General features: G+C 58.5%; 54 protein-coding genes and 1 tRNA gene (1 of these 55 running past the window's edge). 27 read left to right on the forward strand and 28 right to left on the reverse strand.

Annotated features, from left to right (window positions below; genetic code table 11):
- From CGA21_RS24270 to CGA21_RS24280, 3 genes are all read right to left on the reverse strand, one after another.
- Positions 1-131 (reverse strand): transposase (locus CGA21_RS24270; protein ID WP_188264089.1); only part of this gene is annotated, 131 nt, incomplete at its 3' end.
- A 126-nt stretch (positions 132-257) separates the two neighbouring features.
- A complete protein-coding gene (gene mgrA / locus CGA21_RS24275) occupies positions 258-1,295 on the reverse strand; it encodes an L-glyceraldehyde 3-phosphate reductase (RefSeq protein ID WP_110751863.1) in 1,038 nt (345 codons plus the stop codon).
- A 175-nt stretch (positions 1,296-1,470) separates the two neighbouring features.
- On the reverse strand, positions 1,471-2,361 hold the full coding sequence (locus tag CGA21_RS24280; RefSeq protein ID WP_188265195.1) for a LysR family transcriptional regulator: 891 nt from the start codon (positions 2,359-2,361) through the stop codon (positions 1,471-1,473).
- 119 nt (positions 2,362-2,480) lie between these two features.
- Between CGA21_RS24280 and CGA21_RS24285 the strand changes: the two genes are divergently transcribed.
- Both CGA21_RS24285 and CGA21_RS24290 read left to right on the forward strand, forming a co-directional pair.
- Positions 2,481-3,221: an SDR family oxidoreductase gene (locus CGA21_RS24285; protein WP_188265196.1), complete on the forward strand. Its 741-nt coding sequence runs from the start codon at positions 2,481-2,483 to the stop codon at positions 3,219-3,221.
- A 106-nt stretch (positions 3,222-3,327) separates the two neighbouring features.
- The gene (locus tag CGA21_RS24290) at positions 3,328-3,588 is read left to right on the forward strand and encodes a hypothetical protein (protein ID WP_110751857.1); all 261 of its coding nucleotides are present in this window, start codon (positions 3,328-3,330) and stop codon (positions 3,586-3,588) included.
- An 8-nt stretch (positions 3,589-3,596) separates the two neighbouring features.
- Here the strand turns inward: CGA21_RS24290 and betT are convergent, their stop codons facing one another.
- Both betT and epsC read right to left on the reverse strand, forming a co-directional pair.
- Entirely contained in the window at positions 3,597-5,552 is a 1,956-nt protein-coding gene (gene betT, locus CGA21_RS24295) for a choline transporter BetT (protein WP_177411651.1), read from the reverse strand.
- A gap of 415 nt (positions 5,553-5,967) precedes the next feature.
- The gene (gene epsC, locus CGA21_RS24300) at positions 5,968-6,894 is read right to left on the reverse strand and encodes a serine O-acetyltransferase EpsC (RefSeq protein WP_110751853.1); all 927 of its coding nucleotides are present in this window, start codon (positions 6,892-6,894) and stop codon (positions 5,968-5,970) included.
- Between the two features lie 189 nt (positions 6,895-7,083).
- Between epsC and CGA21_RS24305 the strand changes: the two genes are divergently transcribed.
- The 12 genes from CGA21_RS24305 to CGA21_RS24360 all read left to right on the forward strand — a co-directional run bounded on the left by CGA21_RS24305 (position 7,084) and on the right by CGA21_RS24360 (position 19,259).
- Entirely contained in the window at positions 7,084-8,076 is a 993-nt protein-coding gene (locus tag CGA21_RS24305) for a D-cysteine desulfhydrase (RefSeq protein WP_110751851.1), read from the forward strand.
- 260 nt (positions 8,077-8,336) lie between these two features.
- The gene (tcyJ, locus tag CGA21_RS24310; protein WP_020795810.1) at positions 8,337-9,137 is read left to right on the forward strand and encodes a cystine ABC transporter substrate-binding protein; all 801 of its coding nucleotides are present in this window, start codon (positions 8,337-8,339) and stop codon (positions 9,135-9,137) included.
- The gene (gene tcyL / locus CGA21_RS24315) at positions 9,137-9,802 is read left to right on the forward strand and encodes a cystine ABC transporter permease (RefSeq protein ID WP_020795811.1); all 666 of its coding nucleotides are present in this window, start codon (positions 9,137-9,139) and stop codon (positions 9,800-9,802) included. The genes tcyJ and tcyL overlap by 1 nt, the downstream gene beginning before the upstream one ends.
- Positions 9,803-9,806: 4 nt before the next feature.
- On the forward strand, positions 9,807-10,562 hold the full coding sequence (gene tcyN, locus CGA21_RS24320) for an L-cystine ABC transporter ATP-binding protein TcyN (protein WP_188265197.1): 756 nt from the start codon (positions 9,807-9,809) through the stop codon (positions 10,560-10,562).
- A gap of 454 nt (positions 10,563-11,016) precedes the next feature.
- Entirely contained in the window at positions 11,017-11,775 is a 759-nt protein-coding gene (locus CGA21_RS24325) for a hypothetical protein (RefSeq protein WP_188265198.1), read from the forward strand.
- Between the two features lie 220 nt (positions 11,776-11,995).
- On the forward strand, positions 11,996-13,237 hold the full coding sequence (locus tag CGA21_RS24330) for an SfnB family sulfur acquisition oxidoreductase (RefSeq protein WP_110751847.1): 1,242 nt from the start codon (positions 11,996-11,998) through the stop codon (positions 13,235-13,237).
- Between the two features lie 37 nt (positions 13,238-13,274).
- Complete coding sequence (locus tag CGA21_RS24335; protein ID WP_188265199.1) at positions 13,275-14,468, forward strand: SfnB family sulfur acquisition oxidoreductase; 1,194 nt, start codon at positions 13,275-13,277, stop codon at positions 14,466-14,468.
- The gene (locus CGA21_RS24340; RefSeq protein WP_188265200.1) at positions 14,468-15,826 is read left to right on the forward strand and encodes an LLM class flavin-dependent oxidoreductase; all 1,359 of its coding nucleotides are present in this window, start codon (positions 14,468-14,470) and stop codon (positions 15,824-15,826) included. The genes CGA21_RS24335 and CGA21_RS24340 overlap by 1 nt, the downstream gene beginning before the upstream one ends.
- A gap of 119 nt (positions 15,827-15,945) precedes the next feature.
- Complete coding sequence (locus tag CGA21_RS24345) at positions 15,946-16,755, forward strand: MetQ/NlpA family ABC transporter substrate-binding protein (protein WP_188265201.1); 810 nt, start codon at positions 15,946-15,948, stop codon at positions 16,753-16,755.
- Positions 16,756-16,757: 2 nt separating this feature from the next.
- Positions 16,758-17,879 (forward strand): methionine ABC transporter ATP-binding protein, encoded by a 1,122-nt coding sequence (locus CGA21_RS24350; RefSeq protein ID WP_188265202.1) that lies wholly within the window; start codon positions 16,758-16,760, stop codon positions 17,877-17,879.
- On the forward strand, positions 17,869-18,513 hold the full coding sequence (locus tag CGA21_RS24355; protein WP_008057629.1) for a methionine ABC transporter permease: 645 nt from the start codon (positions 17,869-17,871) through the stop codon (positions 18,511-18,513). Before CGA21_RS24350 ends, CGA21_RS24355 begins: the two co-directional genes overlap by 11 nt.
- A 116-nt stretch (positions 18,514-18,629) precedes the next feature.
- Positions 18,630-19,259 carry a class I SAM-dependent methyltransferase gene (locus tag CGA21_RS24360; protein ID WP_188265203.1) on the forward strand — a complete coding sequence of 210 codons (630 nt, stop codon included), beginning with the start codon at positions 18,630-18,632 and terminating at the stop codon, positions 19,257-19,259.
- Positions 19,260-19,371: 112 nt separating this feature from the next.
- Here CGA21_RS24360 and CGA21_RS24365 read toward each other — a convergent pair whose 3' ends face one another.
- From CGA21_RS24365 to CGA21_RS24375, 3 genes are read right to left on the reverse strand one after another with little or no spacing between them, the layout of a single operon-like run.
- Positions 19,372-22,425: an efflux RND transporter permease subunit gene (locus tag CGA21_RS24365; RefSeq protein ID WP_188265204.1), complete on the reverse strand. Its 3,054-nt coding sequence runs from the start codon at positions 22,423-22,425 to the stop codon at positions 19,372-19,374.
- A complete protein-coding gene (locus tag CGA21_RS24370; protein WP_110751832.1) occupies positions 22,422-23,489 on the reverse strand; it encodes an efflux RND transporter periplasmic adaptor subunit in 1,068 nt (355 codons plus the stop codon). The genes CGA21_RS24365 and CGA21_RS24370 overlap by 4 nt, the downstream gene beginning before the upstream one ends.
- The gene (locus CGA21_RS24375) at positions 23,486-24,589 is read right to left on the reverse strand and encodes an efflux RND transporter periplasmic adaptor subunit (RefSeq protein ID WP_110751830.1); all 1,104 of its coding nucleotides are present in this window, start codon (positions 24,587-24,589) and stop codon (positions 23,486-23,488) included. The genes CGA21_RS24370 and CGA21_RS24375 overlap by 4 nt, the downstream gene beginning before the upstream one ends.
- A gap of 182 nt (positions 24,590-24,771) precedes the next feature.
- On the opposite strand from CGA21_RS24375, the gene CGA21_RS24380 reads away from it, so the two are divergent.
- Positions 24,772-25,968: an AAA family ATPase gene (locus tag CGA21_RS24380; protein ID WP_110751828.1), complete on the forward strand. Its 1,197-nt coding sequence runs from the start codon at positions 24,772-24,774 to the stop codon at positions 25,966-25,968.
- A 21-nt stretch (positions 25,969-25,989) separates the two neighbouring features.
- Here CGA21_RS24380 and CGA21_RS24385 read toward each other — a convergent pair whose 3' ends face one another.
- The 5 genes from CGA21_RS24385 to CGA21_RS24405 all read right to left on the reverse strand — a co-directional run bounded on the left by CGA21_RS24385 (position 25,990) and on the right by CGA21_RS24405 (position 31,511).
- Positions 25,990-26,985, reverse strand: coding sequence for an RHS repeat-associated core domain-containing protein (locus CGA21_RS24385; protein WP_188265205.1), 996 nt, complete (start codon positions 26,983-26,985; stop codon positions 25,990-25,992).
- Positions 26,986-27,155: 170 nt separating this feature from the next.
- Positions 27,156-27,938: a MetQ/NlpA family ABC transporter substrate-binding protein gene (locus CGA21_RS24390; protein ID WP_007972924.1), complete on the reverse strand. Its 783-nt coding sequence runs from the start codon at positions 27,936-27,938 to the stop codon at positions 27,156-27,158.
- Positions 27,939-28,200: 262 nt separating this feature from the next.
- Positions 28,201-29,124: a sigma 54-interacting transcriptional regulator gene (locus CGA21_RS24395; RefSeq protein ID WP_110751824.1), complete on the reverse strand. Its 924-nt coding sequence runs from the start codon at positions 29,122-29,124 to the stop codon at positions 28,201-28,203.
- 56 nt (positions 29,125-29,180) lie between these two features.
- Entirely contained in the window at positions 29,181-29,762 is a 582-nt protein-coding gene (locus tag CGA21_RS24400) for an alpha/beta hydrolase (protein WP_007972928.1), read from the reverse strand.
- Positions 29,763-30,437: 675 nt separating this feature from the next.
- The gene (locus CGA21_RS24405) at positions 30,438-31,511 is read right to left on the reverse strand and encodes a fatty acid desaturase (protein WP_110751822.1); all 1,074 of its coding nucleotides are present in this window, start codon (positions 31,509-31,511) and stop codon (positions 30,438-30,440) included.
- 100 nt (positions 31,512-31,611) lie between these two features.
- Here CGA21_RS24405 and CGA21_RS24410 point away from each other — a divergent pair, with 100 nt between their 5' ends.
- Positions 31,612-32,616 (forward strand): AraC family transcriptional regulator, encoded by a 1,005-nt coding sequence (locus CGA21_RS24410; protein WP_188265206.1) that lies wholly within the window; start codon positions 31,612-31,614, stop codon positions 32,614-32,616.
- Between the two features lie 83 nt (positions 32,617-32,699).
- On the opposite strand, the gene CGA21_RS24415 is transcribed toward CGA21_RS24410, so the two are convergent.
- Both CGA21_RS24415 and CGA21_RS24420 read right to left on the reverse strand, forming a co-directional pair.
- Positions 32,700-33,065 carry a response regulator gene (locus CGA21_RS24415; RefSeq protein WP_110751818.1) on the reverse strand — a complete coding sequence of 122 codons (366 nt, stop codon included), beginning with the start codon at positions 33,063-33,065 and terminating at the stop codon, positions 32,700-32,702.
- A 57-nt stretch (positions 33,066-33,122) separates the two neighbouring features.
- The gene (locus CGA21_RS24420) at positions 33,123-33,809 is read right to left on the reverse strand and encodes a Crp/Fnr family transcriptional regulator (RefSeq protein ID WP_110751816.1); all 687 of its coding nucleotides are present in this window, start codon (positions 33,807-33,809) and stop codon (positions 33,123-33,125) included.
- Positions 33,810-33,893: 84 nt separating this feature from the next.
- Between CGA21_RS24420 and CGA21_RS24425 the strand changes: the two genes are divergently transcribed.
- Complete coding sequence (locus tag CGA21_RS24425) at positions 33,894-34,415, forward strand: DUF962 domain-containing protein (RefSeq protein ID WP_188265207.1); 522 nt, start codon at positions 33,894-33,896, stop codon at positions 34,413-34,415.
- Between the two features lie 104 nt (positions 34,416-34,519).
- Here CGA21_RS24425 and CGA21_RS24430 read toward each other — a convergent pair whose 3' ends face one another.
- The 6 genes from CGA21_RS24430 to dibA form a co-directional block, all read right to left on the reverse strand.
- Positions 34,520-35,509 carry a sulfate/molybdate ABC transporter ATP-binding protein gene (locus tag CGA21_RS24430; RefSeq protein WP_188265208.1) on the reverse strand — a complete coding sequence of 330 codons (990 nt, stop codon included), beginning with the start codon at positions 35,507-35,509 and terminating at the stop codon, positions 34,520-34,522.
- 4 nt (positions 35,510-35,513) lie between these two features.
- Entirely contained in the window at positions 35,514-36,386 is an 873-nt protein-coding gene (cysW, locus tag CGA21_RS24435) for a sulfate ABC transporter permease subunit CysW (RefSeq protein WP_008055400.1), read from the reverse strand.
- A gap of 13 nt (positions 36,387-36,399) precedes the next feature.
- A complete protein-coding gene (gene cysT, locus CGA21_RS24440; protein WP_008055402.1) occupies positions 36,400-37,218 on the reverse strand; it encodes a sulfate ABC transporter permease subunit CysT in 819 nt (272 codons plus the stop codon).
- A gap of 69 nt (positions 37,219-37,287) precedes the next feature.
- Positions 37,288-38,301: a sulfate ABC transporter substrate-binding protein gene (locus CGA21_RS24445; protein WP_110751810.1), complete on the reverse strand. Its 1,014-nt coding sequence runs from the start codon at positions 38,299-38,301 to the stop codon at positions 37,288-37,290.
- Positions 38,302-38,454: 153 nt separating this feature from the next.
- Positions 38,455-38,637 (reverse strand): sulfur starvation response protein OscA, encoded by a 183-nt coding sequence (gene oscA, locus CGA21_RS24450; protein WP_007975618.1) that lies wholly within the window; start codon positions 38,635-38,637, stop codon positions 38,455-38,457.
- Between the two features lie 237 nt (positions 38,638-38,874).
- Positions 38,875-40,800, reverse strand: coding sequence for a phosphodiesterase DibA (dibA, locus tag CGA21_RS24455; RefSeq protein ID WP_110751808.1), 1,926 nt, complete (start codon positions 40,798-40,800; stop codon positions 38,875-38,877).
- A gap of 147 nt (positions 40,801-40,947) precedes the next feature.
- On the opposite strand from dibA, the gene desA reads away from it, so the two are divergent.
- Complete coding sequence (desA, locus tag CGA21_RS24460) at positions 40,948-42,132, forward strand: delta-9 fatty acid desaturase DesA (protein WP_020795836.1); 1,185 nt, start codon at positions 40,948-40,950, stop codon at positions 42,130-42,132.
- A 148-nt stretch (positions 42,133-42,280) separates the two neighbouring features.
- Complete coding sequence (locus tag CGA21_RS24465) at positions 42,281-43,267, forward strand: GGDEF domain-containing protein (RefSeq protein ID WP_188265209.1); 987 nt, start codon at positions 42,281-42,283, stop codon at positions 43,265-43,267.
- A 116-nt stretch (positions 43,268-43,383) separates the two neighbouring features.
- On the opposite strand, the gene CGA21_RS24470 is transcribed toward CGA21_RS24465, so the two are convergent.
- The 3 genes from CGA21_RS24470 to gabD form a co-directional block, all read right to left on the reverse strand.
- The gene (locus tag CGA21_RS24470; RefSeq protein WP_110751804.1) at positions 43,384-44,598 is read right to left on the reverse strand and encodes an HDOD domain-containing protein; all 1,215 of its coding nucleotides are present in this window, start codon (positions 44,596-44,598) and stop codon (positions 43,384-43,386) included.
- 135 nt (positions 44,599-44,733) lie between these two features.
- Entirely contained in the window at positions 44,734-46,011 is a 1,278-nt protein-coding gene (gabT, locus tag CGA21_RS24475; RefSeq protein ID WP_110751802.1) for a 4-aminobutyrate--2-oxoglutarate transaminase, read from the reverse strand.
- Positions 46,012-46,196: 185 nt separating this feature from the next.
- Positions 46,197-47,639, reverse strand: a complete 1,443-nt coding sequence (gene gabD / locus CGA21_RS24480; RefSeq protein ID WP_188265210.1) for an NADP-dependent succinate-semialdehyde dehydrogenase — start codon at positions 47,637-47,639, stop codon at positions 46,197-46,199.
- Between the two features lie 347 nt (positions 47,640-47,986).
- Between gabD and CGA21_RS24485 the strand changes: the two genes are divergently transcribed.
- From CGA21_RS24485 to CGA21_RS24520, 8 genes are all read left to right on the forward strand, one after another.
- Positions 47,987-48,063: transfer RNA gene (locus CGA21_RS24485), tRNA-Arg, on the forward strand.
- 181 nt (positions 48,064-48,244) lie between these two features.
- The gene (locus CGA21_RS24490; protein WP_188265235.1) at positions 48,245-49,240 is read left to right on the forward strand and encodes a restriction endonuclease; all 996 of its coding nucleotides are present in this window, start codon (positions 48,245-48,247) and stop codon (positions 49,238-49,240) included.
- 421 nt (positions 49,241-49,661) lie between these two features.
- Complete coding sequence (locus tag CGA21_RS24495) at positions 49,662-49,937, forward strand: DUF3077 domain-containing protein (protein WP_188265211.1); 276 nt, start codon at positions 49,662-49,664, stop codon at positions 49,935-49,937.
- Between the two features lie 287 nt (positions 49,938-50,224).
- On the forward strand, positions 50,225-50,443 hold the full coding sequence (locus tag CGA21_RS30175) for a P2 family phage major capsid protein (protein WP_188265212.1): 219 nt from the start codon (positions 50,225-50,227) through the stop codon (positions 50,441-50,443).
- 55 nt (positions 50,444-50,498) lie between these two features.
- Positions 50,499-50,696 (forward strand): helix-turn-helix transcriptional regulator, encoded by a 198-nt coding sequence (locus CGA21_RS24505; RefSeq protein ID WP_188265213.1) that lies wholly within the window; start codon positions 50,499-50,501, stop codon positions 50,694-50,696.
- 418 nt (positions 50,697-51,114) lie between these two features.
- Positions 51,115-52,020, forward strand: a complete 906-nt coding sequence (locus tag CGA21_RS24510) for a sce7726 family protein (protein ID WP_188265214.1) — start codon at positions 51,115-51,117, stop codon at positions 52,018-52,020.
- Between the two features lies 1 nt (position 52,021).
- On the forward strand, positions 52,022-52,957 hold the full coding sequence (locus CGA21_RS24515) for a sce7725 family protein (RefSeq protein WP_188265215.1): 936 nt from the start codon (positions 52,022-52,024) through the stop codon (positions 52,955-52,957).
- A gap of 224 nt (positions 52,958-53,181) precedes the next feature.
- The gene (locus tag CGA21_RS24520; protein ID WP_223194245.1) at positions 53,182-53,982 is read left to right on the forward strand and encodes an RES family NAD+ phosphorylase; all 801 of its coding nucleotides are present in this window, start codon (positions 53,182-53,184) and stop codon (positions 53,980-53,982) included.
- 248 nt (positions 53,983-54,230) lie between these two features.
- Here the strand turns inward: CGA21_RS24520 and CGA21_RS24525 are convergent, their stop codons facing one another.
- The 4 genes in view from CGA21_RS24525 to CGA21_RS24540 are tightly spaced (at most 29 nt apart) and all read right to left on the reverse strand, a layout consistent with a single transcriptional unit that may run on beyond the window.
- Positions 54,231-54,500 (reverse strand): hypothetical protein, encoded by a 270-nt coding sequence (locus CGA21_RS24525; protein ID WP_223194247.1) that lies wholly within the window; start codon positions 54,498-54,500, stop codon positions 54,231-54,233.
- A 20-nt stretch (positions 54,501-54,520) separates the two neighbouring features.
- Positions 54,521-55,150 (reverse strand): hypothetical protein, encoded by a 630-nt coding sequence (locus tag CGA21_RS24530; protein WP_188265217.1) that lies wholly within the window; start codon positions 55,148-55,150, stop codon positions 54,521-54,523.
- Positions 55,147-55,728 carry an RNA polymerase sigma factor gene (locus CGA21_RS24535; RefSeq protein ID WP_223194248.1) on the reverse strand — a complete coding sequence of 194 codons (582 nt, stop codon included), beginning with the start codon at positions 55,726-55,728 and terminating at the stop codon, positions 55,147-55,149. The genes CGA21_RS24530 and CGA21_RS24535 overlap by 4 nt, the downstream gene beginning before the upstream one ends.
- Positions 55,729-55,757: 29 nt before the next feature.
- A protein-coding gene (locus tag CGA21_RS24540) for a vWA domain-containing protein (protein ID WP_188265218.1) crosses the window boundary here: on the reverse strand, positions 55,758-56,693 show its 3' portion. It continues 774 nt past the right edge of the window; 936 of the gene's 1,710 nt are visible here — the last part of the coding sequence; its start codon lies off the right edge, out of view — the gene reads right to left on this strand; it ends in the stop codon at positions 55,758-55,760.

The raw sequence follows: 56,693 nt of genomic DNA on the forward strand, positions 1-56,693 counted from the left end.
TAGGCCGCGATCCACTGGCGCAACGAAGAAAAATCAACATCGTGCCGATCCGCAACATCTCTAAGACCCGCATTACCGGAACAGTAATCCTGCACCGCCAACAGCTTCACTTGAACTGTGTACTTCCCCATGAAACACCCCATCGGTTGTGTCCAACCTTTGGGGTGCAGTCCACTTTGTGTAAGACTCGGACACTGTGGGAGCGGGCTTGCCCGCGAAGAGGTCGGAACAGGCACCAGAAATCCAGTGCCGATCACTTACTCAGCCGTCGACGGCTTCTCCCAAAGATTGATCCCACCCTCTTGGGCAAACCGGTCAATCTCCGACAATTCCTCAGCACTGAAGCTCAAATTCTTCAACGCCCCGACGTTCTCGATGATCTGCTCCGGTCGGCTCGCGCCGATCAACGCCGAGGTCACCCGCGGGTCACGCAGGGTCCAGGCCAGCGCCAGTTGCGCCAGGCTTTGACCGCGACGCTTGGCGATCTCATTGAGCGCACGCACATGGGCAATGTTGGCCTCGGACAAGTGCGAAGCCTGCAACGAACCACCGCCCGGACGGTTGACTCGCGCATCCGCCGGCACGCCGTTGAGGTATTTGTCCGTCAGCAGACCCTGCGCCAATGGAGTGAACGCAATGACACCGGTGCCGAGCTCGTCGGTGGTGTCCAGCAAGTCTTTTTCCACCCAGCGATTGAGCAGGTTGTAAGCCGGTTGGTGAATCAACAGCGGTACTTTCCACTCCTTGAGCAGCGCCGCCATTTCACGGGTTTTCACCCCGGAATAAGACGAGATGCCGATGTACAGCGCCTTGCCCTGCTGCACCGCCGTGGCCAGCGCGCTGGCGGTTTCCTCCAGCGGGGTGTCCGGGTCGAAACGGTGGGAATAGAAAATATCCACGTAGTCCAGGCCCAGGCGCTGCAGGCTCTGGTCAAGGCTGGCGAGCACGTACTTGCGCGAACCGCCGCCCTGACCGTAAGGACCGGGCCACATGTCCCAACCGGCCTTGCTCGAAATGATCAACTCGTCACGGTACTGCTTGAAGTCTTCACGCAGCAAACGCCCGAAGTTGATCTCGGCACTGCCGTACGGCGGACCGTAGTTATTGGCCAGGTCGAAATGGTTGATGCCCAGGTCGAACGCCGTGCGCAACAACGCACGCTGGGTGTCGATCGGCGTGCTGTCGCCAAAATTGTGCCACAGGCCCAGGGACAGCGCAGGCAGTACCAGCCCACTGCGGCCCACGCGGCGGTAAGGGATGGAGTCGTAGCGGTTTTCGGCAGCGGTGTAAGTCATCGAATCCTCACTTGTCTGTCTTGAATCTGGTTACGTCTGCTTCGCCAGTCGCCCAGCATACGCCCAGATAAACGCCAGAAAACCCCGGATTCGAATAATTGCTGAAACGTTTCACAGATGATCGTTCCCTCGCTCTGCGTGGGAATGCCTCAACGGACGCTCTGCGTTCGGCTCTTCATCCTGCATCCGCAAACACCTCCCCCAACCAATCCACGAATACCCGAACCCGTGGCGACATGTGTCGGTTGTGCGGGTACAGCACTGACACCGGCATCGGTGGCGGCGGTGTTTCGATGAGGACTTCCTTTATCAGCCCCTGCGCGATCTGCGTTTCCATGCGGTAGTGCGGGCACTGGATCAAGCCCAGTCCGGCAATCGCCGAGGCGGCATAGATCTGAGCGCCAAATACCGAAACGGCCCCCGCGATGGACACTTCCTTGCGCTCGCCATCGACCATGAATTCGAACGGAAACAATTTGGCCGTCGTGCGCGAGACGTAGTTCACCGCGCGATGGTTTTGCAGATCAGCCAGGCTTTTGGGCTCGCCGTATTGGCGCAGATAGCCGGGGCTGGCGCAGGTGATCTGGCGCAGGTTGGCGACGCGTTTGCCGATCAGTGTGGAATCGCCAAGGGAACCGGCGCGCAGCACGCAATCGACGCCTTCGGTGATGAGGTCAACCTGGCGATCGGCCTCGCTGAGGGACAGTTCGATGTCCGGGTAACGGGCCATGAATTGCGGCAGGGCCGGGATTACGAAGTGTTTGGCCAAGGTGCCGTGCAAGTCGACGCGCAGCCGGCCTTTGGGCGCCACGCTACGGAACGCCAGCTCCGCTTCTTCCAGCTCCGCGAGCAATTGCACACATCGCGAGTAGTACGCCTCGCCATCCAGCGTAGGGCGCACCCTGCGTGTGCTGCGTTCCAGCAAACGCGTGCCGAGCCAGGCTTCGAACTGATTCAGCGTGTGGGTCAACGTTGCACGCGGCAGGTTCAGGTCGGCCGCCGCCAGGGTAAAGCTGCTGCGCTCGTAGATGCGCACGAACACTTTCATCGCTTTGACTTGATCCACGCTCGCCTCCCCCGCTCTATTGTTGATGTTTTTTGAACAGTCAAGGCAACTCTCGTGCATTTATCGGCCTGAGTAAACATGTGAGATTGGCCCTCACACCCAATCAACAGGACATTGCCATGACCACTCAAACTTCCAGGGTTGCCCTCGTGACCGGCGCTTCGCGCGGCATCGGTGCCGTCATTGCCAGGCAACTGGCCAGCGAAGGCTTTGCTGTCGCCATCAACTACGCCCACAGCGCCAGCGACGCTTCACGACTGGTTGTAGAGTTGCGCCAGGCGGGTCATCGAGCCATAGCGATCAAGGCGGACGTGGCCAGTGCCGATGACGTGCGCCGGATGTTCGATGAGACCGAAGCACACTTGGGCAAAGTCGATGTGCTGGTAAACAACGCCGGTATCCTAAAGGTCATGCCCCTGGCGCAGCACAGCGACGAATTGTTCGAACAGAACTTCAACATCCATGCGCGCGGCACCTTCAACACCCTGCGCGAAGCCGCCACACGCTTGAATAGCGGCGGGAAGATCATCAATTTTTCCAGCAGTACCGTCGGCCTGAATCTGCCGGGCTACGCCGTGTACATCGCCAGCAAGGCCGCGGTGGAATCTTTGACCCAGGTATTTGCCAAGGAGATGCGCGGGCGCAATATCACGGTCAATGCCGTGGCACCGGGGCCGGTGGCGACCGATTTGTTCCTGCATGGAAAGAGCGAAGAGCAGATCCAGAGTTTCGCCAAAATGGCGCCGCTGGAGCGCCTGGGGCAACCAGAGGATATTGCCCGTGTCGTGACGTTCCTGGTCGGGCCGGAGGCGGCGTGGGTCAATGGGCAGGTTCTGCGGGTGAATGGCGGGCTGGTTTAACTATGCTCACACTAAAACCGCAGCGACACCATTCGCGAGCAGGCTCGCTCCCACAGGGATCGCGGTGAATCTTGTGGCAGCACTCACCTGAAGGGGGGCACATACCATGCACACCACCATCATCATCACCTTCGGGCTGATCCTGCTTGCCTTGATGCTGTACATCGGCGAAAAAATCGGCTTCCCCCGCCAGGTCCTCGCCTACAGCTTTATTGTGCTGTGGCTGGCCCTGACGCTGATCAATGGCGCGGTGGGCATCGTGCATGCCCGCCAGCCATTGGGCACGGAGGTGATGGTTGGCAGCGCCGTGTTCGGTATCCCGGTGGCGGCGCTGGTGTTGTTCATGGTGTTGACCACCGAGGCCTGAGGAGCCGCTCAACGCACCAGGTGCAAGAACTGCATGTGCCGCTCGTACTGATCGAGGATGTCGTTGATGATCTGCTCCTTGGTGTATCCCACCAGATCGTAGTTCTGGCTGCCTTCGCTTAAATGCACCTCGGCCCGGTAATAGCGACGATTATTGAGCTGCTTGGAACCCATGCCACCCCGGGCAAACGACGGCGTGAAGTAGCCGCGCATTTGTACCTGATAGATGAACGGGTGTTCGTCGCCGTGACCGATTTCCAGGCTGACGCTGTCGTTGACCGGTTCCGGATGAGTCACGACACTCAGGCCCTTTTCGATAAACACTGCCGACACTTCTTCGATGGCGGGGCGCACCGTCGAATCGAGGAAGCGGTAGACCTCATCCCGCGATGGAAAATGCACCGCCTGGCTCAAGCGCTGCCGCCAGCCACCGCGCCGCGAGCCGGACACCGGCGCCAGGGAATGCATCTGCGCAATCTGCTTTTGCGACTCCAGATAGAACGCTTTGTGCAGCCCCCACATCATCAACAGCAAAATCAGCGAGAACGGCAGCGAAGTCAGGACCACAGCTGACTTCAATGCATCAATGCTGCCGGAGAACAGCAACGCGCTGGTCACCAGTGCGGTCATCGCCCCCCAGAACACCCGCAGCCATTTCGGTCCGTCCTCATCAGGGTTGCCACCCTTGGCGGACAGCGTCGACAACACCACGGTGCCGGAGTCGGCGGAAGTGACGAAGAACACGAAGCTGATGAACACCGTGACCGCGATCACGGTTTTGCTCCACGGGTAGGTTTCCAGCAGCAGGTAAAGAGTCATCGACGGGTTGTCGATGGCCGACATGCCCAACGCCGACATGCCGTGGTTGAGCACTTGGTCGATGGCACTGTTGCCGAAGATCGACATCCACGCCAGGGTGAAACCCAGCGGAATCAGCAATACACCGAAGACAAACTCACGGATGGTCCGGCCACGGGAAATCCGCGCAATGAACAGCCCCACGAACGGCGACCATGCGATCCACCAGGCCCAGTAGAACACCGTCCAGCCGCCCAGCCAGTCGCTGGGCTTGTCGTAGGCGTAGAGGTCGAAACTCTTCATCGGCAAGGCGCCAAGGTAGTCGCCAACGTTCTGGATCAGGGTATTGAGCAAGTGCTGCGTGGGCCCGGCGAACAACACGAACAGCAGCAACGCACAGGCCAGCAGCATGTTGATATCGGACATCACCCGCACGCCCTTGTCGACGCCGGACACCGCCACGATGATCGCCGCGCCCATCATCAAGGTGATCAGCCCGACCTGAATCCACTGGGTGTGGGCAATGCCGAACAGGTAGTCCAGGCCCGAATTGAGGTGCAACACACCAAAGCCCATGTCGGCGCCGAGACCGAAGACCGTGGCGATGATGCCGAAGCCGTCCACCGCGTAGCCGATGGGACCATTGATGCGCTTGCCGATCAGCGGGTACAGCGCCGAGCGCAAGGCCAGCGGCAGGTTATGCCGGTAGGCGAAGTAGGCCAGCGCCATGCCGACAAAGGCAAACACGCCCCAGCCATGCAGGCCCCAATGCAGAAACAGGATCTGCATCGCCTGCCGCGCCGCATCCGCCGTGCCGGCCTCGCCCTGAGGCGGTTGCAGCATATGGGTCAAGGGTTCGGACACGCAGAAGAAAAACAGCGTGATGCTGATTCCGGCAGCGAACAGCATGCCGGCCCAGGACAGATAACTGAATTCGGGCTCGTCGTGGTCGGCACCGAGTTTAATCTTGCCGTAGCCCGATAACGCGGTGACCACCACGAAGACCAGATACAGGGTCATCGCCAGCATGTAGTACCAGCCAACCGTGTTGGCTGCCCAGTTTTGCGCCGCCAGTAACCAGGCGCCGGCCTGTTCCGGCATGGCCATGACCACGACACCGAACAACAGGATGAAGGTCGCCGCGAAGTAGAACACCGGGGGATTCATGCGGACCAGGCCGCTTGGGGGAATGGACGATGCACTCATTGAAGGTGCACCTCGAAGGGGTTGGACGTGGCTGTAGAAATCGGACTCAGCAAAGGCAAGCCTCCTGTTGTGAGCGGGCAGCGAACCACCGGTTTAACTTGAATGAACGTTCAAGTTAAACATGAATAGGGTGCTAAGGACTAATCGCAAGGCTCGGCGGTCGTGGTTGAACACTAGCTCAAGGAGGTGTATTACGCGGATTTTGGAGGATTGGCCCACCGCAAAACTGCTGGATGCCATTACCAGGGTTCGCCTTGAAACCATTCGCGAGCAAGCCCGCTCCCACATTAGACCGAGTTGCCAGGCAGGTACGCATCTAATGTGGGAGCGGGCTTGCTCGCGAAGGCGGCATATCGAGCAGCGGAGGTCTCAGGACTTACTTCTGCGCCCCGTCATCAAGCTGCAAATTCGCCTGGGTCAGGTTACTGCCTGCCGGTACGCTGCGGGTCAGCCAGACATTACCGCCAATGGTCGAGCCCTTGCCGATGGTGATCCGCCCCAGAATCGTCGCGCCGGCATAAATCACCACGTCATCCTCCACGATCGGATGCCGCGCCTGGCCCTTCTGCAACTGGCCGTCTTCGTCCGCTGGAAAACGCTTGGCACCCAAGGTCACCGCCTGATAAATGCGCACCCGTTCGCCGATGATCGCGGTCTCGCCGATCACTACACCGGTCCCGTGGTCGATGAAGAAACTGCGGCCGATCTGCGCGCCCGGGTGAATGTCGATGCCGGTGGCCGAGTGGGCGATTTCCGCGCTGATCCGTGCCAGCAACGGCAGCCCGGCGCGATATAAATGGTGCGCGAGGCGATGGTGAATCACCGCCAGAATACCGGGATAGCACAGCAACACCTCGTCGACGCTACGCGCCGCCGGGTCGCCGTGATAGGCCGCCAGGACGTCGGTGTCCAACAGGCTGCGCAGCCCCGGCAACGCGAGGGCGAAGTCCTGGATGATCTGGATGGTTTTAGCCTCGACCTCAGTGTCGACCTGGGCGCTGTGCCGTGCGGCATAGCGCAATTCAAGCCGCGCCTGAGCCAGTAACGCGTTTAACGCCACATCAAGGGTGTGGCCGACGTAGAAATCTTCACTCTCTTCGCGCAAGTCCACCGGCCCCAGGCGCATCGGGAACAGCGCACCGCAGAGCGCTTCGAGAATATCCGCCATGGCCGCCCGTGACGGCAACTCTCGACCACCCTGCTCACCACTGGCGCGGCCGTTTTGTGCACGCCACTGCTCACGTGCCGTGCGCAGTTGGCTGACGATGGTTTGCAATTGCCAATGGCTGGAACGTTCACTCACGGTAAAAACTCCTCACGGGCGGCCGGACTGTCTGGCCGCACTAACGGCGATACTTTACGGCAAGGCCCGCAAGCCAAATTAAGAACCAATTGTGCTGTGATAAGCACAATCGGCTATAAGCGATTGGCGGTTGCCCCGATAAAGTGGCGTGCCTATAGTCCAGTGACCTTCCACCGCCAGTACGGAACCATGATCAAACAACAGCTTGCCCGCTTTAATCGTCTCGACCTGCTCGGTCAGCCCACCGCCCTGGAAAAACTCGAACGCCTGTCGGCCTGGCTGGGTCGCGACATCTACGTCAAACGCGATGACCTGACGCCACTGGCGATGGGCGGCAACAAGTTGCGCAAACTTGAATACCTGGCCGCCGACGCCCTGGCTCAGGGCGCCGATACATTGATCACGGCCGGGGCACTGCAGTCCAATCATGTGCGCCAGACCGCGGCCATTGCCGCCAAGCTGGGCCTTGGTTGCGTGGCCCTGTTGGAAAACCCGCTGGGCACTGACGACGCCAATTACGTCGGCAACGGCAATCGGCTGTTGCTGGACCTGTTCGATGCCAAGGTCGAGTTGGTAGAGAACCTGGATAACGCCGATGAGCAACTGCAAGCCTTGGCCAACCGTCTGCGCAGCAACGGCAAGAAGCCGTACCTGGTGCCGATCGGTGGTTCGAATGCGCTGGGCGCCCTGGGTTATGTGCGAGCCGGGCTGGAACTGGCCGAGCAGATCAAGGACACCGGGCTGAATTTCGCCGCGGTCGTCCTGGCCTCGGGCAGCGCCGGGACACACAGTGGCCTGGCACTGGCGTTGAGTGAAGCATTGCCGGATTTGCCAGTCATCGGCGTCACCGTTTCGCGCAGCGATGAAGATCAGCGACCAAAAGTCCAGGGCCTGGCCGAGCGCACCGCCGAGTTGCTGGAGATGCCATTGCCGGCGAGTTTCAAGGTCGAGTTGTGGGATGAATATTTCGCACCGCGCTATGGCGAGCCCAATGCCGGGACGTTGGCAGCGGTGAAGCTGGTGGCTGGTCAGGAAGGCCTGCTGCTGGACCCGGTCTACACTGGCAAGGCCATGGCGGGGCTATTGGACGGGATCGGGCGCCAGCGTTTCAATGAGGGGCCGATCATCTTCCTGCACACCGGTGGAGCGCCGGCGTTGTTCGCCTATACAAGCTTTCTGTAAGAACCAAGGATCAAAAGATCGCCGCCTCTGCAGAAGCTACCGAAGGCTGCGATCTTTCCGGGTCGCACATATTCTTTTAGGAAATAACAAAAATAGAATTTATTATTTTCTAATCTAAAAGCGGCATCATATAGTCTCGCCGCAGGCGAATTTGCAGCGAGACGCATAGGCTGCTTTAGGGCAGGATATCGCAGTCGTCCAAATTCCGATTTTGCCAACTTTCCTTAAGCGTCTTCCATAAGAAAACACAGGGGCTTGTCATGAATTTTTCCGCACTACGTCGAAATCTGCTGGTGGGTTCGCTAGGTCTGGCGCTGAGCGCCGGCCTGATCGGCCAGGCATGGGCCGGTGAGCAACTGAAACAGATCAAGGATAAAGGCGTGATCAACGTCGGCCTGGAAGGTACTTATCCTCCGTTCAGCTTCGTCGATGAAAACGGCAAGCTTTCGGGTTTCGAGGTCGAGCTCTCCGAAGCCCTGGCCCAGAAGCTGGGCGTCAAGGCCAAGATTCAGCCAACCAAGTGGGACGGCATTCTCGCCGCTCTCGAATCCAAGCGCCTGGACATAGTGGTCAACCAGGTAACCATCTCCGACGAGCGCAAGAAGAAGTATGACTTCTCCGAGCCATACACCGTTTCCGGTATCCAGGCGCTGGTGCTGAAGGACAAGGAAGCCGCGTTGAACATCAAGAGCGCCGCCGACTTGTCCGGCAAGAAAGTCGGCGTGGGCCTTGGCACCAACTACGAACAGTGGGTGAGAGCCAACGTACCAGGCGCCGACGTGCGTACCTACGACGATGATCCGACCAAGTTCGCCGACCTCAACAACGGCCGTACCGACGCCATCCTGATCGACCGTCTCGCCGCGCTTGAATACGCCAAGAAAGCACCGAAAACCGTCGCTGCCGGCCAGGCGTTCTCTCGCCAGGAAGCCGGTATTGCCCTGCGCAAAGGCGAGCCGGAACTGCTGGCTGCCGTGAACAAGGCCCTCGACGAGCTGCGTGCCGACGGCACCCTGGCCAAGATCTCGGAAAAGTACTTCCAAGCTGACGTCACCAAATAATGGAAGCTGCTTTCCAACTCGCACTGGATTCCGCGCCCTTTCTGCTCAAGGGCGCGTATTACACGGTCATCCTCAGCCTGGGCGGAATGTTCTTCGGCCTGGTGATGGGGTTCGGTCTGGCGTTGATGCGCCTGTCGCGCTTCAAATCGGTCAACTGGCTGGCCCGCATCTACGTGTCGTTCTTTCGCGGCACGCCGTTGCTGGTGCAACTGTTCGTGATCTATTACGGCTTGCCGCAATTGGGCATGGAGCTCGATCCACTGCCCGCGGCCCTGATCGGCTTCTCGCTGAACATGGCGGCCTACGCCTGCGAAATCCTGCGCGCCGCGATCGGTTCGATTGAACGCGGGCAGTGGGAAGCCGCTGCCAGTATCGGCATGACCCGTGCGCAAACATTGCGCCGGGCCATCCTGCCGCAAGCGATGCGTACCGCATTGCCGCCACTGGGCAACAGCTTTATCTCGCTGGTCAAGGACACCGCGCTGGCCGCTACCATCCAAGTGCCGGAGCTGTTCCGTCAGGCGCAACTGATTACCGCACGCACCTTCGAAGTGTTCACCATGTACCTTGCCGCCGCGCTGATCTACTGGGTCCTGGCCACGGTGCTATCGCACCTGCAGAACCAGTTGGAAGCACGGGTCAATCGGCACGACCAGGAGTCCTGACCCCATGATTGTCGTGGAAAAACTGACAAAGCAGTTCAAGGGTCAAGTCGTGCTCAACGGCATCGATCTGCAAGTGAAGGAAGGTGAGGTGGTGGCAATCATCGGGCCAAGCGGCTCGGGCAAGACCACCTTCCTGCGCTGCCTGAACTTCCTCGAAGCACCCACCAGCGGCCGGATCAAGGTCGGCGACATCGAAGTCGATACCAGCCGCCCATTGAACCAGCAACAGAGCCTGGTGCGCCGTTTGCGCCAGCACGTGGGCTTCGTGTTTCAGAATTTCAACCTGTTCCCCCACCGCACAGCCCTGGAAAACGTTATCGAAGGCCCGATCATCGTCAAGAAGATCCCGCACGCCGACGCCGTTGCCCTGGGTAAAAAGCTGTTGGCCAAGGTCGGCCTGGCAGGCAAGGAGGACGCCTACCCGCGCCGCCTTTCCGGCGGTCAGCAACAGCGTGTGGCGATTGCCCGCGCGCTGGCGATGGAACCGGAAGTGATTCTGTTCGACGAACCGACCTCGGCGCTCGACCCGGAGCTTGTGGGTGAAGTGCTGGCGACCATCCGCGGCCTGGCCGACGAGAACCGCACCATGGTCATCGTCACCCACGAAATGGCTTTCGCCCGTGACGTGGCCAATCGCGTGGTGTTTTTTGACAAGGGTGTGATCGTCGAACAAGGCGAGGCCAAGGCATTGTTTGCCAACCCCAAGGAAGAGCGCACGAAACAGTTTCTCAGCAAGTTCCTGAACAACGCACACCTTTAAATCCCTCGCAACACCTGTCAACTTCCATGGATGGAAGTGACACCTCCCTGTCACAACACCCAACCCTTAAGATATTTATATACCTGTGCGCCACAAGCATGTTTTGTCAGCGCGCTCGATACATATATGTATAACGCAACAGTTTAATGACTGATTCTCGAGCACCGCCCAATCTCCACCAAACCCTCAAAAAATGGTGTCTTTGGCAGGTATATTCGACGTATCTGGACAGTTTATTAACTTCAAAGCGTAGGATTATTCTGAATAACGCCCGGCGTTCCTTTTAACCAACCCACTCTATTGACACTTACTATAGCTAACTTTTATCTAGTCTCTTTCCAGCGGCACCGCTCGCGCCCAGTCATTATTTAAATTCAAAGTAATGAACAGTTTTGCTGTTCGAATTCCAGTTTTCCCCAAACGGACTTCATTGCAAAACATCAAGGAGACTTCCATGAAAAGCACCTCAACTAAAACCGGACTTGCCGCCCCGACTCTCGCGCAATCACACAAGGCAGGAATCAACCTCGCCTCGGCGACGCACTTGCTGATCGAGGTGCCGCCCTACCCCGCGATGGACGAAGGCGACCTGATCGAACTGTTCTGGGACAACTGCTACGTCGCCTCCAGGGTCCTGACGGCCAACGAGATTGGCCAACCCGTCCAGCTACGGGTACCCGAGAGTTTTATCGCTAGCGGCTCTTCATACGTCCACTATCGAATCATGCAGATAGGACAAGCACCGATCGTATCCCCCGCCCAGCGTGTGCAGTCCAAACTCGAGTGTCCGGGTGGGCAGGTATCTGCATTGAGTGGTGACGAAAATCAGAGCCTGGCCCCGGTGACCATTCCTGAAACGATTCGGCGCCAGGGAGTGAACCCCAACCAGATCAAGCGTGGCGTGCCGGTGACCATCGAGCCTTACGTGAACATGGCCGCCGATGACGAAATCACCTTGCGATGGGGCGACGTCCGCATGGATTTGCCCCCACTCAAGGAACGCGATGTGGGCCAGCCGGTTCAGGTCTGGGTGCCTGCGGCGATCATTCTGGAAGCCGGCGAAGACCTGCGACTGGAAGTGACTTACTGCATCCTCGATCGCGTAGGCAACAATTCTCGCTGGGCACCCGCACGGACATTGAAGATTGGTTGTGCCAATCCCTACCCCAAGGAGCCGAAGAAGGAACACCTCCAGGCCGCAGAACATCGTTAGCGATGGCAGCGATCCTATGACCTTCTATGCATATTACTAAAAGTTAGTTTTAAAAATATTTATACAAGATTAGGGTATATGCACCGGACCACCGGACATTCTTGTTTTCGTTCGCCGCACCCCGCGGCGTTTTCATGAGATGTGAGGTAGGTATGGTCCGGAACACAATCACCCCAGTGCAGATCGCCAGGGCATTGCGTGTAGCCAGGGAGTGGCGCTGATGTCCAGTCTGGCTGACGCAATCGTCCAGAGTGACCTGGACGTCGCCCCATTGTTGTTGCCCGCACAGGTGCTGCGCAACGACGCTCAAGCCATCAAGGCCGCCCTTGAGCTGGCGCAAGTCGCTCGCCTGCAAGCGGCCAGGCGCGACCAGCAGCGCAAGCTGCCGTGGTCGGAAGTCGAACAGTTCACCCGAAGCGGCCTGGGCAGCATTGCCATCCCCCACGAGTACGGTGGCCCACAGGTTTCATTCGTCACCCTGGCCGAAGTGTTCGCGATCATTTCCGCGGCAGACCCGGCCTTGGGGCAGATTCCGCAGAACCAGTTCGGCATCCTGAACCTGATACTCGGCAGCGCTACCGAAGCGCAGAAAAAACAGCTGTTCAAAAGCGTGCTCGAAGGCTGGCGCATTGGTAATGCCGGGCCGGAACGTGGCGCTAAAAACACCCTTGAACTCAAGGCGCGCATCACTGCCGATGGCGACGGTTTTGTCCTCAACGGCCAGAAGTTTTATTCCACCGGCGCGCTGTTCGCGCACTGGGTCGCGGTCAAGGCGCTCAATGACGACGGCAAGCAAGTGCTGGCCTTCGTTCGTCGCGGTACGCCGGGGTTGCGCATCGTCGATGACTGGTCCGGTTTCGGCCAGCGCACCACCGCCAGCGGCACCATTTTGCTCAACAACGTGCGGGTCGACGCCGAGCTGGTGGTGGATAACTGGAAGATCAATGAAAAGCCCAATACTCAGGGCGCGGTTTCGCAACTGATCCAGGCGGCCATCGATGCCGGCATCGCCCGGGGCGCGATTGATGACGCCATCGAGTTCGTGAAAACCCGCGCCAGGCCATGGGTTGACGCCAACGTTGAACGGGCCAGCGATGACCTGTACGTCATCGCCGATATCGGCAAGCTGAAAATCGAATTGCACGCCGCCGAAGCGCTGCTGCGCAAGGCCGGGCAGGTGCTCGACCAGGTGAACGCCGCACCGCTCACCGCCGAGTCCGCTGCCCGCGCTTCGATTGCCGTCGCCGAAGCCAAAGTGTTGACCACCGAAATCTCGTTGCTGGCCAGTGAAAAGCTATTCGAGCTGGCCGGCAGCCGCGCCACCCTTGCCGAGTTCAACCTCGACCGCCATTGGCGCAACGCCCGGGTGCACACCCTGCACGACCCGGTGCGCTGGAAATACTACGCGGTTGGCGCCTATCACCTGAACGGCACGTTGCCGGCTCGGCATTCCTGGATTTAACGGCCAGACACTTTTTACCAGAGCTCTGGAGAAACACATGACCCTTTCTCAACACGTCGCAATCATCACCAGCGATGAGCAAGCCCTGATCGTCGCCAGCGATCTGGCCGAAGATTTCAAACGCGACAGCGCCCTGCGCGACCGCGAACGTCGCTTGCCGCACCCCGAGCTGGAGGTGTTCTCCCGCTCGGGCCTGTGGGGCATCAGCGTGCCGAAGACGTACGGCGGCGCGGGCGTTTCCAACGTCACCCTGGCCAAGGTCATCGCACTGATCGCCCAAGCGGATGGTTCCCTCGGGCAAATCCCGCAGAACCACTTCTATGCGCTGGAAGTGCTGCGCGTGAATGGCAGCGAAGCGCAGAAAAAGCGCCTGTACGCCGAAGTATTGGCCGGCCAGCGCTTCGGTAATGCACTGGCAGAGCTGGGGACTAAAACCGCCCATGATCGCGTCACCCGTCTGACACGCGATGGCGATGGCTATCGCATCAACGGTCGAAAGTTCTACGCCACCGGTGCGATCTACGCCCAGCGCATCCCGACCTCGGTGATCGATGAAAACGGCGTGCAGCAACTGGCTTTCGTCCCGCGCAACAGCAAGGGCCTGACGGTGATCGACGACTGGAGCGGCTTCGGCCAGCGCACCACCGGTAGCGGCTCGGTGGTGTTCGAAGAGGTCTTTGTGGCCGCCGAAGACGTGATCCCGTTCCAGACCGCCTTCGAGCGGCCGACACCGGTCGGCCCGCTGGCGCAGATTCTCCATGCCGCCATCGACACCGGCATCGCCCGCGCGGCCTATGAAGACGCGCTGCATTTCGTGCGCACCAAGACCCGGCCATGGATCGACGCCACCCATGAAAAAGCCAGCGACGACCCACTGACCCTCAAGAGCTTCGGCCACTTGAGCATTCGCCTGCACGCTGCCGAAGCCTTGCTTGAGCGCGCTGGTGAATTGCTCGACAAGGCCCAGGCCGACACCCGCGCCGAGACCGTCGCCGCCGCGTCGATCGCCGTCGCCGAAGCCCGTGCCATCAGCACTAAAATTTCCCTCGCCGCCGGCACTACGCTGTTCGAACTGGCCGGCAGCCAGGCCACCCTGGTCGAGCACGGTCTGGATCGCCATTGGCGCAACGCCCGGGTGCATACCCTGCACGACCCGGTTCGCTGGAAATATCACGCAGTCGGCAACTACTACCTCAACGATGAAAACCCGCCACTGCGGGGGACCATCTGATGGCCAAGGCGAAAAAGAAGATCCTGCTCAACGCGTTCAACATGAACTGCATCGGGCACATCAACCATGGCTTGTGGACGCATCCACGGGACACCTCGACCCAGTACAAGGCGATCGAATACTGGACCGAACTGGCACAGTTGCTGGAGCGCGGACTGTTCGACGGCTTGTTCATCGCGGATATCGTCGGTGTCTATGACGTGTACCAGAACTCGGTGGACGTGCCGCTCAAAGAATCGATCCAGCTGCCGGTCAACGACCCGTTGCTGCTGGTTTCGGCGATGGCCGCGGTGACGAAAAACCTTGGCTTCGGCCTCACCGCCAACCTCACCTACGAACCGCCGTACCTGTTCGCGCGGCGCATGTCGACGCTGGATCATTTGAGTCGCGGTCGAGTCGGTTGGAACATTGTCACCGGTTACCTCGACAGCGCGGCCAAGGCCATGGGCCTGAACGAACAAGTCGAGCATGACCGCCGCTACGACCAAGCCGACGAATACCTGGAGGTGCTCTACAAACTCTGGGAAGGCAGTTGGGAAAACGGCGCGGTACTCAATGATCCGCAGCAACGCATCTACGCTGCGCCAGAAAAAGTACACAAGGTCGAACACAAGGGCGAGTTCTACCAGGTCGAGGGTTACCACCTGTGCGAGCCGTCACCGCAGCGCACGCCGGTGCTGTTCCAGGCGGGCAGTTCCGATCGCGGTTTGCTGTTCGCCGGGCGCCACGCCGAGTGCGTGTTTATCAGCGGATCGAACAAGCCGTCGACCAAAATCCAGGTGGACAAGGTTCGCGCCAGCGCCGTCGAGGCTGGGCGCAACCCTGAGGACATCAAAGTGTTCATGGGCTTGAACGTGATCGTCGGCGCGACTGAAGAACTCGCTTGGGCCAAGCACGCCGAATACCTGAGCTACGCCAGCGCCGAGGCCGGCGTGGCGCATTTTTCGGCGTCTACCGGCATCGACTTCTCCGAGTACGCCATCGACGAACCGATCCAGTACGTCAAGAGCAACTCGATCCAGTCGGCGACCAAGAACCTGCAGAACAACGACTGGACCCGCCGCAAATTGCTGGAGCAACACGCCCTCGGCGGACGCTACATCACCGTGGTCGGCTCGCCCGGGCAAGTGGCCGATGAGCTGGAATCGTGGATCGCCGAAACCGGCCTGGACGGCTTCAACCTGACGCGCATCGTCACACCGGAAAGCTATGTGGATTTCATTGAACTGGTGATTCCGGAGTTGCAACGGCGTGGGTCGTACAAGACTGCTTACGACAATGGCAGCTTGCGCGAAAAGCTGTTCAACGAGGGCGCACATTTGCCTGAGCAACATACCGGGTCCGCGTTTCGCCGCTAAAAGCTTCGCGAGCAGGCTCGCTCCCACATTTGGAATGTACTCCCCTGTGGGAGCGAGCCTGCTCGCGAAGAGGCCCGACCAAACACCAAAAATCTTATGCACTGACTGGAAAAAATATCATGACCAAGCACCACCTCTCTAACCCAGTCAAAGCACTGGCCCTGGCCCTCGGCCTGTTCAGCTCTACGGTGTTCGCCGCCGACGCGCCTTTGAAAATCGGCACCACCGCCGCCTTCGCCATTCCCCTGGAAGCGGCCGTAGAAGAGGCCGGCAAACAAGGCCTGAAAGTCGAATTGGTGGAGTTCACCGACTGGATCGCACCCAACGTCAGCCTCGCCGCCGGCGACATCGACGTGAACTACTTCCAACACATCCCGTTCCTGGAAAACGCCAAGAATGCCTCCGGGTTCGACCTGGTGCCCTTCGCACCGGGAATCATCAACAACGTCGGTCTCTACTCCAAGAAGTACAAAAGCTTCGACGAGCTACCGCAAGGCGCCAGCGTGGCCATCGCCAACGACCCGATCAACAGCGGACGTGGCTTGCAGCTGTTGGCCAAGGCCGGCTTGATCACGCTAAAACCGGGGGTCGGCTACAAGGCCACCGAAGAAGACATCATCGCCAACCCGAAGAACATCAAGATCCTGCAAGTCGAGGCCGTGCAACTGGTAAGGGCCTATGACGACGCCGATCTCGTCCAGGGCTACCCGGCTTACATCCGCCTGGCAAAGACCTTCGATGCCGGTTCTGCCCTGCTGTTCGACGGCCTCGACCACAAGGAATACGTGATCCAGTTCGTAATCCAGCCGAAGAGCAAAACCGACCCGCGCCTGATCAAGTTCGTCGACATCTACCAGCACTCGCCAGCCGTTCGCGCAGCCTTGGATAAAGCCCACGGCAAGCTCTACCAGGCCGGTTGGGAGAGCTGAGCATGACAGCTGCGATCCAACGGCGACTGGATATTCCGGAGCCCCAGAAAGCTGAACAGACCGAACTGCACCCGGACCTGAACCGCGCTCACGTGCGCTTTATCGGCCTGGGTAAAACCTATGACGGCAAGCAAGGACCGGTGGCCGCGTTGCAGGGCATCGACCTGGCGATCCAGCACGGTGAAGTGTTCGGAATCATCGGTCGTAGCGGCGCCGGCAAGTCGTCGCTGATCCGCACCATCAACCGCCTCGAACAACCGACGTCGGGGCGCGTGCTGATCGATCAGGTGGACATCGGCGAGTTTGATGAAGACCGTCTGGTGGCGTTGCGTCGGCGCATCGGCATGATCTTCCAGCACTTCAACCTGATGTCCGCCAAGACGGTTTGGCAGAACGTCGAGCTGCCGCTGAAAGTCGCCGGTGTACCCAAGGAAAAGCGCGAGCAGAAGGTTCGTGAACTGCTGGAACTGGTGGGCTTGCAAGCCAAGCACAAGGCTTACCCGGCGCAACTGTCCGGCGGCCAGAAACAGCGCGTAGGCATCGCCCGCGCCCTGGTTCACGACCCGGCGATTCTGCTGTGCGACGAAGCCACTTCGGCACTGGACCCGGAGACCACACAATCGATCCTCGGCCTGCTGCGAGAGATCAATCAGCGCCTGGGCCTGACGATCATTCTGATCACCCATGAAATGGCGGTGATCCGCGAGATCTGTGATCGCGTCGTGGTGCTGGAACACGGTCGAATCGTTGAACAGGGGCTCGTCTGGGAAGTCTTCGGCAACCCGCAGCATGAGGTCAGCAAGACCTTGCTCGCCCCCTTGCAACACGCCCTGCCGCCAGAACTGCAAAGCCGCTTGCATCCGCAACCGCAGACCGCAGAAGACGCGGTGGTACTGCGCCTGCAGTTCACCGGAACGGCCCAGGCCGAACCGGACCTTGCCGCACTGTTCAGTGCACTCGGTGGCCGCGTGCGCTTGCTGCAGGGTGGCGTGGAACGGATTCAGGGACACGCGCTTGGGCAACTGCTGCTGGCCGTGACGGGCTCGTCCCTGGGCGTCGAAGAATTGCGTCAATGCGCCGGCCAGTGGGCGCAACAGGTAGAGGTATTGGGCTATGTGGTTTGATCGCTTGCTGCAGGGATTCATCGATACGTTCTTGATGGTCGGCGTGTCGTCGTTGATTGCACTGCTGGCGGGCATTCCGCTGGCGGTGATCCTGGTCACCAGCTCCAAGGGCGGCATCTACGAAGCCCCGGCGCTTAACCGCGCACTGGGTGCCTTCGTAAACCTGTTCCGCTCGATTCCGTTCCTGATCCTGATGGTGGCGTTGATTCCGTTCACCCGCTTGATCGTCGGTACCACGTACGGCGTTTGGGCAGCCGTGGTGCCATTGACCATCGCCGCTACGCCGTTCTTTGCACGCATCGCTGAAGTCAGCTTGCGCGAGGTCGATCACGGCTTGATCGAAGCAGCGCAAGCCATGGGCTGCCGACGTGGGCACATCGTCTGGCATGTGCTGTTGCCTGAGGCGTTGCCGGGGATTGTCGGGGGCTTCACCATCACCCTGGTGACAATGATCAACTCATCGGCCATGGCGGGGGCGATTGGTGCCGGTGGGTTGGGGGACATTGCGTATCGGTATGGGTATCAGCGGTTCGATAGCCAGATCATGCTGACGGTGATTGTGTTGCTGGTGGCGTTGGTGGCGGTGATTCAGTTGGGTGGGGATCGGTTGGCTCGGGGATTGAACAAACGTTAGATCAAGATCAAAAGATCGCACCGCAGGGCATGTATACACTTCGGCGAATGGCTGCGCAGCAGCCCCTGCCTTGATGGCGTATATTCGGCAGATACCAATTGCCTGCGCAGCCGACCATGAAACAGACCCCCGCCGACCTCGAGCAGATCACCGCCACCACCCTGGGCCATTACAACTCGGTGGCCGAAAGTTTCCGCGAAGGCACCCGCGATCACGATGTCAGCCAGAACATCGACGCGCTGTTGCGGAATATCCAGGGTGAGCCGCCGTTCGACATTCTCGATTTCGGCTGCGGTCCCGGTCGCGACCTGCAGACCTTTACGCGCATGGGCCACACGGCGGTGGGCCTTGATGGCTCGCAGAAGTTTGCGCAAATGGCACGGGAAGACAGCGGTTGCGAGGTCTGGCAGCAGGACTTCCTGAAGCTGGATTTGCCTCAGGAACGCTTCGATGGGATTTTTGCCAATGCGGTGTTGTTTCACATCCCGCGCCAGGAGCTGCCCCGGGTATTGAAAGAACTGCGCGCGGCATTGAAGCCTGGTGGTGTGTTGTTCAGCTCCAATCCCCGTGGCGACAACCAGGAAGGCTGGAACGGGCCGCGCTATGGGTCGTATCACGACCTGAAGGCATGGCAGCAATTGCTGACCGAAGCGGGCTTTGTGGAGCTGGAGCATTACTACCGGCCGGCAGGGCTGCCGCGCGAGCAGCAGCCTTGGTTGGCGAGTGTCTGGCGCAAGTCTTCGTAGTCAGTACTGACGCCATCGCGGGCAAGCCCGCTCCTACAGGGATCGCGTTGTTCATAACTACGCGATCAACTGTGGGAGCGGGCTTGCCCGCGATGAGCGCGCAACGCTCGTCTTAGCGTACTTCTTTCTTCGGCTCGCGAATCTTGTACCAGGCCACATACAAGGCCGGTAAAAACAGCAGCGTCAGCAAGGTGGCGACGATGATCCCGCCGATCATCGCGTAGGCCATCGGCCCCCAGAACACTTCCCGGGCAATCGGGATCATGCCCAGGCTCGCCGCCGCCGCGGTCAGCAGGATCGGTCGACGACGATGCTCGGTAGCTTCCACCACCGCATCCCAGGGTGACGAACCTTGTGCCACGAACTCATCGATCTGGGTCACCAGGATCACCGAGTTGCGGATGATGATACCGATCAGCGCCAGGATGCCGAGGATCGCCACGAAGCCCATCGGCGTTCCGGTCGGCACCAGCGCCAGCACCACGCCAATCAAGCCCAGCGGCGCGACGCTGGCCACCAGGAACATCTTCTGCACGCTGTGCAACTGAATCATCAGGAAGGTGGCCATCAGGAACACCATCAACGGCACCACCTTGTTGATCGGCCCCTGGGCCTTGGCGCTTTCCTCCACCGTACCGCCCGTGGCGACCTTGTAGCCAGCCGGCAACGAGGCGGCGAATTTTTCGATATCCGGCTTGAGCTGGGTCACCAGATCGGTTGGCTGGATATCACCGATGACCGCCGTCTTGATGGTGATCGTCGGTTTGCGGTCCCGACGCCACACCAGCGGTTGCTCGAGTTCGTAGCGCACGGTGGCAAACGCCAGCAGTGGAATGGAGGTGCCGCCCGGTGTGAGGATCTGCAGGTTCTGCAGGGTATCCGGTGAGCCCCGCTCGGCGTCCACGGCGCGACCGACCACGTTGATCAGATAGATATCGTCGTCGACCTGGGTCACCGTCGAGCCGCTGACGATGCTGTTCATCAGGTTCGCCACGTCCTCGGACGACAAGCCGAGCTGGCGCGCCTTGTCCTGGGCGATGTCGATGCGCAGTACCTTGCCTGGCTCGTTCCAGTCGAAAATGATTTCGCCGATGTGCGGGTTTTTGTCCAGTTGGCTGGCCAGATCTATCGCGTGCTTGCGCACCTGGTCGATGTCCGGGCCGCTGACGCGGTACTGGATCGGCCGCCCCACGGGTGGGCCCATTTCCAGGGCCTGGACGAAACTGCCGATGCCGACGAAGTCTTTGCGCAGGCGTTCGCGCAGGCGGTCACTGAGGGCTGCGCGCGTCTCGAAGTCTTTACTCACAATCACCAGCTGTGCGTAGTAAGGGTTCTGCAGTTGCTGGTCGAGGGGCAGGTAGAAACGAATCGCGCCCTGGCCGATGTAGGTACTCCAGCGCACGATGTCGGGGTCGCCCTTGAGGGTCGCTTCAAGTTTATCCACGGCTTTGCGGGTTTCATCAATCGAGGCATTTTGTGGCAGGTTCAGATCCACCAGGATTTCCGGGCGATCCGAGGCCGGGAAGAACTGGTTCTGCACAAAGCGCATGCCGACCACCGACAACCCGAACAGCAGCACCGTTATGCCGATCGCCCACCAGCGGTTACGCATGCTCCACAGCAGGCCGCCATTGAACGCCCGCCCGAGGCGCCCGGGCTCTGCCGAGTGCGGCTTCACATTGGTACTGAGGATGTGCACGCCAATCACCGGGGCGAACAACACCGCGACAACCCACGAGACCAACATGGCCACTGCAATGACCGCAAACAGGGTGAAGGTGTATTCACCGGCCGAGCTGCCATTGAGGCCAATGGGGACGAAACCCGCCACTGTTACCAGTGTACCGGTGAGCATCGGGAAGGCGGTCGAAGTGTAGGCAAAGGTCGCGGCCTGTTCCTTGGTTTCGCCCAGCTCCAAACGCGAGACCATCATCTCGACGGTGATCATCGCGTCATCCACCAGGAGTCCGAGGGCGATGATCAATGCGCCGAGGGAAATCCGTTGCATGGTGATGCCGCTGTATTCCATGAACACAAAGACCATCGCCAGCACCAGTGGGATCGAGCACGCCACCACCAGCCCCGCGCGTACGCCGAGACTGATGAAGCTGACCACCAACACGATCACCACGGCTTCGAACAACGCACTGGTGAACCCGCCTACGGCCGCTTCCACGACGACAGACTGATCGGACACGTTGTGCACACCGACGCCCACCGGCAGATTGGCCGTCAGCTCATTGATGCGCTGGTGCAGGGCCTTGCCGAAGTCCTGGATGTTGCCGCCCGTTTGCATCGCAATGGCCAAACCGATGGCGGGTTGGCCATTGAAGCGAAATTCCGGGGTCGACGGGTCGACGTAACCACGGCGAATATCGGCGATATCGGCCAGGCGATAGAAACGGTCATTGAGCCGCAAGTTGACGTTGGCCAGATCCTTCTCGGAAATGAACTGCCCGGACGTGCGCACGGAAATCCGCTCCGGACCGGCTTCGATCACCCCGGACGGCGTCACGGCGTTCTGGGTCTGCAGGGCTTGTACGACTTGCTGTTCGTCGATGCCCAGCGCCGCCAGTTTGCGTGTCGAGAAATTCAGGTAGAGCACTTCATCCTGCTGGCCGACCATCTCGATCTTGCCCAGCCCCGGCACACCGCGGATATCGGCGCGCGCCTGCTCGACGTAGTCGCGCAACTGGCGCAACGACAGGCCATCGGCGGTAAAGGCGTAGATCGAACCAAACACGTCACCGAACTCGTCGTTGAACGACGGCCCCTGAATGCCCTGGGGAAACGAGTAGCGGATGTCACCGATTTTCTTGCGCACCTGGTACCAGATTTCCGGGATGTCCTTGGCCTTGGTGGTGTCGCGCAAGTACACGTAGACCGTCGACTCGCCCGGGCGGGTATAACTTTTCACGTAGTCGAGGGAATCAAGCTCCTCGAGCTTTTTCTCGATACGGTCGGTGATCTGCTTGAGGGTTTCTTCCTGGGTTGCACCGGGCCAGCGGGTCTGGATCACCATGGTCTTGATGGTGAACGACGGGTCTTCCTCGCGACCCAGGTTCAGGTACGAGAAGACGCCCATCAGCAGAGAAACAAACATCAAATACCAGACGAACGACTGATGCTTGAGGGCCCATTCGGATAAGTTGAAACTCCCTTTCATTGTGGGTTGCCCTCATCGACTTTCACTTTCTGCCCCGGCTTGAGGCTGTTCACACCGGCACTGACGACTCGCTCGCCAGCCTTGATATCGTTGGCCAGCACCACCGTATTTTGCGTACGGCTGACGATGCTGACGTCCCTTGGAGAAACCGTTTGCGTCTGCGCATCAATGACCCAGACGCGGTTTTTGCCGTCGACCTCCTGCAAGGCACTCAGGGGTAACTCGATGCGCGGCTTGATTGCGCTACTCAAGGTCACGCTGATCGCCGTGCCGAGGCGAAACGCCGGCGGTGTTTCGGTCAGCGTCAGGCGTGCGCGCCGGGTACGGGTCGCGCTTTCGGCCTGGGGTTCGATTTCACGCACAATGGCCGTGGTGGCAATGTTCGGGTTCAGTTGCGAGGCAACCTGGAACACCACGTCGGCGGGCAACTGGTCGATCAAGGTGTCGGGCAGGTCGATCACCGCTTCCTTGATGTCCGGCTGCGCCAAAGTGACCACCTGCTGACCCGCGGTGACGACCTGCCCGGCCTCGGCACTCCACGCCGTGACCACGGCCTTGTGATCGGCGCGCAACTCGACGTAGTTGAGCTGGTCCCTGGCCTGGCTGACCGCGGCCTTGGCCTGGTCAAGCGAGGCCTGGGTGGTTTTCAGGTCGGTGAGTGCGCTGTCGAGCTGCGCCTGGGAGCCCACCCCGCGATCGAACAATTGCTGCTGTCGCCGGGCGCTGGCCTGGGCATTGATGAGTTGTGCCTGGACACTCGCCAGATCGCCCTCGGCCGAACGCAACTGGTTCTGCTGATCGGTGGGATCAAGCGTGGCGAGCAAGGCCCCTTTGTCGACTTCGGCACCGACATCGACGCTGCGACTGGCAATGCGCCCCGGCACTCGGAAACCGATATTGCTTTCATAGCGGGCCTGGATGCTGCCCGCGAAACGCCCGAGATTCTGCTCATCCAGGGCCTTGACCGTGATCGACAACACTGGACGCACCATTTCCGGGGCGGGTTCTTCTTTCGAGCAGGCCAGCAGCATCATACCGGCGAGCACCACTAATAGACGCTTCATTGCGCAGCCCCCACAGACAAATCCTTGTAGGTGTCTTCGGCGATTTCCACCGTCACACCGGGGTGCAGCAACTGACCGCCCGCGATGACGACTTTTTCACCGCCGGTCAGACCGGCGCTGATGATGACTTTACCGGTCAGGTAGCGGCCAACCTTGACGTTGTGCAATTGCGCCTTGCCCTCCCCATCCACCAGCCACACCGCCGGCTCGCTGACATTTTTGGTCAGCGCCGACCACGGCAGCTCGACGGCGGATTTACCTCGGGTATTGGCGGTGGCACTCACCACCGAGCCCAATTGCATCCCTGGCGGCAAGCTGTCGAGGGTGACTTTGACCTGCACCGTACCCGTTTGCTCGGAGACGGCCGGGGTGACTTCCCGCACGGTCCCGGTGGTTTTGACCGCCGGATTATCCAGCAGACTGACCACCACCGCCCTGTCCGACGGTGGCTCGGCCAGCAGCGACTCGTAGACGTTGAACACCGCATCCCGATCCCCGTCCCGGGCAAGGCTGAAAATCGGTACCGTGGCCTGCACCACCTGGCCGACCTCGGCCTGCCGCGCAGTGATCACGCCCGGTGCGTCGGCGATCAACGCGGTGTAGCTCAATTGTTCACGGGCGTTGGCCAGTTGTGCCTCGGCAGCCGCCAGCGAACTTTGGGTGCTGCGTAAGGCCGCCTGGGCGGAATCGTATTCGCTCTGGCTCGTATAGCCCTTGGGCAACAATTTCTGCTGGCGCACAAAGGCCGCGGCGTTCTGCTTGACCTTGGCCTGCTCCGCGACGACCTGGGCCTGGGCCGAATCGACGTTGGTCTGCAGGTCCTTGGGATCGAGCCTGGCGAGTACCTGCCTGGCCGAGACCCGGTCACCGACATCCACCATACGCTGGATGATCTTGCCCCCGACGCGGAACGACAACTCGGTCTGCACCCGGGCCTGGACATCACCGGTCAACGTGATGTTGACGGCGTAGTCGGCCAGCTTGACCTCTTGCACGAAAACCCGGGGCCGGTTCTTTTCGACCGGCGCCTCTTCACTGCAGGCGCTCAGCAAGGCCAAAAGGCTCAGGCCAAGCGCTATTTTCATTCCGGGACCAACCATGCAGACTCCTTTGCGTTTAACGGGCGCGATTCGCATGTGAGCTTAGAACAGGGTTTAACCTTCGCCCACGCAATAATCGTCATTTCCTACACAGGAGCTGCGAAAGGCTGAGATCTTTTGCATTTAAATGATAAAGATCAAAAGATCGCAGTCTCCGGCAGCGCCTACAGAGATCGTCCTTCATGCTCAAGACCCTCGCGGTGGCCAATTACCGCTCGATCAACAAACTGGTCATTCCGCTGGGTCGGTTGAACCTGATTACTGGCCCCAACGGCAGTGGCAAATCCAATCTCTACCGCGCACTGCGCCTGTTGGCGGAAACGGCTCAGGGTGGCGTGGTCAATGCATTGGCTCGCGAGGGTGGACTTCATTCGACCTTCTGGGCCGGCCCGGAAACCATCACCCGGCGCATGCGCAATGGCGAAGTGCCGGTAGAGGCGACGGTGCGACAGGGCGTGAAGCGTCTGCGATTGGGATTTACCGGAGAAGAATTCGGATACTCGATCAGCCTGGGATTGCCCGACTCCAATGGCCATTTCATGCTACCCGGGCACGACGCGCCCATCCCCTCACGCTTCAGCCTCGACCCGCAAATCAAGCGCGAGTGTCTCTGGGCCGGACCGTTCTATCGTCCAGCAAGTCTTCTGGTGGACCGCGACGGCCCGATGGTCCGTACTCGAGCCAACCGCAGTTGGGACGTGCTGGCTCAGCACACGCCGAATTTCGACAGCCTGTTCGATCAGGTCGGGTGCCTGCGTAACTCGCCAGAGGTGCTGGAGATGCGCGAGTTCATCCGCCGCTGGCGCTTCTACGATCACTTTCGCAGCGACGCCGACGCACCGGTGCGTCAGCCGCAACTGGGTACGCGTACGCCGGTGCTGCACCACGACGGTCGGGACCTGGCCGCGGCATTGCAGACCATTATCGAAATCGGCGACCCCGAAGCATTGCGCAACGCAATCAGCGACGCATTTCCCGGTGCAAGACTGCACATCGAACCGCTGGCCGGCGGCCGTTTTGCTATCGAGTTTTATCAGGAAGGCTTGTTGCGGCCGTTGTCCGCGGCGGAGTTGTCGGACGGGACGCTGCGTTATTTGCTATTGGTGGCGGCACTGCTGACGCCCCGGCCGCCGACATTGATGGTGCTGAACGAGCCGGAAACCAGCCTGCATCCGGATCTGCTGCCGGCGTTGGCGCGCCTGATTATCCGGGCGTCGGAGCAGTGCCAGGTGTGGGTGGTGTCCCATGCGCGGCGCCTGATTTCGGCGTTACAGGAAGACCCGGCGTGCAATTGCATCGTGCTGGAGAAAAACCTCGGGCAAACCGGGATTGTCGGACAGCGCATGCTGGATGAGCCCGCGTGGTATTGGCCGGATTGATGTATCGATGTTGCGCCTGATCTAAATGGAATGACGACGAATGTCTTTTACACGATCTGTTTTTGGCGATACCGGCGAAGCTGCCATAGGATTTTTATTGTTCCCTGGTTTTGGCCCACTGTAGGCAACCTTCACGCCTTCAATTCTGTTCATCTTGTCAGCACGCATGCTGTAAAACACCGAAGCAGCTGAAGCCGTAAAGGACAACACGCTAAAAGCGGCCAGTGTGATGAGCAGAGGATCCTGAGCGGAATTATCCGGATCCGTGGCATTCAGCGCGGACCTCACCACCCCCACCCCGCCCCCGATAAATCCTGTCACAGCCCCGACCATGCCGGCATGGTTGGATTGTTTCGAGAGCGATGCAGAAGACGGAGCACTCTTGATTTTTGAACCGGTGACAGCGAGCCTTGCCGAGAAAAGCCCGACTCCAGCCGAAACAAAATTAAGGGCCGACATTGCAAGGAAAAACCAGGGTTGCCAGTTTGGCTCGGCCTCTTGGCCCGTCGGATCCCTGAAGTTCAGCGGGTCCCCCTGACAGTAGGCATAGGCGTTCAACCCGCCTTGACCGAACGGACTCAAGGAATCCGGGCTGTTGAACCGCATCAACACCGGATTGAACGCCCGATGGCCATTGCCCAACAAGTAATGCCCGGTGACCGGATCGAGCGCCTCGCCGTTGTATCCCAGCAAACTTCCAGGGCGCGTATCGGCATGTCGGTGACCATAGGGAGCATAAACCTGATGCACCGTTCCACCGCAATCGACAAGCTGTAACACAGATCGCTGCTGATCAGTGCCCAGCAACTGGCGATTGAACGCAGCACCCTGGTGTAAGTGCAGCGCCAACAAATGCCTGTCGTGCTGGAACACACCCTGGCCGGCCGGCCCCTGCAGCTCGGTGACCAGATGCTCGCGTCGGTAAAATCGTTGCAGCTTTTCTTTCCCGACAGGCTCACGCCAAATCAACTGATCCAGAGCGTCATAGCGATAGCGACACAACAGGCTTGTCAGCATTGTGAGCACCTCCATTGGAGGCATTTAGCTTGCACTGCCAGAAGGATCAAGGCACCTAGCAGAACTGCTAGTTTTGGAGACGAAGCGATTTCTTGAATGGGTCCAATAAAAAACGCCGACGCTGTATCAGCCGTCGGCGTTGGAAACCTGGAACGGGTTTACCTCGCGAATCAGAACGCTGGCAGAACCGCGCCGCTGTACTTTTTCTCGATGAATGCTTTCACTTCCGGGCTGGTCAGGGCCTTGGCCAATTTCTGGATGGCGACGCTGTCCTTGTTATCAGGACGAGCCACCAGGAAGTTCACGTAAGGCGAATCGGCACCTTCGATCACCAGTGCATCCTTGGCCGGATTCAGGCCCGCTTCCAGCGCGTAGTTGGTGTTGATCATGTCCAGGTCAACCTGGTCCAGTACACGCGGCAGCATGGCGGACTCAAGCTCCTTGAACTTGAAGTTGTGCGGGTTCTTGGCGATGTCTTTAGGCGTGGCCAGGGCGTTCTTCGGGTCTTTCAACTCGATCAGGCCAGCCTTCTGCAGCAGGATCAAGGCACGGCCGCTGTTGCTGCCTTCGTTAGGGATGGCAATGGTCGCGCCGTCTTTGAGCTCGGCCAGGGTTTTGACTTTCTTCGAGTAGCCACCGAACGGTTCGACGTGAACGCCGATCACGGTTTCCAGGTGAGTGCCTTTGCCTTCGTTGAAGCTCTTCAGGTACGGCAGGGTCTGGAAGTAGTTGGCGTCCAGACGCTTCTGGTCGACCTGCACGTTCGGCTGAACGTAGTCGGTGAAAACCTTGATTTCCAGGTCCACGCCTTCTTTGGCGAGGGTTGGCTTGATCAGTTCGAGAATCTCGGCGTGTGGAACCGGGGTCGCCGCAACCACCAGTTTCTCGCCAGCCTGTGCCAGGCCCGCAGTCAGGGCAGCCGCCAGTGCGGTGAACAACAGAACCTTTTTCATGCAGTGTCCTTATCGAAAATCACAGTCGCTTGTGGCGACGGCTAGATATTTAGGTGCCAGCGAAGTGCTATCGCTGGCGTGACGCGGACAATACCGGGATTTTTTATTCCCGAACAATATCTTTTATTCACTTTCATATTCCATTTTGTTCATACATCGCCACAGCCCATGTAGGAGCTGCCGCAGGCTGCGATCTTTTGATTTTGCTCCTTTGTGACCTCAAGGCAGCTGAAAATCAAAAGATCGCAGCCTGCGGCAGCTCCTACAGGAGGCCGGCGTTTTGTAGAAGGCGTTTCAAGGCTTCTTTCTCAGTGGTGGAGCCGCTGCCGAGTATCCGCTTGAGCTGCTGTTCGACCTGCTTCAGGCCTTCATCAGGCAAATTCAAATGCTCCGGCAAAATCTCGTCGCCGGTACTCACCAACAGCGCAAAGTGAATGACGTTTTCCAGCTCACGGGTATTGCCCGGCCAGCTATGTCGCTCCAGCACGGCTTGCGCGGCCTCGCTGATCAACGGCACCGGCAGGTCCAGGCGCTGGCTGTAGATGCCGAGGAAGTATTCAGCCAGCGACAGGATGTCGCCCACACGGTCGCGCAGTGCCGGTAGTTCGAGCTGACCTTCGCTGAGGTAGTGGTAGAGCCGCTCGTGGAATTTCCCGGCGGCGACAGCCTGGGCCAGGTCGATACTGGTAGCGGCGACCAGGCGCACGTCCACCGGGCTCGGTTGATGCGCACCGACGCGGATCACTTCGTGGTTTTCCAGGGCGGCGAGCAATTTGATTTGTATCGGCAGCGGCAGGTCGCCGATTTCATCCAGGTACAACGTGCCACCGTTGGCCGAACCGAACCAACCGGCGCGGCTGCTGGCAGAACCGCTGTAGCTGCCGGCGGCATAGCCGAACAATTCGGCATCGGCATAGGTTGGGCTGATAGCTCCGCAATTGACCGAGACGAACAAACCGCCGCGATCACTGGCGCGATGGATGTGCCGGGCCAGCAGTTCCTTGCCGCTGCCGGTTTCACCCCGGATCAGTACCGGGATCGAGCGCGGTGCCAGCTGTTCCAGCTCCTGGCGTAATTGCCGCGAGCGCGGGTCGACGAATACCAGCGCCTTGGCGCGAATGCTCAGGGGACTTTTTTCAGCATCGGGAAAGGTCAGCAGTGGCTGGCCAAAGGTTTCAAAGCTCATGGCAGACTCCCGCCCAAAACCGCCAGAGGACGGGGGCGTTGAAAAAAACAAAAGGTTCAGGCGCGACGCAGGGCGTGGTGTTCCATGCGGTTTTGCAGACGATAGAGATAGGCAAAACCCTGCTCCCAACGCTGATGACCCGACTTCACATTGATGTGCCCGGCACCCGCCAGGATTCCCGCTTCCGCGCCCCAGTTACGCGCCAGCTCCAGAGCCCGCGGCGCGCTGACGGCGCTGTCGTTGTCAGAGCTGACAACCTGGCTGGGAAACGGCAAAAGGTCGGTTGGAATCGGTGCAAAATTGCGCAGCGCCGGCGCGCAAGCCGGACGTTCGACGTCCGCTGGCGCGACCAGCAAGGCACCACGTACCTGACGCAGAAACTGCACTGGCGCCGTAGCCGCCCAGTGCGCGACGGTAATGCAGCCAAGGCTGTGGGCGATCAGGATGACGGGAGTGCTGTCGGCTGCAATGGCTTCGGCCAGCGCCGCCACCCAGTCTTCACGGCGCGGCGTCAGCCAGTCCGCCTGCTCCACCCGTGCGCTGTTCGGCAAACTGTTTTGCCAATGGCTTTGCCAATGATCTTCTGGCGATCCTTGCCAGCCCGGCACAATCAGGTAGCGAATTGATTCGTTGCGCATGGGGGAAGCTCTCCTGCTGCGTGTCTGTTCCTGGTCGAGTATAGGGACGGGATTTATATTCGTTAAGGAATAAGAAGATATTTATTAAGACCTGTATCGAATATAAGAATTGAAGGAGCTGGCTTGCCAGCGAAGGCGTCCTTCCAGTCAGAGAGCTACCGCCTGACAAACCGCTTTCGCTGGCAAGCCAACTCCTACAGGTAAAAAAAAGGGGCCGCACCCTGCCAAGGAGACGGCCCCAGGAAACTTGAAAAACGGTCAGCGCGCGGTGATCACCGACAGCTTGATCAATAACGTCATGGTGAATGCCTCGTATAAACGTTTCACGCTAAATAGGTGTCGGTTTAATGAATCCTGAAGTCGATGGGTTGCCCGAGGTCGAGCAAAATCGCTACCCGATGGCGTAATCATCGAGTCAAATGCTTATCTCCGAAAGTAATTTTTAACGTTATACATAGACCAAAAACGAATATTAAAAATGCGTGATCTACCGCGCCCTTGCTCTGTAAGGGCTGCAGCGACCGAATATTGGGCGAGCCGCCATTTCAGCCGGATTGATGTTGCCTGAAAAGTCGCTATCGCTGGCAAGCCAGCTCCTACAGGATCGACGTCGTACACAAAATCATGTGTGCACCAGAGGTTTCTGTGGGAGCTGGCTTGCCAGCGATGAGGCCATCAGACGCGCACGCCCTCTACGGTTTCACCCTGAGCTTCTTCCTCACGCACAAACCGGTTCGCCCGCGCAAACGTCCCGAAATCATTGAACCGCACCCCCATCTCACGCATCACCTTATGCGCCACCGGCACGGTCATCTGGCGGATGTAGAACGGTTCCTTCACCACAAAGTGATGAATCCCGTGGCTGCTGCCGAAGTTGAAGCAGAACGCCTGCAACGGCCATAGCCACCAGGCATTCAGCACCTGGCATTGCTGCATGACGTTACCTGGCTCGATGTCACCGTAGTAGTGCATGTTCGAACTGATGAAGTGCAGGCAAAAGGTGCGCAGCACATTCGGGCCGATGATCACCACCGCGGCGATATCAATGACGCTCATCACCGACACCGTGGTCGCCGACCACTCGATCGGCGTGCCCATCAGGTAGGCGAGGCCGTTCGCGGCGTGGAAGCCGAGAAACACATACCACGCGCCCCAATGCATCAGCGCCAGCGGTGCATAGACCTTCAGGGTGCGCTGGATGATGCTGAGCTTCATCGTCCAGGTCTTGGCCCGCAGCATGCGGATGAACGACGACATGATGTTGTCGCCAATCATCAACAACCGCGCGAAACCCCAAGGCTCGCCGTTGGTGATGGCGCGCTCTTCCATGTCGGTCTCGGAGCCGGATACCTTGTGGTGATTGAGGTGCAGGTGACGACGAATCCACGGATTGATCGTGCTCGGACGCGCCAGCCAGACCAGGCCCATCATCAGGTTGTGCGGCACCCGCTGCTTGCGAAAGTACATGCTGTGAATCAGGTCGTGCTCGAGTTCGTGGGTCAGGGAAGCGAAAAAAGCATTGAGCAGCAAGCACACCCACCAGGCCATGTAGCCCTCGATGTAGAGCGCTGCGGAACCGATCATGCCGGCCAGCGCGAAGGCCAGGATGCCCGCGCCCAAGGCGTCCTGGTGCTTGAGAATCGGGTAACGCTCGCGCAGTTCGACGCCCTTGGCCAGCACCACTTGGCGAATATGTGCCGATCGCGCAGCTGCATTCAGTCGCTGGGGACTTGCAGAAGTACCTTGCATGCTTCCATCCTCTGGTTATTGATGTTCGCATCCTGCCCGCTTCACACGCCTGGAGCGGTAGCCGAGAACGCCAACCTGTTGACCGGAAGCGCCAATCAGCATGACTGAACCGACCTCCCTCGCCAGCTGGACCCGCGCCCTGCGCAAGCAACTCGACGCCCTGGGCCTCGACAGCACCGCCCTGTGCCAGCAGGCCGGGCTCGACCCGCAACTGATGGACGACCCGAATGCGCGCTATCCGTTGTCCGGCACCACGCGCCTGTGGGAAATCGCGGTGCAGGTCAGCGGCGACCCGGCGATTGGCCTGCGCGTCTCGCGCTTTGTCAGCCCCACTACATTCCACGCGCTCGGGTATGCTCTGGTGGCCAGCGGCAGCCTGCGGGAAGTCTTCGAACGTATCGTGCGCTATCACCAGGTGGTCAGTGACGCCCTGGAACTGGAACTGACCCGCGCCGATGACCGCTACTGTTTCCATCTGAAAATCCCGCCAGGCAACCCAGCCCCGGCCTTCGAAGCCATCGACGCCTTCGTGGCGATTTATGTGCGCACTTGCCGCAATCGCCTGGGCCGCGACTATGCACCGCTGGCGGTGTACTTGCGTCGCCCTGAGCCAGCGGACCCGCACCAATGGCACAAGGTGTTTCGCTCACCGGTGTATTTCGCCACCGGCGAGGATCGGCTGGAGTTCGCGCTGTCTGATTTCGACAGTCACCTGGACGATGCCAATCCGGAACTGGCCGAACACAACGAAACCGTGCTCAACCGTACCCTCGCGCAGCTCAAACCGCTGACGTGGGAACGCAAGGTCCGCGACGCCATTGAAGAGCAATTGCCGGAAGGCGAACCCAGCGCCGAACACATCGCCAAGGCTCTGCACCTGAGTCTGCGCAGCCTGCAACGGCACCTGGCGGATGAGGGTTGCCGGTTCGATACGCTGCTCAACGAAAGCCGTGAGAACCTGGCGTTGCTGCACCTGCGTGATCCGCAATGCTCATTGAGTGAGATCAGCTATTTGCTGGGGTTTGCCGATACCAGCAGCTTCAGCCGCGCGTTCAAGCGCTGGACGGGGATGACACCGGGGCAGTTTCGGGATGGGTTGCGGTGATTGATCCAGGAGGTTGGTTGTCTCGTCTGGCCTCTTCACTAGCGGGCTCGCGAAGAGGCCCGGACAGGCACCACACAAACCACTCAGCGCCCCCGATCCCGCCGCAACAACTTGCGCACCCGCGCCACCAGCTCACTCACGGCAAACGGCTTGAGCAGGTAATCATCCTCGTGCAATTCCAACCCGCGCAGGCGATCCTCGATGCCGTCCTTGGTGGTGAGGAACAGCACAGGGGTTGCGCCGAGCTTGCGGATCTGTTGCAGCAACTGCCAACCGTTGAGCCCTGGCAGCATGACGTCGAGGATAATCAGCTCATATTCGCCATCCTCGATAAAGCGCCGGCCGTCCATCCCATTGACCGCCACATCCACCGCAAACCCCGCCTCGCTCAGGCCGCTGGCCAGACGTTTGGCAAGTCCTGGTTCGTCTTCCACTAGCAGTACACGCATGGCACACCTCGATTGTCGTTCTGACAGGCTAAGCGCGTTCGCCGGTAAAGCCCACCCTTAAACAACAACCAACGCCCGCAACCGTTGCACATCGAGGATTTCGATCTCGCCATACCCGAGACGCAATATCCCCTGCCCCTGCAGATCCTTGAGGATCTGGTTGGTGGTCTGGCGCGACAGCGACAGCATGGCAGCAAGCTGTTCTTGCGGCAGTTGCAGGACGCGACGCGGTTCGTCGAGCTGGCCGTAGCCTTCGGCGATCATCAGCAAGCGATGCGCCAGCCGGGCCGGGGCCGGCAACAGGCTCAACTGTTCGAGATTGATGAAGGTCATGCGCAGTTTCTGACTCATCAGCAATGCCAGTTGCCGCCAGTGCCCGGGTTGTTCGTCGAGCATCTTGAGCAACACCGTTTGCGGGAGGTGCAGCAGCGTGCTCTGCCCCACGCTAAACGCATCATGGGTACGTGGCTGACCGTCGAACAGGCAGATCTCGCCGAACCAGTTAGGCGATTCCACCAGGCCCAGCAATGCCTCCTTGCCCTGCTCGTTGACGGCGCCGACGCGCACCGCACCTTCAAGCACCGCGTACAGCCCACAGGGCGGATCGCCACGCTGGAACAGGCGCTGACCCGCTGACAGGTGCCGCACCCGCGCAGCACCCAGCAGACTATCCTGTAGGGACACAGGCAGATGGCTGAACCACTGACCACGCATCAGGCGCGCACGCCAGTCCTGCTTATCCATCAAAACTCCTAGAGATTGTCGCCTGGCTGACAGAGCGTGAAATGGCCCCAAGGCATGATCAGTCACCCTACAGGAGGAATAACAATGAAAAAAAGCCTCGTTGACCATCTCAGTCAATACGCCGCCTACCACCGCGACCCGCGCAACATCGCCACCCACTTCGTCGGCATTCCATTGATCGTCGTGGCAGTGGCGGTCTTGTTGTCCCGTCCGCAATGGGCCGGCGGCTGGCTTTCGCCCGCGGTGCTGGTGTCACTGGCGTCGGCGTGGTTCTACCTGCGCCTGGAGTTGCGCCTCGGCGTGCTGATGACGGTGTTGCTGGGGCTGTGCGTTTGGGCCGGTCAGGCACTCGCGCAGCAAAGCACGCTGGTCTGGCTGGCGAGCGGCATCGGGATGTTCGTGATTGGCTGGGCGATTCAGTTTGTCGGGCATCACTACGAAGGACGCAAACCGGCGTTTGTCGATGATGTGACGGGGTTGATTGTCGGGCCGTTGTTTGTGGTGGTTGAGTTGGCGTTCATGCTGGGGGTGCGCCATGAACTCAAAGAGCAGATCGAGACGCGGGCGGGGGGTGTGCGTTTGCGTCAGAACAACGCTGCGGCGTAAGACGCCTTCGCGAGCAAGCCCGCTCCCACCTTTGACCGAGTCAGTCAGAACAACTCGGTCAAAGGTGGGAGCGGGCTTGCTCCGGGCGGCGTTCCGACGAAGCTTTAGATGTTGGCGACTTTCTGCCAGACCTTCGGCTTGAAGAACAGCGTCTCGCCCTTCGCCAGGCCGATCAGGCTGTCGTGATCCTTCACCACTTCGGCCTCGATCAAATCACTCTGCCCTTCGACCTTCAGCGTCACGCGAGTGGTCGCGCCCAGCGGACGGATATCCCTCACTTCGGCCGCATGGTGATCTTCCAGTTCATGCCGCGACAGCGACACTTCGTGCGGACGGAACAGCACGTGATTGTCTTCGCCCAGATGCAGGCGGTTCGAATCGCCGAGGAAGTGATAGACGAAATCGCTGGCTGGATTTTCGTAGACATCACCCGGCGAGCCGATCTGTTCGATCACGCCCTTGTTCATCACTACGATGCGATCAGCGACTTCCATCGCCTCTTCCTGGTCGTGGGTCACGAAAACGGACGTCAGGTTGATGTCTTCGTGCAGGCGCGCCAACCAGCGCCGCAGCTCCTTACGGACCTTGGCGTCGAGAGCGCCGAAGGGTTCGTCGAGCAGCAGCACTTTGGGCTCCACCGCCAAGGCACGGGCCAGGGCGATACGCTGACGCTGACCACCGGAGAGTTGTTCCGGATAGCGATCAGCCAGCCAATCCAACTGCACCATGTTCAGCAGTTCGTGAACCTTGGTTGCGATCTGGCTTTCGCTCGGGCGCTGGTTTTTCGGCTTCATGCGCAGGCCAAACGCGACGTTGTCGAACACCGTCATGTGGCGGAACAAGGCGTAGTGCTGGAACACGAAACCGACGTTGCGATCACGCACGTCGTGGCCGGAGACGTCTTCGCCGTGGAACACGATATTGCCCTGGTCCGGGGTTTCCAGGCCGGCGATGATCCGCAGCAACGTGGTCTTGCCGCAGCCGGACGGGCCAAGCAACGCCACCAGCTCACCGCTCTGAATGTTCAGGCTGATGTCATTCAGCGCCTTGAACGCATTGAAATTCTTGCTGACATTACGCACTTCGATCGACATGAAATCATTCCTCCGCGGCGCTGGCGCGCAGGCGGTTAATACGGTTTTCGCTCCACTGCTTGAGCAGCAGGATGAAGAGCGCCAGGATCAGCAACAGGCTCGCCACGGCGAACGCGGCCACGTGGTTGTATTCGTTGTAGAGGATCTCGACGTGCAGCGGCAAGGTGTTGGTCACCCCGCGAATGTGCCCGGAAACCACCGACACCGCACCGAATTCACCCATGGCCCGCGCAGTGCAAAGCACCACGCCGTAAATCAGGCCCCATTTGATGTTGGGCACGGTGACGTGCCAGAACATCTGCCAGCCATTGGCCCCGAGCAAACGCGCGGCCTCCTCTTCCTGAGTGCCTTGTTCCTGCATCAGTGGGATCAGCTCACGGGCCACGAACGGCACGGTGACGAAAATCGTCGCCAGCACGATGCCCGGCAAGGCGAACACGATCTGGATGTCGTGATCCTGCAGCCACGGACCGAATAGCCCCTGGGCGCCGAACATCAGCACATAGACCAGACCGGCGATAACGGGCGATACCGAGAATGGCAGGTCGATCAGGGTCACCAGCATGCTTTTGCCGCGGAACGAGTACTTACTCACGCACCATGCGGCACTGACGCCGAACACCAGGTTCAAGGGCACCGAAATCAGTACGGCAATCACCGTAAGCTTCAGCGCCGACAGTGCGTCAGGTTCGAAGATCGCGGTGAAGAACGCACCCAGGCCATTTTTCAAACCCTGGGACACCACGATAAACAGCGGCAGTAACAGGAACAGCGCAAAAATCAGCCAGCCAAGGCCGATCAGGATTCGCCGCGACGTTGCACTGCCACGGCGGGCAGCGTTGGCCGAAGAGGCGGCAGCAATAGACGATTGGGACATTGTTCGCGCCTCCTTATGGGGTTTCGATGCGCCGCTGCAGCAAGTTGATCAGCAGCAACAGAATGAAGGAAACCACCAACATCAGTACACCAATGGAGGTAGCGCCGGTGTAATCGTACTGGTCGAGCTTGACCATGATCAGCAGCGGCAGGATCTCGGTTTTCATCGGCATGTTGCCGGCGATGAAAATCACCGAACCGTACTCGCCAACCCCGCGGGCAAAGGCCAAGGCGAAACCGGTGAGCCAGGCCGGCAGCAGTGCCGGCAGCAGGATATGACGGGCAACTTGCCAGGGTTTGGCACCCAGGCACGCCGCCGCTTCTTCCACTTCACGGGGAATATCGGCCAACACCGGCTGTACCGTACGTACTACGAATGGAAGTGTCACAAAAGTGAGGGCCAAGGTGATGCCCAGGGGGGTGTAGGCGATCTTGAAACCCAGATCCGCTGCAAATTGACCTACCAGACCGGTGGGGGTGTACAGCGCGGTCAGTGCAATACCGGCCACGGCGGTAGGCAATGCGAAAGGCAAGTCGATCATTGCATCAATGACTTTGCGCCCAGGGAAGGTATAGCGCACCAGCACCCAGGCCAGCAGTGTGCCAATGATGCCGTTGATGATTGCGGCATAAAGGGCGGTGCCGAAGCTCAGTTTCAACGCCGCCAATACCCGTGGCGCCGAAATAATTGCCCAGAACTGATCCCAGGTGAGTTGAGCGGCATGCACGAACATCGCCGCCAATGGTATGAGCACAATCAGGCTGAGGTACACCAAGGTGTAGCCCAGCGTCAGCCCGAAGCCGGGTATGACGGGGGAGATACGACGCGACATAAAAGTCCTTGGTTGAGAATGCACAAAGCCTCGAATCGCGATTCGAGGCTCCTTGATGGCTATTTAAGATTACTGCGCCTGGTAAATCTGGTCGAATACGCCGCCGTCGTTGAAGAATTTCGGCTGCGCGGTTTTCCAGCCGCCGAAGTCCTTGTCGATGGTCACCAGGTCCAGTTTCGGGAACTGCTGGGCGTATTTGGCAGCCACATCCTTGTCACGTGGACGATAGAAGTTTTTCGCGGCAATTTCCTGGCCGGCAGGGCTGTACAGATGCTTGAGGTAGGCTTCGGCGATCTGCTCGTTGCCCTTTTTCTCGGCGTTCTTGTCGACCACGGCCACTGGAGGCTCGGCAAGGATTGACAACGAAGGCACGACGATCTCGAACTTGTCGGCGCCACCCTCTTCTTTCAGCGCCAGGAACGCTTCGTTTTCCCAAGCCAGCAACACGTCACCCTGACCGTTGTTGACGAAGGTAATGGTCGAGCCACGAGCACCGGTATCCAGTACAGGTACGTGCTTGAACAGGGTTTGCACGTATTCCTTGGCCTTGGCTTCGTCACCGCCGTTGGCTTTCAGGCCATAGGCCCAGGCGGCGAGGAAGTTCCAGCGTGCTCCACCAGAGGTTTTCGGGTTCGGGGTGATCACCGAAACGTCGTTCTTGACCAGGTCGCCCCAGTCCTTGATGCCTTTAGGGTTGCCCTTGCGCACCAGGAACACGATGGTCGAGGTGTACGGCGTGCTGGCTTCCGGAAGACGCTTCTGCCAGTCGACCGGCAGGGTCTTGCCGAGCTTGGCGATTTCGTCGATATCGCCGGCCAGGGCCAAGGTCACCACATCAGCGCGCAGGCCGTCGATCACCGCCCGGCCCTGCTTGCCCGAGCCACCGTGAGACTGCTGGATTTTCACGCTGTCACCGGGATTACTTTTCTTCCAGAAATTGACGAATTCTGCGTTGTAATCCTGGTACAGCTCACGGGTCGGGTCGTACGACACGTTAAGCAGTTCGTAATCCTTGGCAACGGCGGAACCGGCAAACAGGGCGCTGGCCAGGGCGGCCAAGGCGAAATGGCGAATCGACGACATGGTGAAAGCTCCTGGAATTTTTAAATGTGTTGGCTTTTCTTATGATCTGGAATCGGGTTGCCTGCTCAAAGATCGCAGCCTTCGGCAGCTCCTACAGGGAATTGCGTGCCTCTGTAGGAGCTGCCGCAGGCTGCGATCTTTTGATCTTTCGCTTCAGCCCGGTTTATTGCCCGGTTGCTGCAAACGGAATTTCTCCTTGCGTTCGATCTGGACCACCTGGGCGTTGTGCACGGTGATTTCCACCGCACCAAACCGCAGGTCGCGCAGGGCGCTCTGGATTTCGCGCAGGATGGTTGCTTCGTCCTGGCCGTCAACGCTACGTAGAGATGCGCTCATGGTGCTGCTCCTTCGACTGAGAGGTTGCCTGGCAGTGGCGGCACTGCTTACGGCGTGAGACCAATAGTAGAGAGGCGCGGATATTCTTAAAAAGACTATTTAAGAATGTTTATATAACCAGAAGAATGATCGCTCCCACACTCCGCATGGGAATGCATCCAGTGGCGCTCTGCGTCACCTTGCGATCAGGGACGCAGCGCGTCCCGGGCGCATTTCCACGCGAGCAGTGGGAACGAATCAGCGCGGGAAAATGACAGGGGTTCGAGCCCAATCCAGCAGCATCGCCGGCACTGGCCGCCCAAACCAGTACCCCTGCCCCAGATGACCGCCGTGTTCCAACAGGAACGCCGCCTGCTCGACCTGCTCGATGCCTTCGGCTTGCACCTGCATGCCCATGCTCTGCGCGAGGGCGATGATGACCCGCACAATGGCCGCGTCATCTTCATCGCATGGCAAACCGGCGACAAAGCCCTGATCGATCTTGAGTTTCTGCACCGGCAGGCGCTTGAGTCGCAGCAGCGACGAATAACCGGTGCCGAAATCATCGATGGCCAGTTGCACACCCAATTCCCGTAGGCGGTGCATTTGCTCAAGCGCAACTTCTGGATCTTCCATCACCGCACTCTCGGTGACTTCCAACTCCAGGCAGGCCGGGTCCAGGCCGGTTTCGCGCAGTACCTGCGCAACCTGTTGGTACAACTCACGGCCGGCGAACAGACGCGATGAAACATTCACCGCAACAAACGACAACGCCACGCCCGCCCGCAGCCACTGGCACATCTGCTCACAAGCCTGGCGCATCACCCAGGCGTCGATCTGGGCGATCAGGCCGGTTCGCTCGGCAATCGGAATGAATTGCGCAGGCGACACCAGGCCGCGTTGTGGATGCTCCCAGCGCACCAGTGCCTCGACGCCGATCAGGCGACAGGTCTTGAGATCGTGAACAGGCTGGTAATACACACGCAGCTCATTCTGCTCAAGGGCCCTGCGCAGCTCGGAGGCCGTCTCGACCCGCTGCTGGGCATGGGCGGTCAACTCTTCGGTGTACAGGGCATAGCCATCGCGCCCGCCACTCTTGGCCTTGAACAGCGCCGAGTCGGCATTGCGCAACAACTGTTCGGCACTCAGGGCGTCGCTGGGGAACAGGCTGATACCGATGCTGGCGTTGATGAACAGCCGATGCCCGTGAATATCGAAAGGCTCCTTGAGGCCTTCGATGATCCGCTGGGCCAGCGCTGCGGCCTGCATCAGTTGCGGGCAGCTTTCGGCCAGCACGGCAAACTCATCGCCACCCAGGCGCGCCAGGGTGATTCCAGGGTCGAACATGGCACTCAAACGTTTGGCCACCGCCTTGAGCAATTGGTCACCCATCGTGTGCCCGAGGCTGTCGTTGATCATCACGAAGTGATCCAGGTCGATCATCAGCAATGCACAGCCACGCTTGTGGATTTGCGCCGATGCCAGGGCTTGCGTGGCGCGGTCGGTGAACAGCAGGCGATTGGGCAGGCCAGTGAGCGGATCGTGATGAGCCAGGCGCCTCAACTCATCTTCAGAGTCCTTGATCGCGCTGATATCGGAAAACACCGCCACGAAATGACTGCAGCGCCCCTGGTCATCGTGAATGAGGCGGATGGTCTGCCATTGCGGGTAGATTTCGCCGCTTTTGCGGCGGTTCCAGATTTCCCCGCTCCATTCGCCGACGCTGTTGAGCGTGGCGAACATCGCCTGATAGAACGCGGGGGGATGATGCCCCGACTTGAACAGACTGGGCTGGCGCCCCAGCACTTCTTCACGCTGATAGCCGGTGATAGCCATAAAGGCGCGGTTCACATGCACGATCAGCCCTTGATGATCGGTGACCAACACGCCTTCTCGGGTGCAATCGAACACGGCGGCCGCCTGGCGCAGGCGCTCGCGGTCTTCGCTTCGTCCCTGCCATGTCGCGCCGCCGCCCAGGCAACGCATCAGCCGCGACCGGGCGAGGAAGATCACGCCTGCGCTCAACACCACCCAAACGTGACCGTTGATCAGTTGCCATCGAAGGCGCTCGGCCGAATTATCGAATAAGCTGCTCAATAAATAGCCACTGAGCTGCATCCAGATCAGCGAAATCAGCAGGTAAAGCAGTGCTGCGCGCACGGCATCGCGATAGCTGGCAGACATAAGGCTGTCCATGTCCCTACGAAAAAGTCGGGATTATAGATTAAAGACACATCCTGCCACTCATATCTGAAAGGGCGACTGGTTTTATCTGTCCGCTTAGTGATAATGCATCGGCTGTTTTTTTCTTTTTCGAGGGCCCTATAGCCTATGTGGTACGAAGGTTTTCTCGGCTTGTCGCCCTGGTCACTGGTGGCAGTCACCCTGCTGATGACCCATGTCACAATCATCGGCGTCACGGTCTATCTGCACCGCTACTCGGCCCATCGCTCGCTTGAGTTGAATGCAGGCCTGAAACATTTCTTCCGTTTCTGGCTGTGGTTGACCACGGCGCAGAACACCCGCGAGTGGACCGCTATCCATCGCAAGCATCACGCCAAATGCGAAACCGTCGACGACCCGCACAGTCCGGTGATCAAGGGCTTGTCCACGGTTTTGCGCAAAGGCGCCGAACTGTACCGCGCCGAAGCGGAAAACCCCGAGACCTTGCGCATCTACGGCAAGAACTGCCCCGATGACTGGATCGAACGTAACGTCTACACCCGATTCCCACTGTTGGGCGTGGCGATCATGGCGGTTATCGACCTGCTGCTGTTCGGCACCATCGGCATCACCATCTGGGCCATCCAGATGATGTGGATCCCGGTATGGGCCGCTGGCGTGGTCAATGGCCTGGGCCATGCCGTCGGCTACCGCAACTTCGAGTGCCGCGATGCGGCGACCAACCTGGTGCCTTGGGGCATTTTGATCGGTGGTGAAGAGCTGCATAACAACCATCACACCTACCCTAACTCGGCAAAACTGTCGGTGAAGAAGTGGGAGTTCGATCTTGGCTGGGCCTGGATTCAAGTGTTCAGCTTCCTGCGCCTGGCCAAGGTCCAGCGGGTCGCGCCCATTGCCCATCGCGTCGAAGGCAAGGGCAACCTGGACATGGACACCGCCATGGCGATCCTCAACAACCGCTTCCAGATCATGGCCCAGTACCGCAAGCTGGTGATCGGGCCGCTGGTCAAGCAAGAGCTGGAAAAGGTCGATCACTCGGTCCGCCACCAGTTCCACCGCGCCAAGCGTCTGCTCTCGCGGGAAACCAGCCTGCTCGACGACAAGCACCACGTACGCATCCAGAACATGCTCGAACACAGCCAGGCGCTGAAGGTAATCTACGAGAAACGCTTGGCCTTGCAGCAGATCTGGGTCAAGACCAGCTCAAATGGTCACGACATGCTGGCTGCCATCAAGGACTGGGTACACGAAGCCGAAGCCAGCGGGATTCAATCGCTGCGTGACTTCGCCGATCAGTTGAAAACCTATTCCCTGCGCCCAAGCGCTGCCTGACACCGTTGATCGGTGCGCCCAATGCCGGGGCGCACCCTTCGGAACTTCGCTGCAAATCCCTTATCTCAAAGACACTTCGCCATCCAGGCGGGCTTCGCTGCGGTCGCCTAGAACCTTGAGCGGTGCACGCCCCTTGAGATTTGTGACGATGGTCAATAACCAACAAGACTCATCCCTTGTGCAATGGCCCGAGGCCGCGCAAACCCTTATGGCGCTGATGCACGCCCAAGGCGAGGTGGCGCGCCTGAGCGAACGTGAACAGTTGCTGAGCACCTTGCTGGTGAGCGTGAACGCGGTGCTGTGGGCATTCAATTGGGAAACCCGCCAGGTGCTGTATGTGAGCCCCGCCTATGAACGGCTTTTCGGCCGCAGCGCCGACCTGTTGCTGGCCGATTACAACCAATGGCGCGACAGCATTTACCCTGACGACCTGGAGTACGCCGAGCGCAGCCTGGCGGACGTGCTGGTCAAGGGTGCCGTTGAAGACCGCGAGTACCGAATCATCACCGCTGACGGCCAGCTGCGCTGGCTCAGCGACAAGTGCTTCATCAACCGGCAGGCCGAGCCTGGGCAGCCGGTGATCATTGTCGGCATCGCCGAAGACATCACCGACAAGAAGCAACTGGAGTCCGAACTGCAACGGCTGGCGACCACCGACGCCCTGACCAGCAGCAGCAACCGCCGGCATTTCTTCGAAGGCGCTGAGCACGAATTCGAACAGGCGCGACAACAGGGCACGCCGTTATCGTTTCTCATGCTGGATATCGATGATTTCAAGGCGATCAACGACACCTACGGCCACCAGGAAGGCGATAACGTGTTGCAACGTATCGCCGACTGTGGCCGAGCCGCATTGCGTCGCGGTGACCTGTTCGGGCGCATTGGTGGCGAGGAATTTGCCGCCGCCTTCCCCGGCTGCACGCCGGAGATGGCCCTGCAAGTAGCCGAGCGCGTGCAACGGGAGATTCAGGGTTTGACCTTCAACCACGAAGGCCAGACATTTGGCATCACCGTCAGCCAAGGGCTGACCAGCCTGACTGCCGAGGATGAAAGCGTGGAAAGCCTGTTTGCCCGCGCGGATGCGGCGATGTACGAGGCCAAGCGCCAAGGCAAGAACCGGATCATCACGGCCTGACCCGTCCAACACATAACTCCTGTAGGAGCCGGCTTACTGGCGAATCCAGACGACTCGGTGGGTCAGATACATCGCCATCGCTGGCAAGCCAGCTCCTACAGGGATCTGCGACAGCCTTATTTCTTGCGGATCCGCACCAACTCCGGCAAGCCGATCTTCAGTAATCGCGCCGCTCGGCTATTGGCCAACGCCTCAACGCCCTCATGCTCGTTCAGGCGCGCCAGTTGCGCCGCCATATTCATCACCAGCGCCTCACGGGAATAAACCCCGCCACCGAGCTGGTAAGCCGCCGCAATCAGCTGCCGTAGCTCCAGCGGCAAACGCCAGCGGGTGCGCAACGCCGAACCGTAGGCGGCACCAAACTCGGCCAACGCCTCGCCCACTTGCTCCTGCTCGTCCAGCTCGCCACCGGCCTGTTTCCATTCCTGCAGACAACGCAGCAACGCCAGGTCGCCCAGGCGATGCAGCATGCCGGCGCAGTAACAACGGGCCTGATCCAGATCCAGCAAGCGCGCCAGCGTTCGCGCGTACTCGGCCGTGTGTAGCGACAAATCCCAGTAGCGCTCGGCATAGTCCGCCAGTTGCGGATCGCTGAGCCGCGCACTGCGCTTGAGTGTCAGGCCCAGGATAAGGTTCATGCTCTGTCCGGTGCCCAGTCGGTGCAATGCCTGGGACAGCGTCTGCACGGCGGTGCCATGGTGCTGGGCGGCGCTATTGGCGGCGGCAATCAGCACAGCGGTGACCTGTGGATCGGTGCGGATCTCACCTTCCAGCACCGCCAAATCCAGACCATCAGGATTGAGGCTGCGCTTGACCGCCACTTGCACGTCAGTCATCAGCGGCGCGCCTTCCGCCAGTTCGCGACGGCGCTCAAGAAACACGGACAGCGTCATGCCCGGCGCCAGCGCTGGCACCTCGCACGAAATCTCTTCCCCGGCGTTCAGCAGCAAAGCCTGCAGGCGCTGGGTCAGGCTTGCCATGTTCAGGGGCTTGGTCAGGTAGGCGGCGGGAGCCAGCGGCAAGGCCTCACGTACGCTCGCACTGTCGTTACGGCTGCTCATGAGAATGAAGGGCAACGGTGGATTGCGCTTGCGCTGGCGCACGCTACGCAACACATTCAGGCCATCGACGCCTGGCAACTCCCAGTCGGCGATGACCAGGTCGTACGGGTTTGACGCCAGCAACTCCAACGCCTGCTGGCCATCGGCACATAAATCCAGCCGCGCATCGCAGCGAACGTTCAACAATACTTCCTTGAGCAGATCGCGGGCCCATGGGTCGGCCTCGGCGATCAATACTCTCGGAATCGCGGGTAAAATGACAACTGTCATACAGCTCTCCCTGGCAATGCGTGAACCTTAGCCAAAGCCGGTCATCGGTTACAGCGCTAATACGCGGTTGCGGTTTAGAGGACATGAAAAAACCCGCCGAAGCGGGTTTTTTGTGAAGCAGGTCACACTCGCAGATCAGAGCTCGGAGAAGCACTCTTCGATGATCGCCAGGCCTTTGTCCAGTTGCTCGTCCGGCGAAGTCAGCGGTACCAGGACGCGCAGAACGTTGCCGTAGGTGCCGCAGGACAGCAGGATCAGACCCTTGTCGCGAGCCTTGGCCACAACAGCTGCCACGGCGGTGGGGTTCGGCTTGTGGCTGTCGCCATCTTCGAACAGCTCGACCGCGATCATTGCGCCCAGGGCACGAACTTCGCCGATCACCGGATACTTGGCCTGGATAGCCTTCAGGCCAGTCACCAGACGCTCGCCAACAGCCTTGCAGCGGTCCAGCAGGTGCTCTTCTTCGAAGACTTCCATCACGGCCAGGGCCGCGGCGCAAGCGATCGGGCTACCGGCGTAGGTGCCGCCCAGGCCGCCTGGTGCGATGGCGTCCATGTATTCGGCCTTGCCGCACACACCGGCCAACGGGAAGCCGCCAGCGATTGATTTGGCGAAGGTGGTCAGGTCGGCAGCAACGCCCATCTGTTCCATGGCGAAGAAAGTACCGGTACGACCTGCGCCGGTTTGTACTTCGTCAGCGATCAGCAGGATGCCGTGCTGGTCGCACAAGGCACGCAGACGCTTCATGAACTCTTTAGGAGCGACGTAGAAACCACCTTCGCCCTGAACCGGCTCGATGATGATGGCAGCGATGTCACGCGGCTCGGCGTCGTTCTTGAAGATGCGCTCGATGCTGGCGATCGAATCGTCGATGCTCACGCCGTGCAGTTCGTTCGGGTACAGCGCGCGGAAGATGCCGCCTGGCATCAGGCCCATGCCGGCCGAGTAAGGCACGACTTTACCGGTCAGGCCCAGGGTCATCATGGTGCGACCGTGGTAAGCACCGGTGAACGCGATCACGCCGGCACGGCCGGTAGCGGCACGGGCGATCTTGATGGAGTTTTCGACGGCTTCGGAACCGGTGGTCACCAGCAGGGTTTTCTTGGCGAAATCACCTGGCACCTTGGCGTTGATTTTTTCGCACACTTCTACGTACGGCTCGTAGGCCAGTACCTGGAAGCAGGTGTGGGTCAGCTTGTTCAGTTGCTCGGTCACGGCGGCGATGATTTTCGGGTGCACGTGGCCGGTGTTCAGTACAGCGATACCCCCAGCGAAGTCGATGAACTCGCGACCTTCAACGTCGGTCACGGTCGCGTTCTTCGCGGACTCGGCGAAAATCGGGTGAATCTGGCCTACACCACGTGGAACTGCATTGGTACGGCGGGCCATCAAATCAGCGTTAGTCTTGCTCATTACATTCCTCATTCGCCGCTCATCGGTCGGCGTGGTTCAAGGATTAAGCGACGGGGAACAACGGCGGCAGCATGCGATGATCGACTGCCACAGCGTTCCCGGCCACCGAGAAAATTCCGTTTGTTGCACGCAAAGGGGCAGCGCTCTCGTGCCCTTTGCGTTTGAAGCGATGCCTGTTCCCGGGATTAGATGCCCAGGCAGAGGTATTTGATTTCCAGGTAATCTTCGATGCCGTACTTGGAGCCTTCACGGCCCAGGCCGGAAGCCTTGATGCCGCCGAACGGCGCGACTTCGTTAGAGATCAGACCGGTGTTGACGCCGACCATGCCGTACTCCAGGGCTTCAGCCACACGGAACACACGACCCAGGTCGCGAGCATAGAAGTACGAGGCCAGGCCGAACTCGGTGTCGTTGGACATCGCGATCACGTCGGCTTCGTCTTTGAAGCGGAACAGCGGCGCCAATGGACCGAAGGTCTCTTCCTTGGCCACTGCAGCGTTGTTCGGAACGTTGGTCAGGATGGTCGGCTCGAAGAAGTTGCCTTCCATCGGCTTGCCACCGGCCAGTACGGTCGCGCCTTTGCTCAGTGCGTCGGCGATGTGCTCTTGCACCTTGGCCACGGCTTTTTCGTCGATCAGCGGACCGGTGGTGGTGCCATCTTCCAGACCGTTGCCGATCTTCAGCTTGGAAACGGCCACTTTCAGTTTCTCGGCGAACGCATCGTAGACACCGTCCTGGATGTACAGGCGGTTGGCACAGACGCAGGTCTGGCCGTTGTTGCGGTATTTGGAAATGATCGCGCCTTCGACGGCCTTATCCAGGTCCGCGTCGTCGAACACGATGAACGGCGCGTTGCCACCCAGTTCCAGGGACACTTTCTTGATGTCCTTGGCGCATTCCGACATCAGTTGACGACCGATTTCGGTCGAACCGGTGAAGGACAGTTTGCGCACGATCGGGTTGCTGGTCAGCTCGCTGCCGATGTCGCCGGCGCTGCCGGAAACAACGCTGAACACACCGTTAGGGATACCGGCACGCTGGGCCAATTCAGCCAGGGCGAAGGCGGAGAACGGAGTTTGCGAAGCAGGCTTGAGCACCATGGTGCAACCGGCGGCCAAGGCCGGGCCGGCTTTACGGGTGATCATGGCGGCCGGGAAGTTCCACGGGGTAATGGCCGCGGTCACGCCGATTGGCTGCTTGATCACGATCAGGCGCTTGTCTGGCTGGTGGCCCGGAATCACGTCACCGTAGATGCGCTTGGCCTCTTCGGCGAACCACTCGATGAAGGAAGCGGCATAAACGATTTCACCCTTGGCTTCGGCCAGTGGCTTGCCCTGTTCCAGGGTCATCAGGCGAGCCAGGTCGTCCTGGTTCTCGATGATCAGCTCGAACCAGCGACGCAGTTTGTTCGCACGTTCTTTGGCGGTCAGTGCACGCCAGGCCGGCAGCGCTTTGTCAGCGGCTTCAATGGCACGGCGGGTTTCGGCAGCGCCCATTTTCGGCACGGTGCCCAGAATTTCGCCCGTTGCCGGGTTGTTGACCTTGATCGTCTGACCATTGTCCGCGTCTACCCAAGCGCCATCGATAAAGGCTTGCTGGCGGAACAACTGGGTGTCTTTAAGCTGCATGTCGGCTTTCCTTAACAGCACCGCGCACGCGCGGAGCAAATTATGATTGTAGAAAGGCGCCTCAGTAGGCTGCCGTCAGGGAAATCATTCACCGGGCTGAAGCACATAAATAGCGCACTGATTCAGATCGTGCGGTTCAGCACCCAGACAAGAGCGTTTGAAATCTCAAACGAATCCTAGGATCAAAGGGGGTAAAGGACAATAGCCTGTTCGAAAAAAAGAACGAAAACGCCGCATTTGCTGCTATTTTCTGATCAACGTAGCAACCGCAGGTTACGCTTTGAAAAAACGCATGCGATTCAGCAGCATGGACGCCCGCATTGCATATGAGTATCATGGCGCCCGCTGCACCAGTAGCTCAGCTGGATAGAGTACTGCCCTCCGAAGGCAGGGGTCGTGGGTTCGAATCCCGCCTGGTGCACCATACGTAGAAAACGAGAAAGCCTCAGGTCTGTTGGGTCTGGGGCTTTTTTGTGTCTTGGATTCGGCAATTGCTGTCGATTCCTGAAAGACCTACCCTGCATTTTCTTCAATACATTCAATATGTCGAACAACGCCAGATAGCGAATGTATTCGGTGCGACCTACAACAACCAAGGATGTGAAATGGACAAAATGTGGATGATTCGTGGCGAGTCTGGTCGTCTATACGACGATTTCCGTGAGCGCGGGGTCGTCGCAATTGGCTGGTCACAACTCGCACCGCTGGCCAAACCAGGTATGACACGCAAGGAAATCACTAGCCTCTACCAAGATATTGAACCCAATATCAAACCAGGCACGGCGCTTTCCGGTGCCTCGCAAGTGTGGCGCTTCATAAATGAAATTCAGCCCGGTGACTGGGTTGTGACCTACTCGCCCGCTAACCGTACCTACTTAGTGGGTAAAATCACTGGCAACTTCAAACACAATCCTGAACTGGCCGACCTTGGGATGTCATTGACCCGCCCTGTTCAATGGCAAGCTCAGGAAGTTGATCGCGATAGCCTGAGTACTGCCAGCAAGAACAGCCTGGGATCGACACTCACAGTCTTTGTCGTCCCCGACTTCGCACTCCAGGAGCTAAAGGCGATGGTGGCCGGCGACAAGCCACCCACATTACCGCCAGCTGAAGAGGAATATCCCGATAGCGATCCACTCGCTGGAATGGAAAGCCTGGCCCTTGAACGCATCAAGGACCTGATCAACGCTCTCCCTTGGGATGATATGCAGGATTTGGTCGCAGGCATCCTGCGCGCGATGGGTTACAAGACTCAGGTCTCTCCCGCGGGCCCTGATCGAGGGAAAGACATCATCGCGTCACCAGACGGTTTCGGCTTTGAGAATCCACGGATCATTGTTGAGGTCAAACACCGCAAAGACCAGATGGGCAGTCAACAAATCCGTAGTTTTCTGGGAGGACGCCACAAGGATGATCGCGGGCTATATGTCAGCACTGGCGGTTTCAGCAAGGACGCCTACTACGAAGCAGAACGGGCCAGCGTCCCTCTAACGCTCTGGACCTTGGATAACCTCGTTCGTGCGTTGATTGAGCATTATGGGCAGACGGATTCAGAAACCAAACGACTGGTACCGCTAAAGCTTATGTACTTACCTCTGTAGGTGATAGGTAGCAGCTGAGGCCTTTCTAACAATCGCCGCACTCATCCCCGTATTCAAGGTTGCAGGAGATCAACCTGCACGATACCCTTCCGCCGTCGCTGCCAATTCAGCGACCGGGCTTGGTAACCCGACGAGTTAAGCGCAACAGCGCCCCCCCTTTAGAATTGCAGGCGTTTTTTCTTCGCCCGCAAATTTGAGTTATGGCGGCTGTGCGTGGGACGTCTTCGGGCGTGCCGGATTCCTTGACTCCCGGTTTACCAACCTGCGCACAGCTGCCACCCATTCGCTTGGTAACGAAAAGTGGCAGTTCCACGTCAAGGAGCTAGACCATGCGCAATACAAATCCGTACGAAACTCCGTTTGTGCCTCAATGCGTCTTCAACTCGCGCCCTCTATGCATCTCCGTCAATGGAGGTGGCAAATGACCGAACAACAAGAAGCAAAGACCATCGGTTTGACTCCCTGCATATATTGCCCAGATGAACCGCTGTTCCATGTCAGCGGTGGTGTGCCTATTAGCAAAGCACTCGCACAGGCATCCGACCTGCTGTTCCTGGCCAAGTCGTTCGCCGAGGATGCGGCCTACACAAAAGACACTGACCGCCACGCATGGGCGGCGCACTATCTGACTGCGATGAGCAAGGCTGTTATTGATGATGTGGTGAAAGTGCTGACGCGACCGACACAGACGCGTTAGCAACAAGCTGCAAAACAGTAGCGGCTCACCCATGAAATGGGCCTCGAATTTTCGGCCCCCCCAGAACAGTGCTGGTCGAGAAGTGCGCGGAACCTCCCCCCAATGCTCATGGCCATGAGCGGTACGAGAAATCAAAGCACGCAGGGAAAGCGTACTTTCGATAGGGGGCGGTTCTGCTGCCAGCAATTTACCTTGCCTGCGTCCTGCCTGAAGCCACGTCACGCGCAGTGCGATCTATCTCGGAATCATCACAAGACAAGCACCGCCCACCACCTGCGTCACCAGCAGTGCAGGGATCATCAGATGGGGAGAGGGTCCAGAAGGCCACACTGCGACGCTTCATCAAGGATGAGCCGATGATCAACCAGGTCGGCGACTATCAGTCGCTGAATGAAGCCTACGTGATCGAGGACTATGGTCTGGTAGCCCTGGTCGAGAATATCGAGTTCGTCCATCAGACGTGCCGACTTCCCTGCTCTGTCCCGGGCGAGAGCCATGCGCACTGAATACCTCCTTCAAGCCGCCGTTTGCGCGGCTTTTTGTTGCCAAGGAGTACCTATCATGAATGAGCTGGATCGATTCATACGAGTATCTGAGGTGCTGCTGTTTACCTCATTTTCGCGAACAACGCTTTGGCGAGAAATGAAAGCCGGGCGTTTCCCGAAGTCAGTTCACATAAGTGCTGGTCGAAAGGCTTGGCGAACATCAGAGCTGGCGGCATGGCAGAAAGACCCCGAACACTGGAAAAACCGTCAGTGAAACGATTCCCACCCGACATCGAGTAACTGCGCTCGCCGGGGTCCGTTTCATCCTGGCGCGCGCAGTTGTCCCCCCGCCACACCTGCGGGCTAAAGAGGTGATTTTTTCTGCACCCCTGCATTACGGTTCCGGCCGCCATTACTCTGGGCCTGCTTGAGATTAATCACACAGAAAAAGCCTGCAGATCCCTGCACGTATGGGGATGGTTGGGCCGCAAAAAGCTTACGTTTCGTCGTGGTCGTTTTTGCAGCTTTTGCTCTGATAGTCCCCATAGTCCTGAGGAGTCTTCAGCAGTCCTGGCGAGTACAAATCTCGGGACTAGGATTGGGCGATCTGTCAGAATCACGGCATTCGACTAGCCTGCCATTGAAGGCCATACAGAAGCACCTTAAATCCTGCGGAATAGAGATTCGACCTTATGAGTTTGCACACGAAAGTTCTCGACGGAAGTCAGCAGTCAGCAGTCGCCAGGCTGTTTTCTGCCGCCGTCATTCGAGAGCTGGCTCAAAAAGGCAAATCCCCCACATTTTCCAGGCTTATAAAAGAGTCTTTAGCAATCAATGAAGCCAGTCTTGCCGCCCCTATTAGCGTAATATTTGAAAGTGCTTTTAGTCTTCTGAGAAAGAAAGACTATAGACATGAATATGCGTATAAAGCTGCAATCACAAAAAAACTTCTTCTCGGAAGACACTCTCTTAACACAGCGTCTTTAGTTACAGAATTTCGCGTCGAGAACTGCAAAGCCGATGTAGCTATATTTAATGGCACATCTACTGCTTATGAAATTAAATCTGAACGCGACAACTTAGGCAGACTGCAAGGCCAAGTTAACACTTACAAAAAATTCTTCGCAAAGGTTTATGTAATAACAGGCGAAAACCACTTAGACGAAATACTGACGACCACCCCATCTGATGTCGGAGTTCTCCTTTTAAATAACAGATTTGGAATCTCTACGATAAGAGAGATTCAGGACACTCCGGAAAGAGTTTCTCCGGAGGTCATATTCGAATCAATTCAACTCCGAGAAGCGTTGGAAATTTTAAAATTCTTTGGGATCACTCCACCACAAGTTGCAAACACGGAGATCAGATCAGCAGTTCGCGAAATTTTCAGATATTTGGACCCTGTAACCACGCATGGATATATGGTTAAAGTCCTCCGAAAGTCGCGAAACTCTTTACCTCTTGCAGAAATATTGCCTCAACTGCCAGACTCACTGCAGGCGGCGGTTTTCTCTACACCATTGAAGTTACGAGAACAAGAAACGCTGTTGGAAGCTGTAAACACATCAATCAGGGAGGCCCTTAACTGGGCGAGATAAAATGTACTACCCATATTTTCGCGGCAAACAGTTCGACTTACTTACAATAAAAGAGTCTGCAGAGGTCTTAGCCAAAAGCAATATCATCTCTATAATTGAGCCCGTTCGGGAGTCGCTAAGCGGCCTAAAAAGATCAATTGAGGCACTATCAGCAGCTGGCGCTGAAGCAGTTCTGATTGTAAACCCGTATTATGGCGACCATACAGAAAACTCCGACGCAATCCAATCATTCGTAACAGAAGAGATTAAGGCACACCGAAATGTGTCGGTGGGCGTTCTACTTACAAATGAGACTAGCACTGCTGACGTGCTAGAAATCTGTTCCACATACCCGAATCACTCCCTGTACTTTATTCACTTTGGATTTACTGAACCAAAAGCCCTAGTTGAAGCTACGCAGAACTGGCAGCGGAAAGTCAGTCATGTATTTGCAGAGGAATACTGCGGAAAGCTGTATCAGAAACATTTCAGTGATGACACCCGCATACTCCTGAGGAACGGTTTCAAACGCCAAGCCAATCGCAAATATCCTGATGTAGAGCCCTTCTCAGACCTGCATGCGACATTCAGAGATGAGGGTGTTGATGGCTTCGGAGACTTTTTAATCGTAGGAGATGAGTACTCTGAATCTGGCGGCCCAGCTTATGCAGTTGCGATTCACCTGACATTCATTGACCCTGAAATGGACAATGCAATGTATATCTACCACTTCAAATCGGATAGACAGGACACTCCAACTGACCCAGCAGGAAAATTCTACGAAGCATTGACTAAGTTGATCGCAAAACTAGAAGAGCCCGATACGAAAATCCTACGAACCTCTGCTGTCGAAGAATTCGTCGAACTTTATAATAAAAAGCATTTCCCTGGACTTGGGTATATAAAAAAGCTTTCTATGAAACACCACATTGAAGTTCTAGCAGACTACCTTGGGTAATTATCATGAGAAAGTGTTGCCCGAATTGCTTTGGCGATAATCACTTAAGCTCAGTAATCCAAGAAATAGCTCAAGAGCATGGGGATTGTTCATTCTGCAAATCTATAAACCTACCTTTGGTTGAGCCTGTTCAGCTTAGAGAGTATTTTGAGCTATTGACGGGCATTTATACAAAGGCAGACAAGGGAGCAACTCTTGGGGAGTGGTTTAAAAACGATTGGAATATGTTCAATAGTCTGGATCTGGCGAATACAAAAGATTTACTTGCCGATGTATTCCAGGACGGGAATTTTCCAAGGGTCATTTTTGCACCTTCAAGTAAATGTTTCTCTAAAAACCTAGACAACTGGGAAAACCTTCGAAAAGAGCTGATGGAAGAAAATAGATTTTTTCCAAAAGAGACAATTAGCCTCGAAAGGTTCTCTTATCTTCTCTCTCAACTGATTTACAAAGGCCCTCTTCCTGAAAAATGGTATAGGGCAAGGATTCAGGAATCTGAAGAACCATACCCGCTCGAAAAAATGGGACCGCCCCCTAAAGACAAGGCGACCCATGGGCGAGCAAACCCTGTGGGCATACCTTATCTGTATGTCGCATCGGATGTTTTAACATCGATCTCGGAAATTAGACCTCATACTGGCGAGTTTGTAACCGTCGCAGAGTTTAAAGTTATAGAAGAGGTCAGACTCGCAGATTTACGAAATCCGCGAAGTTTAATTACGCCATTTATCTGTGCTGACGATGAAGAAATTGCGTCGCTCCGAGGAGATATAGAATTTCTGGTGCGACTGGGTGAGGAGCTAACTCGACCTGTACTACCAAAATCAGCCGCGATTGACTATATACCAAGCCAGTATTTGTGCGAGCTCATAAAGAAAAATGGATTTGATGGCGTTATTTATAAGAGTTCAGTTGGCGAGGAAATCAATCTCGCACTGTTCTACCCCGCCAAGGCAAAAGGGGTTCAGCTGATTCCACATAGGGTTCAACGTGTATCTGTTGATGCTGAGCCCTGCACGACCTAAGGGGGATGCCAAAAAGTACAGCTCATCCGGGCGTGAGCAAGCTGCTGCTCGCTCTCTGCGGGGGCTTCTCCCACAGATGGTGTATCCCAGCATGTATCCCTTCAAAAATCTTTCTAGAGAAAACCTATATAAATCAGCTGATTATGTGACTGGTTCTGAGCTCGCCTGGCCATTAGAAACGAGAAAGCCTCAGATCTTAGGGTCTGGGGCTTTTTTGTGGGTCAAAAAAAACCGCCGAAGCGGTTTTTTCATTCTGTCGTCCAATCAAACTCGTCGTACTCATCATCCTCGTCGTCCTCGAACTCTTCCTCTTCAAGAACCTCTTCTTCCTCAGCATCACCCTCTTCTTGCTGGTTCAGCAGAAAATCCTTACGACTCTCGATAATTGCCCGCCGTAATTCCTCGCCCTTTTCCGGGCAGTTGAGCATTTGGGCGATGCGGTCGATTTTTTTTGTCACGGCATCCTCCAACGCATCGACTATGGCCCGATAGTGCGCGCTTTCGGGCCTTGTTGCCAAATTGTCGAGGGTCAGGCCGATCAATTTTTCTGCAGATCCTTGAGTCGGGCGCCGAGGTTCTCGTCGGGAAAGCGTGTATGCAAGTCGGCCAGCAGTTTATCGGCGGCTTGCTTGTGCCCGGTTTTTTGCAGGCGAAGCACTTCGCGCAATTGTTCATCCAGGGATTTCACCGGGGCCGCGGCGCGCTTGCTGACTTTGGCTTCGTCCGCCATGTCGGCACTGAAGGATTCTGCTTGCGCCGGGGCCATCGATTCCGCCATGGGGGCGGCGGGTGCAGGGGCGGAGAGCGCGCCAACCGGGGCCTTCAGGGAACGGGCTGCCGCTGGCGGTGTTGCTTCGGCTTCCTGTTTGGCGATCGGGGCCGAGGCTCTGGGCGCAGGTGCGAAGTCGTAGCTTGGCACTTGCTCAGGTGTGCGCTGCACCAGCGCGAGCATCAGCGCGATGCCGACGAGGCTGGCGAATGCCACTTGCCAGCGGGGTTGCTGGCAGGCGCGAATCCAGCGTTGCCACAGCCCTGGCTTCGGCGTGGGCACGGCGTTGCGTGCGGCGGCCAGGATCAAGGCGTCGAGATGCGCCGGCGGTTCGCCGGTGGCCTGCTCGCGGTAATGGTCGAGCGTTTGGTGTTCCGTGGTGTGCTTGGCGTCAGTCATGTCAGTACCTCCTCGGCCAGCAGCCGACGCAGTTTTTGCTGGGCGTAACGCAAGCGGCTCTTGACGGTTTCCAGCGGCGTTTCGGTGAGGGTGGCGATCTGTGGCAAATCGAGATCGCTGTAGGCGCGCAGCAGGAACACTTCGCGCTGGTCGGCGGGCAAGGCTTGCAGGGCGGCGTCAAGGCGCTGGCTGTCGCGGCTCAGGCTCAGCAACTGCTCAGGATCAGCCGTCTCATCGGCCAGCGCATGGGCCTGCTCGTCGTAGCTGTCGTGCAGCGGTTGATGGACGCCGTGCTTGCGCCAGTGATCGATCAAGCGGTTGCGGGCAATCTGGTAGAGCCAGGTACGAAAAGTCGCCCGACCTTGTGGCTGGCTGCCGCTGCGGATCAGGCTCAACCAGGTTTCCTGATAGACCTCCTCGGCGAGTTCAGCCCTGCCGCTCAACCCCAGCAGAAACCGGTACAAGCCCTGGCGATGGCGCGCGTACAGAATCTCGAACGCCGCTCCATCGCCCTCGCGATAACGGGCCAGCAGCGCTTCGTCACTGCTGGCATCCAGGCTGCTTGCGGGTGCAAACAACTGGCTGATGAACCCCTTCAATCGGCTCACTATTCAATCCGTCGTTCAGTGGCAGTTGGATTGGACGCCGTGGTGGTGCGCAAGCTCTGCGCCAGTTCCACTAATTGTACGAACTCACTGCGCAGGCCGAAGCGGTCATCGCCCCGGGCGCCACGGGCCAGCGCTTCGGTGTCCTTGAGGCTGAACTCGCCGGTGTAGCGTCCGTCCTTGAGCTGTTGGGAAAACGCCGCCACCGCCGCCGCAAAACGCAGGTCATCGCTGGCCTTGCCGGCCGGGCCGTTAACGATCGGGCGTTCGATCAAGCGACTGTTCCCACCTTCCGGTAACTGATAACGCACACGCAGCATCGCCAATTCGCCATTCTTTTCCGAAACGGCGGTGGCCGTTTGAGCGTAGCGCAGCGGCTCCAACCAGCCCTTCTCGCCCGTGGGGACAATTTCGTACAACGCCGTCACCGTGTGTCCTGCACCGATTTCACCGGCATCGACCTTGTCATTGCTGAAATCCTCACGTTTCAACCCACGGTTTTCATAACCCAGCAGGCGATATTCGCTGACTTGCGCGGGGTTGAACTCCACTTGCAGCTTGACGTTTTTTGCCACGACGGCAAGGGTCGAGCCGAGTTGATCCACCAGCACCTTGCGCGCTTCACGCAGGTTGTCGATGTAGGCGTAATTGCCGTCGCCAGCATCGGCCAGTTGTTCCATCAGGTGTTCATTGTAGTTATCCACACCGAAACCCAGGGTGGTCAGGGATACGCCTGTCTTGCGTTTATCCACAGCCATTTGCTTGAGGCTGTCGAAGTCGCTGACGCCGACGTTGAAGTCGCCGTCAGTAGCCAGTAGAACGCGGTTGATGCCCTTGGGGATAAATGCCTGTTGCGCCTGTTGATAAGCCAGCTCGATACCCGAGGCTCCGGCAGTGGAACCCCCTGCGGTCAATTGGTCGATAGCTGTGCGGATCCT

Origin of the sequence: Pseudomonas sp. PSB11, assembly GCF_014596605.1 — a bacterium.
Taxonomy (GTDB): domain Bacteria; phylum Pseudomonadota; class Gammaproteobacteria; order Pseudomonadales; family Pseudomonadaceae; genus Aquipseudomonas; species Aquipseudomonas umsongensis.

What these genes read in the sequence shown, in the direction of transcription:
- desA (WP_020795836.1), top strand. Translation starts at nt 40,948, where the DNA reads ATGTGGTACGAAGGTTTTCTCGGCTTGTCGCCCTGGTCACTGGTGGCA.
- tcyN (WP_188265197.1), top strand. Translation starts at nt 9,807, where the DNA reads ATGATTGTCGTGGAAAAACTGACAAAGCAGTTCAAGGGTCAAGTCGTG.
- CGA21_RS24530 (WP_188265217.1), bottom strand. Translation starts at nt 55,150, where the DNA reads ATGACTGACGCCAAGCACACCACGGAACACCAAACGCTCGACCATTAC.
- CGA21_RS24330 (WP_110751847.1), top strand. Translation starts at nt 11,996, where the DNA reads ATGTCCAGTCTGGCTGACGCAATCGTCCAGAGTGACCTGGACGTCGCC.
- CGA21_RS24415 (WP_110751818.1), bottom strand. Translation starts at nt 33,065, where the DNA reads ATGCGTGTACTGCTAGTGGAAGACGAACCAGGACTTGCCAAACGTCTG.
- CGA21_RS24465 (WP_188265209.1), top strand. Translation starts at nt 42,281, where the DNA reads ATGGTCAATAACCAACAAGACTCATCCCTTGTGCAATGGCCCGAGGCC.
- CGA21_RS24505 (WP_188265213.1), top strand. Translation starts at nt 50,499, where the DNA reads ATGAATGAGCTGGATCGATTCATACGAGTATCTGAGGTGCTGCTGTTT.
- dibA (WP_110751808.1), bottom strand. Translation starts at nt 40,800, where the DNA reads ATGTCTGCCAGCTATCGCGATGCCGTGCGCGCAGCACTGCTTTACCTG.
- CGA21_RS24470 (WP_110751804.1), bottom strand. Translation starts at nt 44,598, where the DNA reads ATGACAGTTGTCATTTTACCCGCGATTCCGAGAGTATTGATCGCCGAG.
- betT (WP_177411651.1), bottom strand. Translation starts at nt 5,552, where the DNA reads ATGAATCCCCCGGTGTTCTACTTCGCGGCGACCTTCATCCTGTTGTTC.
- CGA21_RS24420 (WP_110751816.1), bottom strand. Translation starts at nt 33,809, where the DNA reads ATGGATAAGCAGGACTGGCGTGCGCGCCTGATGCGTGGTCAGTGGTTC.
- CGA21_RS24510 (WP_188265214.1), top strand. Translation starts at nt 51,115, where the DNA reads ATGAGTTTGCACACGAAAGTTCTCGACGGAAGTCAGCAGTCAGCAGTC.
- gabD (WP_188265210.1), bottom strand. Translation starts at nt 47,639, where the DNA reads ATGCAGCTTAAAGACACCCAGTTGTTCCGCCAGCAAGCCTTTATCGAT.
- cysW (WP_008055400.1), bottom strand. Translation starts at nt 36,386, where the DNA reads ATGTCCCAATCGTCTATTGCTGCCGCCTCTTCGGCCAACGCTGCCCGC.
- CGA21_RS24495 (WP_188265211.1), top strand. Translation starts at nt 49,662, where the DNA reads ATGACCGAACAACAAGAAGCAAAGACCATCGGTTTGACTCCCTGCATA.
- CGA21_RS24345 (WP_188265201.1), top strand. Translation starts at nt 15,946, where the DNA reads ATGACCAAGCACCACCTCTCTAACCCAGTCAAAGCACTGGCCCTGGCC.
- CGA21_RS24350 (WP_188265202.1), top strand. Translation starts at nt 16,758, where the DNA reads ATGACAGCTGCGATCCAACGGCGACTGGATATTCCGGAGCCCCAGAAA.
- CGA21_RS24400 (WP_007972928.1), bottom strand. Translation starts at nt 29,762, where the DNA reads ATGCGCAACGAATCAATTCGCTACCTGATTGTGCCGGGCTGGCAAGGA.
- CGA21_RS24380 (WP_110751828.1), top strand. Translation starts at nt 24,772, where the DNA reads ATGCTCAAGACCCTCGCGGTGGCCAATTACCGCTCGATCAACAAACTG.
- CGA21_RS24285 (WP_188265196.1), top strand. Translation starts at nt 2,481, where the DNA reads ATGACCACTCAAACTTCCAGGGTTGCCCTCGTGACCGGCGCTTCGCGC.
- CGA21_RS24325 (WP_188265198.1), top strand. Translation starts at nt 11,017, where the DNA reads ATGAAAAGCACCTCAACTAAAACCGGACTTGCCGCCCCGACTCTCGCG.
- CGA21_RS24335 (WP_188265199.1), top strand. Translation starts at nt 13,275, where the DNA reads ATGACCCTTTCTCAACACGTCGCAATCATCACCAGCGATGAGCAAGCC.
- CGA21_RS24410 (WP_188265206.1), top strand. Translation starts at nt 31,612, where the DNA reads ATGACTGAACCGACCTCCCTCGCCAGCTGGACCCGCGCCCTGCGCAAG.
- CGA21_RS24385 (WP_188265205.1), bottom strand. Translation starts at nt 26,985, where the DNA reads ATGCTGACAAGCCTGTTGTGTCGCTATCGCTATGACGCTCTGGATCAG.
- CGA21_RS24430 (WP_188265208.1), bottom strand. Translation starts at nt 35,509, where the DNA reads ATGTCGATCGAAGTGCGTAATGTCAGCAAGAATTTCAATGCGTTCAAG.
- gabT (WP_110751802.1), bottom strand. Translation starts at nt 46,011, where the DNA reads ATGAGCAAGACTAACGCTGATTTGATGGCCCGCCGTACCAATGCAGTT.
- CGA21_RS24425 (WP_188265207.1), top strand. Translation starts at nt 33,894, where the DNA reads ATGAAAAAAAGCCTCGTTGACCATCTCAGTCAATACGCCGCCTACCAC.
- CGA21_RS24445 (WP_110751810.1), bottom strand. Translation starts at nt 38,301, where the DNA reads ATGTCGTCGATTCGCCATTTCGCCTTGGCCGCCCTGGCCAGCGCCCTG.
- CGA21_RS24355 (WP_008057629.1), top strand. Translation starts at nt 17,869, where the DNA reads ATGTGGTTTGATCGCTTGCTGCAGGGATTCATCGATACGTTCTTGATG.
- CGA21_RS24395 (WP_110751824.1), bottom strand. Translation starts at nt 29,124, where the DNA reads ATGAGCTTTGAAACCTTTGGCCAGCCACTGCTGACCTTTCCCGATGCT.
- cysT (WP_008055402.1), bottom strand. Translation starts at nt 37,218, where the DNA reads ATGTCGCGTCGTATCTCCCCCGTCATACCCGGCTTCGGGCTGACGCTG.
- CGA21_RS24370 (WP_110751832.1), bottom strand. Translation starts at nt 23,489, where the DNA reads ATGAAGCGTCTATTAGTGGTGCTCGCCGGTATGATGCTGCTGGCCTGC.
- tcyJ (WP_020795810.1), top strand. Translation starts at nt 8,337, where the DNA reads ATGAATTTTTCCGCACTACGTCGAAATCTGCTGGTGGGTTCGCTAGGT.
- CGA21_RS24290 (WP_110751857.1), top strand. Translation starts at nt 3,328, where the DNA reads ATGCACACCACCATCATCATCACCTTCGGGCTGATCCTGCTTGCCTTG.
- CGA21_RS24360 (WP_188265203.1), top strand. Translation starts at nt 18,630, where the DNA reads ATGAAACAGACCCCCGCCGACCTCGAGCAGATCACCGCCACCACCCTG.
- CGA21_RS24340 (WP_188265200.1), top strand. Translation starts at nt 14,468, where the DNA reads ATGGCCAAGGCGAAAAAGAAGATCCTGCTCAACGCGTTCAACATGAAC.
- oscA (WP_007975618.1), bottom strand. Translation starts at nt 38,637, where the DNA reads ATGAGCGCATCTCTACGTAGCGTTGACGGCCAGGACGAAGCAACCATC.
- CGA21_RS24490 (WP_188265235.1), top strand. Translation starts at nt 48,245, where the DNA reads ATGGACAAAATGTGGATGATTCGTGGCGAGTCTGGTCGTCTATACGAC.
- CGA21_RS24305 (WP_110751851.1), top strand. Translation starts at nt 7,084, where the DNA reads ATGATCAAACAACAGCTTGCCCGCTTTAATCGTCTCGACCTGCTCGGT.
- CGA21_RS24365 (WP_188265204.1), bottom strand. Translation starts at nt 22,425, where the DNA reads ATGAAAGGGAGTTTCAACTTATCCGAATGGGCCCTCAAGCATCAGTCG.
- CGA21_RS24515 (WP_188265215.1), top strand. Translation starts at nt 52,022, where the DNA reads ATGTACTACCCATATTTTCGCGGCAAACAGTTCGACTTACTTACAATA.
- CGA21_RS24405 (WP_110751822.1), bottom strand. Translation starts at nt 31,511, where the DNA reads ATGCAAGGTACTTCTGCAAGTCCCCAGCGACTGAATGCAGCTGCGCGA.
- CGA21_RS24520 (WP_223194245.1), top strand. Translation starts at nt 53,182, where the DNA reads ATGTTCAATAGTCTGGATCTGGCGAATACAAAAGATTTACTTGCCGAT.
- tcyL (WP_020795811.1), top strand. Translation starts at nt 9,137, where the DNA reads ATGGAAGCTGCTTTCCAACTCGCACTGGATTCCGCGCCCTTTCTGCTC.
- mgrA (WP_110751863.1), bottom strand. Translation starts at nt 1,295, where the DNA reads ATGACTTACACCGCTGCCGAAAACCGCTACGACTCCATCCCTTACCGC.
- CGA21_RS24375 (WP_110751830.1), bottom strand. Translation starts at nt 24,589, where the DNA reads ATGGTTGGTCCCGGAATGAAAATAGCGCTTGGCCTGAGCCTTTTGGCC.
- CGA21_RS24390 (WP_007972924.1), bottom strand. Translation starts at nt 27,938, where the DNA reads ATGAAAAAGGTTCTGTTGTTCACCGCACTGGCGGCTGCCCTGACTGCG.